At 70.5% G+C, this 57,671-nt stretch carries 40 protein-coding genes, 1 pseudogene and 1 riboswitch (2 of these 42 running past the window's edge); of the genes and pseudogenes, 22 read left to right on the top strand and 19 right to left on the bottom strand.

All coding sequences use genetic code 11. The features are described from left to right. The 4 genes and pseudogenes from D451_RS0109780 to D451_RS0109765 all read left to right on the top strand — a co-directional run. Positions 1-606, top strand: the 3' portion of a protein-coding gene (locus tag D451_RS0109780; protein WP_017534254.1) for a TrmH family RNA methyltransferase. It extends 237 nt beyond the left edge of the window; 606 of the gene's 843 nt are visible here — the last part of the coding sequence; its start codon lies off the left edge, out of view; the stop codon is at positions 604-606. A gap of 93 nt (positions 607-699) precedes the next feature. Further along, positions 700-1,617, top strand: a complete 918-nt coding sequence (locus tag D451_RS0109775) for a 2-hydroxyacid dehydrogenase (protein WP_017534253.1) — start codon at positions 700-702, stop codon at positions 1,615-1,617. A gap of 128 nt (positions 1,618-1,745) precedes the next feature. Beyond that, positions 1,746-3,430: pseudogene (locus D451_RS26365) on the top strand (bifunctional 3'-5' exonuclease/DNA polymerase). Between the two features lie 193 nt (positions 3,431-3,623). After that, entirely contained in the window at positions 3,624-4,802 is a 1,179-nt protein-coding gene (locus D451_RS0109765; protein ID WP_017534252.1) for a C40 family peptidase, read from the top strand. Positions 4,803-5,195: 393 nt separating this feature from the next. Here the strand turns inward: D451_RS0109765 and D451_RS0109760 are convergent, their stop codons facing one another. Then, a complete protein-coding gene (locus D451_RS0109760; protein WP_017534251.1) occupies positions 5,196-6,998 on the bottom strand; it encodes a gamma-glutamyltransferase family protein in 1,803 nt (600 codons plus the stop codon). Between the two features lie 216 nt (positions 6,999-7,214). After that, on the bottom strand, positions 7,215-8,690 hold the full coding sequence (locus D451_RS0109755) for a hypothetical protein (RefSeq protein WP_017534250.1): 1,476 nt from the start codon (positions 8,688-8,690) through the stop codon (positions 7,215-7,217). A 244-nt stretch (positions 8,691-8,934) separates the two neighbouring features. Between D451_RS0109755 and D451_RS0109750 the strand changes: the two genes are divergently transcribed. Then, a complete protein-coding gene (locus D451_RS0109750; RefSeq protein ID WP_017534249.1) occupies positions 8,935-9,975 on the top strand; it encodes a glycerophosphodiester phosphodiesterase in 1,041 nt (346 codons plus the stop codon). Between the two features lie 169 nt (positions 9,976-10,144). Next, positions 10,145-11,398: a type III PLP-dependent enzyme domain-containing protein gene (locus D451_RS0109740; RefSeq protein WP_026124955.1), complete on the top strand. Its 1,254-nt coding sequence runs from the start codon at positions 10,145-10,147 to the stop codon at positions 11,396-11,398. Positions 11,399-11,451: 53 nt separating this feature from the next. Here the strand turns inward: D451_RS0109740 and D451_RS0109735 are convergent, their stop codons facing one another. After that, positions 11,452-13,092, bottom strand: a complete 1,641-nt coding sequence (locus tag D451_RS0109735) for a beta-N-acetylhexosaminidase (RefSeq protein WP_014913580.1) — start codon at positions 13,090-13,092, stop codon at positions 11,452-11,454. A 436-nt stretch (positions 13,093-13,528) separates the two neighbouring features. Here D451_RS0109735 and D451_RS0109730 point away from each other — a divergent pair, with 436 nt between their 5' ends. From D451_RS0109730 to D451_RS0109720, 3 genes are all read left to right on the top strand, one after another. Continuing rightward, positions 13,529-14,422: a DMT family transporter gene (locus tag D451_RS0109730; RefSeq protein ID WP_187294467.1), complete on the top strand. Its 894-nt coding sequence runs from the start codon at positions 13,529-13,531 to the stop codon at positions 14,420-14,422. A gap of 46 nt (positions 14,423-14,468) precedes the next feature. Further along, positions 14,469-15,692, top strand: a complete 1,224-nt coding sequence (locus D451_RS0109725; RefSeq protein WP_014910333.1) for a glycosyltransferase — start codon at positions 14,469-14,471, stop codon at positions 15,690-15,692. Between the two features lie 105 nt (positions 15,693-15,797). Next, positions 15,798-16,127, top strand: a complete 330-nt coding sequence (locus D451_RS0109720) for a hypothetical protein (RefSeq protein ID WP_014910970.1) — start codon at positions 15,798-15,800, stop codon at positions 16,125-16,127. A gap of 93 nt (positions 16,128-16,220) precedes the next feature. Here D451_RS0109720 and D451_RS0109715 read toward each other — a convergent pair whose 3' ends face one another. Continuing rightward, a complete protein-coding gene (locus tag D451_RS0109715) occupies positions 16,221-17,171 on the bottom strand; it encodes a LysR family transcriptional regulator (RefSeq protein WP_014908420.1) in 951 nt (316 codons plus the stop codon). Between the two features lie 149 nt (positions 17,172-17,320). On the opposite strand from D451_RS0109715, the gene D451_RS0109710 reads away from it, so the two are divergent. Then, positions 17,321-18,649 carry a pyridoxal phosphate-dependent aminotransferase gene (locus D451_RS0109710; protein ID WP_014911662.1) on the top strand — a complete coding sequence of 443 codons (1,329 nt, stop codon included), beginning with the start codon at positions 17,321-17,323 and terminating at the stop codon, positions 18,647-18,649. A gap of 130 nt (positions 18,650-18,779) precedes the next feature. On the opposite strand, the gene D451_RS0109705 is transcribed toward D451_RS0109710, so the two are convergent. Next, the gene (locus D451_RS0109705; RefSeq protein ID WP_017534247.1) at positions 18,780-19,979 is read right to left on the bottom strand and encodes a glycosyltransferase family 4 protein; all 1,200 of its coding nucleotides are present in this window, start codon (positions 19,977-19,979) and stop codon (positions 18,780-18,782) included. 216 nt (positions 19,980-20,195) lie between these two features. On the opposite strand from D451_RS0109705, the gene D451_RS0109700 reads away from it, so the two are divergent. Together D451_RS0109700 and D451_RS0109695 are read left to right on the top strand one after the other, a co-directional pair. Then, positions 20,196-20,447 carry a DUF6457 domain-containing protein gene (locus D451_RS0109700; RefSeq protein WP_017534246.1) on the top strand — a complete coding sequence of 84 codons (252 nt, stop codon included), beginning with the start codon at positions 20,196-20,198 and terminating at the stop codon, positions 20,445-20,447. A 203-nt stretch (positions 20,448-20,650) separates the two neighbouring features. Further along, positions 20,651-22,069, top strand: a complete 1,419-nt coding sequence (locus tag D451_RS0109695) for an alanine/glycine:cation symporter family protein (protein WP_017534245.1) — start codon at positions 20,651-20,653, stop codon at positions 22,067-22,069. An 82-nt stretch (positions 22,070-22,151) separates the two neighbouring features. Here D451_RS0109695 and thiD read toward each other — a convergent pair whose 3' ends face one another. From thiD to D451_RS0109680, 3 genes are all read right to left on the bottom strand, one after another. Then, complete coding sequence (gene thiD, locus D451_RS0109690; protein WP_017534244.1) at positions 22,152-22,955, bottom strand: bifunctional hydroxymethylpyrimidine kinase/phosphomethylpyrimidine kinase; 804 nt, start codon at positions 22,953-22,955, stop codon at positions 22,152-22,154. Further along, positions 22,944-23,044, bottom strand: a riboswitch (TPP riboswitch). It overlaps the preceding gene by 12 nt. Before the next feature lie 64 nt (positions 23,045-23,108). Beyond that, positions 23,109-24,038: a DUF368 domain-containing protein gene (locus tag D451_RS0109685; RefSeq protein WP_193789603.1), complete on the bottom strand. Its 930-nt coding sequence runs from the start codon at positions 24,036-24,038 to the stop codon at positions 23,109-23,111. A 393-nt stretch (positions 24,039-24,431) separates the two neighbouring features. Continuing rightward, a complete protein-coding gene (locus tag D451_RS0109680; protein ID WP_017534242.1) occupies positions 24,432-26,117 on the bottom strand; it encodes an acyl-CoA synthetase in 1,686 nt (561 codons plus the stop codon). Between the two features lie 370 nt (positions 26,118-26,487). Here D451_RS0109680 and rocD point away from each other — a divergent pair, with 370 nt between their 5' ends. Next, entirely contained in the window at positions 26,488-27,762 is a 1,275-nt protein-coding gene (rocD, locus tag D451_RS0109675; protein WP_017534241.1) for an ornithine--oxo-acid transaminase, read from the top strand. A gap of 72 nt (positions 27,763-27,834) precedes the next feature. Here the strand turns inward: rocD and D451_RS0109670 are convergent, their stop codons facing one another. Next, on the bottom strand, positions 27,835-29,172 hold the full coding sequence (locus D451_RS0109670) for an SGNH/GDSL hydrolase family protein (RefSeq protein ID WP_017534240.1): 1,338 nt from the start codon (positions 29,170-29,172) through the stop codon (positions 27,835-27,837). A 436-nt stretch (positions 29,173-29,608) separates the two neighbouring features. Between D451_RS0109670 and fabI the strand changes: the two genes are divergently transcribed. After that, positions 29,609-30,397: an enoyl-ACP reductase FabI gene (gene fabI / locus D451_RS0109665; protein ID WP_017534239.1), complete on the top strand. Its 789-nt coding sequence runs from the start codon at positions 29,609-29,611 to the stop codon at positions 30,395-30,397. Positions 30,398-30,512: 115 nt separating this feature from the next. On the opposite strand, the gene D451_RS0109660 is transcribed toward fabI, so the two are convergent. Then, on the bottom strand, positions 30,513-31,127 hold the full coding sequence (locus D451_RS0109660; RefSeq protein ID WP_014910931.1) for a superoxide dismutase: 615 nt from the start codon (positions 31,125-31,127) through the stop codon (positions 30,513-30,515). 455 nt (positions 31,128-31,582) lie between these two features. On the opposite strand from D451_RS0109660, the gene D451_RS0109655 reads away from it, so the two are divergent. From D451_RS0109655 to D451_RS0109630, 6 genes are all read left to right on the top strand, one after another. Further along, complete coding sequence (locus D451_RS0109655) at positions 31,583-33,658, top strand: acyltransferase family protein (protein WP_017534238.1); 2,076 nt, start codon at positions 31,583-31,585, stop codon at positions 33,656-33,658. Positions 33,659-33,921: 263 nt separating this feature from the next. Further along, positions 33,922-34,944 carry a class I SAM-dependent methyltransferase gene (locus D451_RS0109650; RefSeq protein ID WP_017534237.1) on the top strand — a complete coding sequence of 341 codons (1,023 nt, stop codon included), beginning with the start codon at positions 33,922-33,924 and terminating at the stop codon, positions 34,942-34,944. A gap of 46 nt (positions 34,945-34,990) precedes the next feature. Beyond that, the gene (locus D451_RS0109645) at positions 34,991-37,045 is read left to right on the top strand and encodes a glycosyltransferase (protein WP_036567893.1); all 2,055 of its coding nucleotides are present in this window, start codon (positions 34,991-34,993) and stop codon (positions 37,043-37,045) included. Continuing rightward, positions 37,042-38,703, top strand: a complete 1,662-nt coding sequence (locus tag D451_RS0109640) for a glycosyltransferase (protein WP_017534236.1) — start codon at positions 37,042-37,044, stop codon at positions 38,701-38,703. The genes D451_RS0109645 and D451_RS0109640 overlap by 4 nt, the downstream gene beginning before the upstream one ends. 169 nt (positions 38,704-38,872) lie before the next feature. Beyond that, positions 38,873-40,930, top strand: coding sequence for a glycosyltransferase (locus D451_RS26360; protein ID WP_081616064.1), 2,058 nt, complete (start codon positions 38,873-38,875; stop codon positions 40,928-40,930). Beyond that, entirely contained in the window at positions 40,927-42,618 is a 1,692-nt protein-coding gene (locus tag D451_RS0109630) for a glycosyltransferase (RefSeq protein WP_017534235.1), read from the top strand. Before D451_RS26360 ends, D451_RS0109630 begins: the two co-directional genes overlap by 4 nt. Positions 42,619-42,675: 57 nt before the next feature. On the opposite strand, the gene D451_RS0109625 is transcribed toward D451_RS0109630, so the two are convergent. From D451_RS0109625 to D451_RS0109610, 4 genes are all read right to left on the bottom strand, one after another. Beyond that, positions 42,676-43,164 (bottom strand): MaoC family dehydratase, encoded by a 489-nt coding sequence (locus D451_RS0109625; protein WP_017534234.1) that lies wholly within the window; start codon positions 43,162-43,164, stop codon positions 42,676-42,678. Positions 43,165-43,264: 100 nt separating this feature from the next. After that, positions 43,265-44,398, bottom strand: coding sequence for an enolase C-terminal domain-like protein (locus D451_RS0109620; protein WP_017534233.1), 1,134 nt, complete (start codon positions 44,396-44,398; stop codon positions 43,265-43,267). 220 nt (positions 44,399-44,618) lie between these two features. Beyond that, positions 44,619-45,737 carry an alanine dehydrogenase gene (gene ald, locus D451_RS0109615; RefSeq protein WP_017534232.1) on the bottom strand — a complete coding sequence of 373 codons (1,119 nt, stop codon included), beginning with the start codon at positions 45,735-45,737 and terminating at the stop codon, positions 44,619-44,621. A 137-nt stretch (positions 45,738-45,874) separates the two neighbouring features. Continuing rightward, positions 45,875-47,113, bottom strand: coding sequence for an amidohydrolase family protein (locus D451_RS0109610; protein ID WP_014912777.1), 1,239 nt, complete (start codon positions 47,111-47,113; stop codon positions 45,875-45,877). 299 nt (positions 47,114-47,412) lie between these two features. Here D451_RS0109610 and D451_RS0109605 point away from each other — a divergent pair, with 299 nt between their 5' ends. Then, the gene (locus tag D451_RS0109605; protein WP_017534231.1) at positions 47,413-49,497 is read left to right on the top strand and encodes a cytochrome c oxidase assembly protein; all 2,085 of its coding nucleotides are present in this window, start codon (positions 47,413-47,415) and stop codon (positions 49,495-49,497) included. 118 nt (positions 49,498-49,615) lie between these two features. On the opposite strand, the gene D451_RS0109600 is transcribed toward D451_RS0109605, so the two are convergent. The 5 genes from D451_RS0109600 to D451_RS0109580 all read right to left on the bottom strand — a co-directional run bounded on the left by D451_RS0109600 (position 49,616) and on the right by D451_RS0109580 (position 55,715). Beyond that, a complete protein-coding gene (locus D451_RS0109600; protein ID WP_026124953.1) occupies positions 49,616-50,044 on the bottom strand; it encodes a membrane protein in 429 nt (142 codons plus the stop codon). A 34-nt stretch (positions 50,045-50,078) separates the two neighbouring features. Then, positions 50,079-53,060, bottom strand: coding sequence for an AAA family ATPase (locus D451_RS0109595; protein ID WP_017534230.1), 2,982 nt, complete (start codon positions 53,058-53,060; stop codon positions 50,079-50,081). Then, positions 53,060-54,217, bottom strand: coding sequence for an exonuclease SbcCD subunit D (locus tag D451_RS0109590; protein ID WP_017534229.1), 1,158 nt, complete (start codon positions 54,215-54,217; stop codon positions 53,060-53,062). Before D451_RS0109590 ends, D451_RS0109595 begins: the two co-directional genes overlap by 1 nt. Before the next feature lie 57 nt (positions 54,218-54,274). Then, entirely contained in the window at positions 54,275-54,934 is a 660-nt protein-coding gene (locus D451_RS0109585; RefSeq protein ID WP_014913600.1) for an O-methyltransferase, read from the bottom strand. Positions 54,935-55,001: 67 nt separating this feature from the next. Next, positions 55,002-55,715 carry a metal-dependent hydrolase gene (locus D451_RS0109580; protein WP_017534228.1) on the bottom strand — a complete coding sequence of 238 codons (714 nt, stop codon included), beginning with the start codon at positions 55,713-55,715 and terminating at the stop codon, positions 55,002-55,004. Between the two features lie 236 nt (positions 55,716-55,951). Between D451_RS0109580 and D451_RS0109575 the strand changes: the two genes are divergently transcribed. Then, a protein-coding gene (locus D451_RS0109575) for an ABC transporter substrate-binding protein (protein WP_017534227.1) crosses the window boundary here: on the top strand, positions 55,952-57,671 show its 5' portion. 116 nt of this gene lie beyond the right edge of the window; 1,720 of the gene's 1,836 nt are visible here — the first part of the coding sequence; the start codon lies at positions 55,952-55,954; the stop codon falls past the right edge of the window.

The following is a 57,671-nucleotide window of genomic DNA, read 5'->3' as shown; positions in this document are numbered from 1 at the left end:
GTGGTCTCCGAGGAGACCGCCGAACGCCTGGTCGGCTTCGACCTGCACCGCGGTGCCCTGGCCGCCTACCACCGCAAGCCCCTGCCCTCTCTCGACGAGGTGTTGGAAGGGGCGCGCGCGATCGTGGTGCTGGAGGACCTGGTCGATCACACCAACGTGGGCGCGATCTTCCGCAGCGCCGCCGGGCTGGGCGTGGACGCGGTGATCCTGGCCCCGCGCTGCGCCGATCCGCTCTACCGGCGCTCGGTGAAGGTCTCCATGGGGTCGGTCTTCACCCTCCCCTACACCCGGCTCGGCGACTGGTACGGCGGACTGGACACCCTGAGCGAGGCCGGTTTCGACCTGATGGCCCTCACACCGGGCGAGGGCTCCCTGCCCCTGGCGGAGGCGATGGGGCGACTGGCCCCCGACGCCAAGGTGGGCCTGCTGCTGGGAACCGAGGGCGACGGTCTGTCCGCGCGCTGGCTGGAGCGGGCGACCTCACGTGTGCACATCCCGATGGCCGACCGCGACGTGGACTCCCTCAACGTGACGGCCGCCGCGGCCGTCGCCTGTTACGAACTGGCCCGGTTCGGAGCGGTCTCCGGCCGGGTCCACGGGGTCTGACCGGCCTCGGAACCCTCCCGGTCGAGGTCGGCGCCGAGGTGAGCGTCTAGGGTGTCGCGTGACACGGACCAATACCGAGGGAGGACGCACGTCATGGGCGGCCGAGCACTGGTGCAGTGGGAACAGAACAGGGACAACGCTCCCGACTCGCTCCACGTCGACCTGTACGCCGGAGGGCCGGCTCCGGCCGAACTGGAGGACGTCACCTTCTACCAGGTACCCTACGTCCCCTCCACCCAGGGAGTGGACGAACGGCTGGACATCATCGGCCGAATGCCGGAACTGCGCGTCCTCCAGTTGGTCTCGGCCGGGTACGAGCAGGTGCTCGACCTGGTGCCCGACCACGTCACCCTGTGCAACGGGCGGGGGCTGCACGACGCCAGTACCGCCGAGCACACGCTCGCTCTCATCCTCGCCGCGCAGCGTGAACTGCCGCGGTGGGCGATCGACCAGCGCGAACGTCGGTGGACCCCGAGCCCGCAGCGTTCCCTGGCCGACTCCCGGGTGATGATCGTCGGATACGGCAGCATCGGCCGGGCGATCGAACGGCGCCTGCTGCCGTTCGAGACCGAGGTGGTCCGGGTCGCCGGGCGGGCACGGCCGGACGAGGACGTGCACGGCGTGGACGAATTGCACGCGCTGTTGCCGGAGGTCGACGTGGTCGTCCTGGTCACCCCGCTCACCGAGGCCACCCGCGGCCTGTTCGGTCGGCGCGAGTTCTCCCTGTTGCGCGACGACGCCCTGGTCGTCAACGTCGGGCGCGGCCCCGTTCTGGACACCGAGGCCCTGATCGCCGAGAACGGGCGGATCCGCGCGGCGCTGGACGTCACCGATCCCGAACCGCTGCCGGTCGAACACCCGCTCTGGGAGGCCCCCGGCGTGTACTTCACCCCGCACGTGGCGGGCGGTTCGGCGGCCTTCTACCCGCGGGCCCGCGCCTTCATGGACGAGCAGCTGGCCCGGTGGGCGAAGGGCGAGGCGCTCTCCAACGTCGTGCGCCCCGGACGCTGATCGACCGCCGCCCCGCCCGGAGAGAGCCCTCCGGGTGGGACGGTCGCCTCGCGTGGCCGCGTGACCAGGGGGCGATGTTCGTCGCGGGTCTCCTCCCGTTCGTCGTACCCGAGGAGGAGACTGGCGGTATGCGTATCGCGGTGGTCCCCGACGGGGAGGGTGGAGGCCGGCTGAGGGAGCTCGACGGCGGTGCGCCGGTCGGCCCGGCCCGTCACGTGGACGACCTGGCGGCCGAGGTCGGCCGGATCGAGGGAGAGGCGGGGGAACCGCCGCGCTGGATCTGGGCGGCCACCGAGGACGTCTACCCGGAGCTGGTCCGGGCCGGGGTACGGGTGCGCCGTTGCCACGACGTCGAGCTCACCGAGGCCCTCCTGCTCGGGCACGCGGCCCGGCACGGCGAACCGCGCTCGCTGGGCGCGGCCTGGGCCCGGGCCCAGGCCGCGCCGTCCCCGACGATCCCGTGCGACGGTCGGGAGAGGGGACGACGGCCCAGCCGACCCTGTTCGAGGCCGACCGTTCCACCCTGCCGCCCGGCACGGACCGGCTCGACGCGCTCATCGAGGTCCATCGTGGGCAACGCGAGCGTGTGGCGGAATCTCCCGCCCCCGCTCGGTTCTCGCTCCTCGTCGCGGTCGAGTCGGCCGGGGCGCTGGCGGCGGTGGAGATGAGTCACGACGGCCTTCCCTGGCGGCCCGACGTCCACGACCGGATCCTCACCGAGATCCTCGGCCCCCGGCCTCCCGCCGGGCAGCGTCCCCGTGTCCTGGCCGAACTGGCCGCTCGGATCGGCGAGGTGGTGGGGCACGAGGTGAACCCCGACTCGCCGGCCCAGGTGCTGAGGGCCATGGCCTGGGTGGGGCACCCGGTCGAGTCCACCCGATCCTGGGTGCTGGAGCGGATCGATCACCCCGTCGTCCCACTCCTGCTGAGGTACAAGGAACTCGCCCGACTCCATTCGGCCAACGGGTGGAGCTGGCTGGAGACCTGGGTCGAGGAGAGGCGCGACCCCGAACACCCCGACGGGCCGAGAACGGGCCGGTTCCGTCCCGACTACGTCGTGGGCGGTGTCGTCTCGGGACGTTGGGCCACCCGGGGCGGCGGCGCCCTACAGATCCCCAAAGCGGTTCGGGGCGCGGTCCGGGCGGACCCGGGGCGGCTCCTGATCCGCGCCGACGCCGGGCAGCTCGAACCGAGGGTCCTCGCGGCCGTCTCGGGGGACCGCGCCCTGGCGGAGGCCGCGGCGGAGGAGGACCTGTACGCCCGCCTGGCCGCGCACGTGGGGGACGACCGAGAACGCGCGAAGATCGGGATGCTCTCCGCCATGTACGGACAGACCTCGGGCGACGCCGCGCCGTTGCTGGCCACGATGCGGCGTCTGTACCCGAGGGCCCTGGGCTACGTGGACGCCGCGGCCCGGACCGGAGAGGGCGGCGGCATCGTTCGTTCCTGGCTCGGACGGACCTCCCCCGCGCCGAGCGATTGGACGGCCACGATCGCGCGCGCGGACGGAGAGCGGCGACGTCGCGCCCACGGCCGCTTCACCCGGAACTTCGTCGTCCAGGCCACCGCGGCGGAGTGGGCCCTGGTGCTGCTGGCCTCACTACGTCAGGAGTCGCCATCGATGCCCGAGGGCTGCGGGATCGTCTTCTTCGTTCACGACGAGGTCGTCCTCCACGTTCCCGAGGAACTGGCGGAGGAGACGGTCCGGGCGATCCATCGGGCCGAGGCCCTCACCCGTACGACCCTCTTCGGTGACACCCCGGTGCGCTTCCCCCTCGACATCTCGGTCACCGACTGTTACGCGAAGACCTGATCGGAGGCGAGAGCCCGATGCGTTCTCCCATCCGTCACCTGGACGAAAGGTAGACGTCCGATATCGGACGGCGTGGGATTCTTGAAAACGGGGCCGGGTGCGCTCATTCTGGGACGCGAACACTTCAACCGAGGGCCGTGTGCCGCAGCGCTTCCCCCGCGCGCCGCGGTCGCAGAAAGGGTGATCGACCCCCGTGCGGAACCGTCTCAGAACGTGTGCGGGCACCACGGCCGCCTTGGCGGTCGCCTTCACGGCCTTCGGGGCATCCCCGGCCCTGGCCGAACCCGTGATCGACGACAGGCCCCCACCGTCCCACCAGACCTCTCTCGACGATGGCGTGCCGAGTGGCTCCCAGCCCCGGATCGCCGCCGAGGCGAGTGAGTCGCCGGACGTCGCCGACGTCGACGAACTTCGCGGCGACACCTACGTGGCCCCCTATAAGGAGGCCCGTTCCGTCGAGTACTTCGCGGTCTCCGACGCACCCCTGCCCCGTGAGGCGGTCGACGAGGTCCGTCGGGTCTCCGGGGTGGAGAACGTCCTGACCGTCGACGCGGCCCGCGTCGCCCTCGACGGGGAGACCACCTCCGTGCTGGGGGTGAACCCCTCCACCTTCCGCAACCACGCACCTCGTCCCTCGGCCGAGTCCGACGAGGTCTGGCAGGGCGTCGCCGAAGGCCACATCGCCCTGTCCAAGGACGCGGGCACCGAGCGCGAGCTCGAGGTCGGCGGGGACGTCACCCTCGCAGGGGCCCACGGTCGGGTGCCCATGGAGGTGTGGACCCACGCCACCTCGGGTATCGCCGGGATCGACGCGCTGGTCTCCCGCGAGCGCGCACGCGAGCTCGGTATGCCCGAGGGCAACGCCCTGATCATCTCGGCGCCCGACGCCGACCTGTGGGAACTGCACGAGGCCTTGGGCGAGGCCCTCGGCGAGGACACCCAGCTCCAGCTCGTGGCGGACGCCCCCGAGCCGCTGGAGGACGGCGACGTCGTACCGCCCAGCGTGATCGAGCAGGTCATCGCCAAGGCGGAGAGCCAGCTGGGCGTGCCCTACGTGTGGGGCGGCACCACCCCGAACGTGGGCTTCGACTGCTCGGGGCTGCTCCAGTGGGCCTTCGCCGAGGCGGGCGTGAGCATTCCGCGGGTCACCCACGACCAGTGGAACGCGGGCCCCCGGGTGGAGTGGGACGACCTTCGGCGGGGAGACCTCATCTTCTGGCGCTCGGACCCGACGGCGCCCGACTACATCTCGCACGTGGCCATCTACCTCGGCGACGGCCAGATGCTGGAGGCCCCGAGGACCGGCCTGGACGTCCGGGTCACCCCGGTCCGGACCGAGAACTACGCGGGCGCGGTGCGCGTCCAGACCTGACCGGGTGGAACGGAGACGGGCCGCGGTGTCACCTTCCGGTGGCACCGCGGCCCGTCTTCTCCTTGTCCGAACAACCGCCGGGAGGGGAAGGCAGGCCTCGGTCAGGAGGGGAGACAGGGTCACCGCTGAGGGAGGGGGAGACAGCGGTCGTCAACCCTGTGTTGGTGGTATGGAGTTGTGAGGGCGCACCATGATCGGCGATCGCCGAGGGCGCCTTGGCACAGGGTCTAGGTAAGCAGTGACCGGACGATTTGGCAAGAGGTCCGACCAAGGCGCGCACGGCGCCTCAAGTCACCCCAAAGCACCGTTCCTCCCGGGCACGACCGACGTGGAACGCGGTCCTCGGCGAGACGCCGGGAGAGGCCCGGCGGGGGAGCACCGGGCCTCATGGCCTCACCGGCCGGCGGCGTACCCCTGCATCACGCGCGCGTCGGCGGCGGCGCGCAGTTCACCGGTCTCGGGGTCGCGGGCCACGGCGGCCAGACGACCCAGGGACCAGGGGGCGGCGACCTGGACGCGGTGGCCGCGTCGACGGAGCTCCTCGATGTTCTCCTCGCCGATGCCGGGCTCGACGGTCAGGTCCCCGGGGATCGTCTCGCGCGGGTGGAAGGAGCTGGCGAAGGCGTTGGTGTGGAACATCGGGGTGTCCAGGACCTCCTGGAGGTCGTCCACCCCGTTGAGCACGCGCAACAGCGCGGTGGTCGTCCACTGGTCCTGCTGGTCGCCGCCGGGGGTGCCGATGGCCAGGACCGCCTGACCGTCCTCGCGCGTGACCAGGGTGGGCGACAGGGTGGTCCGAGGTCGCTTCCTCGGGGCGAGGGAGTTGGGCGAGGCCGGGTCCAGCCAGAACATCTGGGCGCGGGTACCGAGCGGGAAGCCGAGCTCGGGGATGACGGGGGAGCTGCTGAGCCAGCCGCCGCTCGGGGTCGCCGACACCATGTTGCCGTCGGCGTCCACGACGTCCACGTGGCAGGTATCGCCGCGGTGGTCGGTGGGCGAGCCGATGGCCGCGTTGCGCACGGTGGGCTCACCGGTGGTGCGGTCCCCGGGGGTCTCGTCGGCCAGGTACAGCGGCGCGTCGAAGGGCGGACGGCCGTCGGGGGAGCCCGCACGCGGGTCGAGAAGGCTGCGTTCCCGGTCGACCAGACGGGCGCGCTCCTCGGCGTACCCGGAGCTCAACAGCCCGTCGATCGGGACGTCGACGAAGTCGGGGTCGCCGTACCAGCCCTCACGGTCGGCGAAGGCGAGCTTGGCGACCTCGGTGACCCCGTGCACGAAGTCGACACCGACCCCCTCGCGTACGTCGGATCCGAGGCCGAGGACCTCGGCCATGCGGAGCTGCTGGAGCATCGTGGGGCCCTGACCCCAAGGGCCGGTCTTGTGCACGGTGTGGTGACCATAGGTCACGGAGGCCGGGTCCTCGTAGGACGCGCTCCAGTCGGCCATGTCCGCCGCGGTCAGCAGGGCCCGTTCGGGTTCTCCGCGGCCGTTGACGACGGGCTTGGCGAGGAAGGCGCCGACGGCTTCGGCCACGAACCCCTGGGACCAGGCGCGGCGGGCCGCGTCGATCTGTGCCTCGCGGTCGCCGCCGGCGGCCTCGGCCTCGGCGACGATCCGCCGGTAGGTGGCGGCGAGCAGGGGGTTGTTCAGGCGGGATCCGGCGGTGGGGAGGACGCCGTGCGGCAGGTAGACGGAGGCGGATCCGGCCCAGTGTTCGGAGAAGACCGGACGGAGGTTCTCGATCGCCGCGGCGATCCGGGGGAGGACGGGGTAGCCGCGCTCGGCCAGGCCGATGGCGTGGTCGAGGACCTGGCGGACGCTCATGGTGCCGTGGTCGCGGAGCAGGAGCATCCAGGCGTCGAAGGAGCCGGGGACGGTGGCGGCCAGAACACCGCTGCCGGGGATGCGGTCCCGGCCGGCGAAGGCCTCGATGGTCGCGGCGGCGGGGGAGACGCCCTGGCCGCAGAGCACGCGGGGGGCACGGCCGGCCGCCTGGAAGATGATCGGGACCTCACCGCCCGGGCCGTTCAGGTGGGGTTCGACGATCTGGAGGGTGAAGCCCGCGGCGACGGCCGCGTCGAAGGCGTTGCCGCCGCGTTCGAGGACGGACATGCCGGTGGCGCTGGCCAGCCAGTGGGTGGAGGCGATCATGCCGAAGTCGCCGCGGAGTTGGGGTCGTGTGGTGAAACCGGACATGGACTCGTCCTCCTGTGGGATGGGGGATGGCCGGACCATCGGGGCGGGGCGTGCCGATCGGACGAGGGTGACGGTACAGCATGAGTTCTGGTGAATTGAGGGCGAATGGGAGGTTCTGGGGGGAGAGGGGTGGGGAGTGGACGAAGAGAACCCGGGGCCGGCGGGTACGCGCCGACCCCGGGCCGATCGATCGGACGGGAGATCGCTCCCTTCGTCCTAGCGGGTCGTACCCGGAAGGCTCCAGGGCAGTGAGTCCAGGAGTTCGTTCCACTCGGCCGCGCCGATCGGGTCGATGACGAGCTCGGGGCTCTCCTGCTCCGCGCTCTCCCGGGTCGTGGTCTCGGTGCCCTCGGCGGTGTCCGTCGCTTCGGGGGCGACCTCCTCGACGGGCGCCTCGGCCGGGGCCTCCTCGGTGGTCTCCTCCGAACCGAAGGCCACCTCCTCCGCGTCGCGGACCATCCCGGCGATCAGGTCGGAGACCTGGCCGAGCACGCCCTCGACCTCCTCGTCCCGAAGCGAGAAGCGCTGGGCGCAATCGTCGGTCGCCGCGACCTTGTCGCCCTCGTCGCCGTAGTACCAGACGGTGGCGAGCAGACGGTCGCGGCCGGTGTCGTCCAAGGGCTTCGCGGCCAACGCCTCGTCGAGGTACCGCTCGGCGGTGGGGGTCATCCGAGACCGGTCGAGTCGGCTCTCCCCGGTGTCGAGGTCGACGAAGCGTTCGATCAGACAGGTCTTCACCTCACGCGAGGTGACGCCTTCGGGGAGCCCGACGCCCTCGGATTCGCTCTCCTCGGCCGGGGCCTCGGGGGCCGTCACCTCGGTGGCCCCCTCCTGGGCGGGCGCCTCTTCGGCGACCTCCTCGGTGGGTGCCTCGGCCTGGCCCTCCTCGACAGCGGTCTCCTCGACGGCGGTCTCCTCGACGGCGGTCTCCTCGGCGGGGGCCTGCTCGGCGGGGGTCTCGACCTCCCCCTGACCGGAGGCGGGCCCGGCCTGAGCGGCGGCCTCCTCGGCGGGGGTCTCCTCCACCGACACCTCCTCGGACACGGCCTCCGCGGCGGCCTCCTCGGTCACGGGTTCCACGGCGACGGTCTCGGCCGCGGGTTCCTCGGTCGTCGCAGGCACGTTCTCGATCGCGGCGCGGTCGTCCAACGGGGCGACCGCCTCGGCCATCCGCAGCAGTTCGGCCCGATCCCACAGTTCGGGGCGCAGATGCGTGGTGACGGCGATGCCCGGCTCCTCGACCCAGAAGAGGTCGCCGGTCTCCTCGGACAGATAGGCCCCGCTCGGGAACGTCTCGCTCTCGGGGAGCGCCTCCAACGAGTCCTTGGACAGGTGGCTGTAGCGGCTCTCCCGGAGGTCCTCCAGGTCCTGGACGCGTTCGGAGCGCAGGATCCCGACCCGGGCGTAGAGCTGGTCGGGGCCTCGGACCCACGAGACACGTGATTCCCGGTCCCCGTGACGGTCCGTCGTGGACGTGGCGTTGATGCCGTAGTCGCCCAGTTCCGGGGGAAGGTAGCCGATCTCGTACCCGTCGATGCTGTACGAGGACGTCCCCTGTTCGATCATCGGCCAGGCGAACGCCTGGGCGTCCCTGTCGTCCGCCGCCGCCGTTCCGGCGAGGCCGACCAGACCCGAGGTCGAGATCGCGGCGGCGCCGAGGAGCGCGACCCACCTCTTGTGGTGCTTGCGCATGCGTGTTCCTTCCCATCGACTACTGCTAGTGATTTTTTCAAGACCCTCCGTGTTTATCGAAGGGCTTGTAGTCAAAAATCGGACATGAAGTAGCCAAAGGCATACATAGGGTGAGATTCGTCGGTCATGGTGGTTTCGGCCACCAGAAGATGGGCGGCGGATCACCGACTGCTCCGCGCACGGTCACCGACAGGTCACCGGGCGCGCTCACCCTGAAGGGTGCAGTCGGCCAGTCCACGCGAATATGGGAGGCCCGGTGCACCAGCGCATCGGTTTCATCGTCGGAGTCACAACACTCTCGTTGTCCGTTCTCGCGAGCCCCGCTCTCGCGACCACGTCCGCTCTCGCTCCGCAGGAACGTGAGACGACCACACCGACCACCACCGGTTCGGCCGGCCCCGGGGCGCAGCGCGTCGGACTCGACTCCGAGACCTCGTCCCGCCCGATCATCGCCGTCGCCCATCGAGGGGCCTCGGGCACCGCGCCCGAGAACACCCTCGCGGCCATCGACGAGGCCGACCGACTCGGCGCGGAGACCGTCGAGGTCGACGTCCAGCTCACCGCGGACGACGAGCTCGTCATCATGCACGACACCACGCTCGAACGCACCACCGACGTCGCCGAGGTCTTCCCCGGCCGGGCGCCCTACGACGTCGGCGACTTCACGATGGAGGAGATCCGCCGCCTCGACGCCGGAAGTTCCTTCGGGCCCGAGTACACGGGCGAACCGGTCCCCGACCTGCGCGAGGTCCTGGACCGCCTCCAGGAACACGAGATGAACCTGCTCCTGGAGATCAAGGCCCCCGAGCTCTACCCCGGGATCGAGAAGCGGATCGCGGACGAACTGGCGCGGAGCCCCTACTGGCTGATGCCCGACTCGCCCGACGAGCCGCACCGCCTCGTGGTGCAGAGCTTCGACTGGGAGTCCACCGAGCTGTCCCAGGAGCTGCTGCCCTCCGTTCCGCACGGTCTGCTCGGCCTGGTCCCCGTGGACCGGATCGAGGAGTACTCCTGGGCCCGCATGATCAACCCCTCCTACAAGGACGTCGACGCCGACTACGTGTCCGCCGTCCACGAGGCGGGCCTGGAGATCATGCCGTACACGATCAACGACCCCGAGCAGATGCGCCGGACCCTGGAGACCGGGGTCGACGGGTTCATCACCGACGTCCCCGCCGTGGGCCGGGACGTCATCGACGAGTTCCTCGCCGAGCGTGAGCGGTCGACGGAGGACGACCAGGGGCAGGACGAGAACGACGACGATCAGGGGCAGGACGAGGACTAGCCGCTCCTTCCGCCCCGGTCGTGGGGCGAGGATCGATCCGGCGGCCCCGGTCTCCGACGGCTCTCGACGTCGGTGCGATGATCGGTGCCGGAACGAACCTCAGCACCCGGTTCCGGAGGAGCCCGAACGGCACCTTCCGGAACCGGGCCGGCCAGGAAGCGGAGACCACGTGAGCGACCGGCTGTCCGTCCCCGAGGAGTACATCGACCGGCACACCAAGGGCCTGTGGTGGCCGAGGGATCCCATCACCCTCGACGAGTTCGCCTCTCGTCGGGATCATCTGTTCACCGGGCCGTTCACCTGGCCGCTCATGGTGTTGCGCGCCTCGGACCTGGACCGCAACCTCTCCGCGCTCTCCGACTTCTCCCGGGAGCGCGGTCTGCTGTTCGCCCCGCACGGCAAGACCGCGATGTCTCCGGTCATCACCCGGCGTCAGATCGAGGCGGGGGCCTGGGGGATCACCGCGGCCACCGCGGGCCAGGCACTGGCCTTCCGCGGCTTCGGGGTGAGTCGGATCCTGGTCGCCAACGAGCTGCTCGACCCCAAGGCCTTGAGCTGGGCGGTCGCCGAGCTCGACGCCGATCCCGACTTCGAGTTCCTCTTCTACGTCGACTCCTCGGAGGGCGTCGCGATCGCCTCGGAGGCCTCGGCGCCCGGCGGAGTCACGCGCGAGAACGGCCGCCCGCTCCGGGTGCTGGTCGAACGGGGGACCCCCGGCGGCCGTACGGGGCGACGGACACGCGAGGGCGTACTGTCGATCGCCCGCGAGGTCGTGAACGCGCCGGGACTGGAGCTCGCCGGGGTCGCGGGCTACGAGGGACAGCTCGGCGACGCCGAGGGTGTGCGGGGATTCCTGGACGATCTCCTCGAAGACGCGTCGGCCCTGGTCGGGGAGCACGGTCTGGAACGGCCGGTGCTCTCCGTCGGCGGCAGCGCCTGGTTCGACCTGGTCGCCGACGCCCTGGGCGGCCGCGAGGACGTGGTCCCGATCCTGCGCAGTGGCGCCTACGTCGCCCACGACGACGGGCTCTACCGGCGCACGACCCCCTACAACCGTCTTCCCGAGGGTCCGGAGGCCCTCGCCGGCGCCCTCGAACTGTGGGCGCAGATCACCTCGGTCCCGGAGGAGGGCCTGGCGATCGCCGGGATGGGCCGCCGCGAGGCCAACCACGACCAGGGGTATCCGATCCCCCGGGTGGTACGCCGCGTGGACGGGGAGACCGTGCCGGCGGAGGGGATCGAGGTGGTCGGGCTCAACGACCACCACGCCTACCTCGAGGTGTCCTCCGGTACCACCCTGCGCCCGGGGGATCTGGTCTCCTTCGGGATCTCCCACCCGTGCACGGCCTTCGACCGTTGGCGGATCATCCCGGTCGTCGATGACGAGGACCGGGTGGTCGACGTCATCGCCACCTACTTCTGAGCCTCCCGCGGTCGAACGCGGGGGCGGTGCGCTCGCACCGCCCCCGCGCGGGCTCAGGCCCGGTCGTGGCCCTGCTCGGGCGCCTCACCGTCGGGGGAGTAGCCCCAGCCGTACACACCGGGACGGGTGTGCCAGGGACGAGGACCGTCCAGGGGGCGGTACTCCACCCCCGCCGCGTCCAGGCGGCGCAGGTGTTCCCGAAGGCGCGGTTCGAAGGCGGCGTAGTCGCGTTCGTGGGAGGACCACACCTTCTCCGAGAAGGCGGTCAGCCGCGGGAAGACCATGTAGTCGAGCCGGCGCGCGTTGTCGACGTGCTCGCTCCACAGGTTCATCTGGGCGCCCAGCACGTGCTCGGTCTCCTCCTCGGTGAGACCGGACGGGACGATCCCGGAGTCGTACACGTCCTCCACCCGAAGGAGGGTGCCCACGGGGACGGGCTCGTCGGGGCTCTCGGACTGCTTGTAGTCCAGGTAGGACGTGGCGGTGGGGGCCATGATCACGTCGTGGCCGGCGCGCGCGGCGTCGATCCCGCCCTCCTCGCCCCGCCAGGACATCACCGTGGCGCCCGGGGCCAGACCGCCCTCGAGGATCTCGTCCCAGCCGAGCAGACGCCGGCCCCGGGCGGTCAGGTGGTCGTCCAACTGTCGGATGAACCAGCTCTGGAGCTCGTCCTCGTCGGCGAGGCCCTCCTCCCGGATCCTCTTCTGCGCCGACTCGCTGTTCTTCCACTGGGTCTTGGGGCACTCGTCCCCGCCCACGTGCACGTAGGTGCTGGGGAACAGCTCGATGAGCTCGTCGAAGACGTTCTTGTAGAACTCCAGCACGTTGTCGGTGACCGCCAGCACCTCCTCGAAGATGCCCCACTGCGTGCCGACCGGGATCTCTCCGACCTCGCCCAGTTCGGGGTAGGCGTGGATGGCGGCCTGGGAGTGCCCGGGCACGTCGATCTCCGGGACGACCGTGACGTGGCGGGCGTCGGCGTAGGCCACGATCTCGCGGATGTCGTCCTGGGTGAGGAAACCGCCGTGCGGTCGACCGTCGAACACGGGGGGCTTGGAGGTGCCGACCTGGCTCTCGGTCCGCCAGGAGCCCACCTCGGTCAGGCGGGGGTAGCGACGGATCTCGATCCGCCATCCCTGGTCGTCGGTCAGGTGCAGGTGCAGCACGTTGAGCTTGTGCAGGGCCAGCAGGTCGATGAAGCGCAGGATCTCGCGCTTGGGCTGGAAGTGCCGGGCGATGTCCAGCATGGCCCCGCGCCATCGGAATCGGGGGGCGTCGGTGATGTGCACCGCGGGGAGTCGCCAGACGGTCTCCTCGCCCAAGGGCGCGTCACGGTAGGCGTCGACGGGGAGGAGCTGGCGCAGGGTCTGGGCTCCGTAGAAGACACCGGCGGGGTCGTTGCCGACGATGATGGCGCCCTCCCCGTCGACGATCAGACGGTAGCCCTCACGGCCGAGGCCCGCGGTCGGATCGACGCTCAACCGGATCCGGGCGTCCTCCTCCTCGCCGACGTTCAGGGGCAGACCGGTCGCGGCGCCGAGCTCGCGCCGGAGCCAGGAGAGGGTGCCCTTGGCCTCGTTGTCGGCCGAGAGACGGGTGGTGGCGGTGAGCACCAGCCCCTCCTCTCCTTCCGTCCTGATCTCGCGGGGGAGAGGGACCAGGGACATGGGTGAGGTGCGGGGGTTGTCAGACATGGAGTACTGCTCCTATCCGGTCTAGACCAATACCGGACATAGTGTCACGCTCGCCGAACGAGGCACAGCCCCACCGTCTAACGGTCGTGAGGGTCCCTTTTTTAGGGCTACCCAATACCTACTTTTGACCCCGAAAGGCTCTTAACGCACCGGCTTTTGCGGGAGACGTAGGGACAGAGGACCGATGTCGGCGTCGCCGAAACGCGATCGCGCGCCGAACGCCCTCGCCCGGTGGTCGGGTCTACCCCTCTCTCCGAGGTGGGGGTGACACGACCGAGGAGACGGGGGCTGACGTTATCGCCTGCTCACGGCCCCGACCGTACTGTTCTGGCCATACCCGTTCTCCTGTCGGACACGGGCGCGACCGAGTGGTGGGGGTACCGGGGATGCGGGGAACGCGGGAGACCGTTCCGAGCGGGGCGGGACGGTGGCGCTGATGGTGTGGTCCGTGCTCATCGCCATGGTGGGCGCCTTCAGTCTGGCGTTGGGTTCGGCCCTCCAGGAACGCGACGCCGTCCGGGCTCCGGGGGAACAGGTGGCCCGCGCGGGTTTCCTCCTCCACCTGTTGCGCCAACCGCGCTGGCTCGCGGGGACCGGGGCCGCCGCGCTGGGCGCCTCTCTGCACCTGGTGGCGCTCAGCGGAGCCCCGCTCACCATCATCCAGCCCATCGGGGTCACCGGCCTGCTGTTCGCCATCGTGCTGTCGGCGTTCTTCAACCGTCAGCGTGTCCGCGTCTCGCAGATCGTCGCGGGCGTGGCGGTGATGGTCGGCCTGGCCGGTGTGCTGTCGCTGTTCCCGCACAGCTCCCGGCCCCCCGTCATGTCGACGGGGACCGGTCTGGCGCTGGCCGGCACCATCATCGCCTTCGGGGCGATCGTCTACCTCACCGCCCGTTGGATGCCCAGCGGGGCCCGGGCGCTCGCCCTGGCCCTGGCGGGTGGCGCCGCGCTCGGAACGACCTCGGGCCTGGCCCGGGTGATCACCGCCGGGGCCGTGACCGATCCGCTGCGGCTGTTCGACTGGCTCACCCTGATGGCCGTGGTGACCGCGGTCTTCGGCGCCCTGCTCCTACAGAACGCCTACCGGACCGGCCACTTCGCCGCCGCCTACGCGACCCTGCTCATCGCCGACCCGGTGGTCGGGGTGGGGATCGGGGCCCTCCTGCTCGGAGAAGGGGTGCCCGGAACGCTCGCCGCCCAGGTCGGAGCCGGGATCTTCGCGCTCACGGCGATCCTGGGGACGGTGAGCCTGGCCCGTTCCCGACATCGCAACCCGGAGGCACCGGGGCGCGCGACCACCACCGTCACCAGGCGGCACCGACCGCGGTGACCCCCGACCGAACGTCAGGACCACGTCGTACGAAGGAGTGCCCGTCATGGCCCAGTCCGCCCGTCCTCTGAACGTGCTCATCGCCTCGGACACCTACCCGCCCGACGTCAACGGCGCCGGATACTTCACCCACCGTCTCGCCGAGGGTCTGGCCGAGCGAGGGCACCACGTCCACGTACTCTGCCCCTCGGACGAGGGGGACCCCTACGTGACGGTGAACGGGGCGGTCACCGAGCACCGGCTGCGTTCGGCCCCGATCCCCTTCCAACAGCACATGAGAGCGGCCCTGCCGTTGGGCATGGGCGGTCACATCACCCGTCTCCTCGGTCGGCTGGACCCCGACGTCGTCCACACCCAGAGCCATTTCACGCTCAGCCGTTCGGCGCTGCGTCGGGCCCGCGCGGTGGGGATCCCGGTCCTGCTGACCAACCACTTCATGCCGGACAACCTGTACGCGCACGCCCGGGTGCCGCGGCCGATGCAGCGGGTCGCGGGCGCGGCGGCCTGGCGGGACATGGTCCGGGTGGCGGCCGAGGCCGACCACGTGACCACGCCGACCCCGCGCGCCGCCGAGCTTCTGAGGGAGAAGGGGTACGCGCGGGAGGTCGAGGCGATCTCGTGCGGGATCGACCTGGAACGTTTCCATCCCCGACCCCGCGATCGTGCTCGCGCGCGGCTCCGTTTCGGTCTTCCCGACCGTGACACGGTGGTCTTCGTCGGTCGTCTGGACGAGGAGAAGCGGATCGGCGACACCGTTCGCGCGTTGGCGAGGATCGTTCCGGAGCGCGACGCGCAGTTGGTCCTGGCCGGGACGGGACAGTGCGAGGAGGAGTTGCGCGCGCTCGCGGCCGGTCTCGGCGTGGGGGACAGGGTGTTCTTCCTGGGCTTCGTGCCCGACGAGGATCTGCCGTTGGTGTACGCGGCGGCGGACGCGTTCGCGATCGCGGGCGTGGCCGAACTACAGAGCATCGCCACGTTGGAGGCGATGTCGACGGGGCTGCCGGTGGTGGCCGCCGACGCGATGGCGTTGCCGCATCTGGTGGAGGAGGGGCGCAATGGCTTCCTTTTCCCGCCGGGCGACGACGCGCTGTTGGCGGAACGGCTGGTCACGGTGCTCGGTCCGGAGCGATCGAGGTTCGGGGCGGCCAGTCGGGAGATGGCCCTGGGCCACGATCACCGGCGTTCTCTCGAACGCTTCGAGCGGGTCTACGAGAGCCTGAGGGGGCGGGGGACGCTCCGGGCGTCCTCACACCGTTCTCTGGTCGCTTGAAAGCGGTGGATTCCTAAGAAAGTGGACAAAAGCGCCTTAGGCCACTTTCCGTATTCTTTGCGTAGCCATCGGTGATCTTGGGGCACATCGGGAAACACACAGGTTGTGTGGTTCGAAGGCATCAGTGGACAGGTAGGCCTCGGCCGGAGCGCCGCGGGCGTGAACGCGACCGAGGGTCTCGACGAGCGGCTGCACAGCGCCGAACGCGAGGCGGGCTCCCACGAGCGTGACATGTCGTCGTTCGAGCGCGAACGCATCGACCTGGAGCATCGGGTGAGCCGGATGGAGGCCGAACTGGAGTCCCTGCGCAAACGAAGACTGGAAGTCTACGCGCGTTGGTGGAACGCCCGTGACGATCGCGATCGGGCCCGCCACGTCTGTCGTCGACTCCGCAAGAAGATCGACAAGGCGCGCAAACGGGGAGGCGAGGGGTGAGGGTGCCGCGCTCGGCGCCCGTCCTCGAACCCGATCGTCGAACGTGACACGTCCGCCGAGACGCGTCGCGTTCGATGTCGTGCGCCCTCGTCCTCAGTAGGGGAGCTCCTCCCCGGAGGGTAGAGGGTCGATCTCCCCCTCCACATCGCGCGCCGCCTGCCTGAGCGCCTCCAGGGTCACCCGTACCGAGGGGCGACGCAGGGAGGCCGGCCGCAGCACCGCGTACAGGTGCCGGACCGGGGGCGAGGGCAGCCGACGGTAGACCAGCCCCGCCGGCGCGCCCACCATCGCCAACGCCGGGACCGCTGCGATCCCGATCCCGTTCGAGACCAGACTCAGGATCGTGCCCAGTCCCTCGAACTCCCATGTGGCCGCGGGCAACCCGCCGACCTCGGAGAACAGGGAGTCCGTGCCGTACCGGGAGCGCTCTCCCGCCGGGGCCACGATCCACGATTCCCCCAACAGCCGGTCCAGCACCAAGGGCACGTCCGGGTCGGCCAGCCTGTGGTCCTCCGGGACCGCCAGCACCATCGGGTCCCGCAACAGGTGGACGTGGCGCAGCCCGCTGTCGGGCCCCCGTCCCGGGTCCTGTCCGGTCCAATCGTCGATGATCGCGATGTCGACCTCGCGTGAACGCACCTTCTGGGTGCCGGTGGCCAGAAGGGTCTGACGCAGGATGAGCTGCATGCCCTCGTGTCGGCGAAGCGGGGGAGCCAACCGGGGGGCGAAGGCCACCGCGGCGGTCGGGAAGGCGGTGACGGTCACCACGCCCAGAGCGATGTCCGCCTGTTCGGCGAGGACGGATTCGGTCGCCTCCACCAAGGCCAGGATCTCCTCCGCCTGGGTGACCAGCAACCGCCCGGCGTCGGTCAGTTCGGCCCCTCTCGGGGAGCGGTCCAAGAGCGCGACCCCCGTCTCCCGTTCGAGTGTGGCCAACTGCTGGGAGACGGCCGAAGGCGTGTATCCGAGGGCGTTCGCGGTCGCGACGATGGTGCCTCGAACGCTGAACTCACGGAGCAATTGGAGGCGACGGAGATCGAGCATAAGGACATCTTATGCTCAGCATCGAAAAGACTCGCTTGTACTGATGGCGATTCCGGGGGAGGGTGAGGGTCAAAGGTCGTCCGCCCAGCGGATCACCGGTTCGAACAGGGGCTCAGCGCCTTAATCGATCAGTCGGAGATGAGTCGTCCATGACCGTCACTGTGTCCGCCACCCTCGCCGTCAACGAAGCTCTCAACGACAAGCGCCGCCAGGGGGTGCGTGTTCTGCCGCTCGGCTTCGGGGAGGCCGGGTTGCCGGTGCACCCGGTCATGCGGGACCGCCTCTCCGCCGGAAACGGGGCCAACGCCTACGGTCCCGTCGCCGGATCGGCCGCCCTGCGCGAGGCCGCCGCCGGTTACTGGGAACGTCGGGGACTGCCGACCGACCCCGGCATGGTCATCGCCGGTCCCGGAAGCAAGCCCCTGCTCTACAGCCTCCTGCTGGAGATCGGTGGGGACACCGCCATCGCCGCGCCCAGTTGGGTCAGCTACGCCGCGCAGAGCCGCCTGGTGGGACAGCGCCCCATCATGGTCCCGACCGCCACCGGCCAGGGCGGCGTACCCCAGCCCGACCTCCTGCACGCCGCCGTCACCGACGCCCGTGAGCAGGGACGTACGGTCAACGCCGTCGTCGTCACCGTCCCGGACAACCCGACCGGCACCGTCGCCTCGGCCGAGACCGTCCGCCGCCTCGCCGAGGTCGCCCGCGAACTCGATCTCGTCATCATCTCCGACGAGATCTACCGCGACCTGGTCCACCTCGGCCCCGAGGGCGAGGACCGCGTCGTCGTGCACAGCCCCGCGGAGTACGCGCCCGAGCGCACCGTCATCTCCAGCGGCCTGAGCAAGAACCTGGCCCTGGGCGGCTGGCGGATCGGCGTCCTGCGCCTGCCGGACTCCGAGATCGGCCACCGTCTGCGCGGGGGCCTGCTCGGGGTGGCCAGCGAGATCTGGTCGAGCCCCGCGGCCCCCGTCCAGGAGGCCGCGTCGTACGCCTTCACCGAGCCGGACGAACTCGTCGACCACATCGACCGCAGCCGCCGCCTGCACGGCATCGTGGCCCGCGCCGTCACCGACGTCTTCACCCGGGCCGGTGCCACGGTCGCCGCGCCGACCGCCGCCTTCTACCTCTACCCGGACTTCGAGCCTCTCCGCGAGCGTCTCGCGGAGCTGCACGGCGTGACCACCGGCCCCGGGCTCACAGGCCTGCTGCTGGAGCGGTACGGCATGGGCGTCCTGCCCGCGGTCGAGTTCGGAGAGAGCACCGACGCCCTGCGCATGCGGGTCGCCACCAGCCTTCTCTACGGCGAGTCCGAGGAGCGTCGTTACGCGGCCCTGTCCGCGCGTGACCCGCTGGCCCTGCCGTGGGTCCGCGCCCACCTGACCCGCCTGTCCGAGGTGCTCGACTCGGTGCTCTCCGAGAGCCCGAAGCACGCCTCCACCGTCATCCCGGTCCGCCGCGAGGTGGCCCGGGCCTGAAGCGATCCGGTCGGTCTCCGACCGGTTCGTGGATGTGCCGCCGCGTTTTAAGGGGGCGCGGCGGCAACCCCGAACGGGTCCCTCCCCATATCTCTCCCGGGGAGGGGCCCGTTTCGTCGTTCTCGAGCGGTCAGGGCTCCCTGTGCGAGGGGAGCGGCTCTCCGGCCAGTTCACGGCTGGGGGCGATCACCGACCTGTAGTGCTCGATCAGCTCCTCGTTGATCGTCTCCCATGTCCGGTGGGCGACCGAGGGACGTGCCGCGGCGGCCATGGACGCCCGCACCGTCCGGTTGTGCGCCAGTCGGCCCACCGCCACCCTCAACTCCCGTACCGAGTCGGGCGTGTACAACAGCCCGTTGAGCCCGTCGGTCACCAGATCCAGCGGCCCGCCGGTGGCGGGGGCGACCACGGGCACCCCTGAGGCCAGGGCCTCCTGGACCGTCTGGCAGAACGTCTCGTCGGCCCCGGTGTGCACGAACACGTCCAGGGCCGCGTACAGACGCGAGAGGTCGTCTCCGGTGCGTCGTCCGGTGAACACCGCGTCCGGCAGGAGACGGCGCAGCCGGGGGAGGTCGGGGCCCTCCCCGACCACGACCAGGCGGATACCGCGCAGTCGGGCGACGTGGGCGAGCAGCTCCACCCGTTTGTCCTTGGACAGACGACCGACGTATCCCACGAGCGTCCGTCCGTCCGGGGAGAGCCTGCGGCGCAATTCCTCGGAACGGTGACCGGGGGAGAAGCGCACGGTGTCCACCCCGCGTCGCCACAGTGCCAGCCGGGGGAAGGAACGCGCGGAGAGGGCCTCCATCGTGGCGGAGGAGGGGACCAGGGTGCGGTCCACCGCAGAGTGGGTCCTGTGCAACAACGACCAGAGGCCGCCGGTCCAGGGCAGCCCGTAGCGGCCGGCGAAACCGGCCAGGTCGGTCTGGAAGACGCCGACGGTCGGCAGCGCCCAGCGGCGGGCCACCTCCACGGCGGTGGCGCCGAAGACGGTGGGGGAGGCCAGGTGCACCACGTCGGGGCCGAAGGAGCGCAGGGCCGCGGTCATCGTGCGGAGGAAGGGCAGCCCGACCGCGAAGTCGCGGTAGACGGGCAGGGGGACGGCGGGCATACGCACGACGGGGAGACCCGCGTACGAGGACGGTCCGCGGCCGGGCGCCAGGATGACGGCCCGGTGGCCTCGGGCGGACAGATGCTCGGCCACACGGCACACGGAGTTGGTGACCCCGTTGACCTGGGGGAGGAAGGATTCGGTCACGATGGCCACCCTCAGGGGACGGCCGTGATCGGTGGTCGGGGGGAGGACGGTGAGCGGGGTGGTGGGGGACATGCGAACGGGCTCCCAACGCCGGGTTCTCGCTGTCCACGACGCTAGGCTCGGCGGGTGAACCGGGGACGCTTCCCGGACGAACCCGGTCCGAAGGCGGGGCGTGGGTTCGACGAGCAGGGGGTGACGTGGCCGGTACGGGCGGTCGTCCTCCGTATGACCCCGCACATCGCTATCATCACTTTATGTAGTCAAAAGAACGCTCTAGGGAGTTGATCGGTGACCCTCCAGGAATGGACGGAACTGGTACGCGAGGAACTCGGCGCGGCCGGAGGCGAGCCGCTCCACAAGGCCGACGTCGACCGTGTCCTCGACCTCGCGCGGGACGCGGCGCACTCCGTGGCACGCCCGGCCGCGCCGCTCACGACCTACCTGCTCGGTGTGGCCGTAGGTCGAGGTGTCGACCCCGAGGTCGCCGCGGACGCGCTCACACGTCTGGCGTTGGAGCAGGTCGAGGGCGGAAAGGACTGAACGGGACAAGATGGCGGGAGCCGGGATCGACGCGACGAAACGTTCATGTGGAACACATGTGACGTGTTCGTTACGCGTCGGTGCCATTCTGTGCCGATATCGCGCAGCGCTCGCCAGTGCCGACGTGACCACGAGAGCGTCGGTTCCCCCGCTTCGTCGCCGGTCCTCTCGACCCCGCACACTCACCGAAAGGGAGCTCCCCTGTGGACCAACTCCTTGAGATGGCCGATCTCGTCAGCGGCATCATCTGGGGACCCTTCGTCCTCATCCCGCTGCTGCTGGGGGTCGGTGTCTTCCTCACCGTCCGGCTGGGACTCATCCAGCTCATCCGCCTCCCGCACGCGATGTGGTTGGCCTTCGTCCGCCGCAAGGAGGACGCGTCCGTCGAGGGCGACATCTCGCACTACCAGGCCCTGAGCACCGCCCTGGCCGCCACCGTCGGCGTCGGCAACATCGCGGGCGCGGCGTTGGCCATCGGTATCGGCGGCCCGGGGTCCCTGTTCTGGATGTGGGTCATCGGCATCTTCGGGATGGCGACCAAGTACAGCGAGGCCCTCCTGGGGGTGAAGTACCGTCGCGCCGACGCCAAGGGCGAACAGAGCGGCGGTCCGATGTACTACCTCAAGTACGGCATCAAGGGCGGCCTCGGCACCACCCTCGGGGTGGCGTTCGCGGTCTTCGGCGCCATCGCCGCCTTCGGCATCGGCAACGGTACCCAGGCCAACACCCTGACCCAGCAGGTCACCAGCGTGACCCCGCTGCCGGCCTGGCTCGTCGGTCTGCTCCTCATGATCATCGCCGGTTCCGTCATCCTCGGCGGGATCAAGAGCATCGGTCGGGTCGCCTCCGCGCTCGTGCCGATCATGATCATCGGCTACGTGGGCATCTGCCTGATCGTGCTCGCGGTGAACTGGGCCGCCCTGCTGCCCGCGCTCCAGCTGGTCTTCTCCGACGCCTTCACCGGGACCGCCGCCACCGGCGGCTTCGCGGGCGCCGGCATCATGCTCGCCATCCAGATGGGCTTCGCCCGCGGCATCTTCTCCAACGAGTCCGGGCTGGGCACCGGCGGTATCGCCGCGGCCGCGGCCAAGACCACCCAGCCGGTCCGTCAGGCCATGGTCTCCATGACCCAGACCTTCATCGACACCATCATCGTGGTGAGCATGACCTGCATGGTCATCATCGTCACCGGTGTGTGGCAGACGGACAACGCGGGTGACGGCTCGCTGCTCACCTCTCGGGCCATGTCCGAGGGCCTGAGCGTCATCGACCCCGCCCTCGGCGCGGCCGGTACCTACATCGTCGCGATCTCCGTCGGCGTGTTCGCCTTCAGCACCCTGCTGGGCTGGGCCTACTACGGTGAGCGCTGCGTGGAGTTCCTCGGCGGCCGTAAGTTCGTGCTGCCCTACCGGCTCGTGTTCATCGCCATCATCTACGTCGGTTCCGTCGCCAGTCTCGACGCCGTCTGGCTGTTCAGCGACATCGCCAACGGTCTGATGGCGTTGCCGAACCTCGTGGGTCTGCTCCTGCTCTCCCCGGTCATCGTCGCCGAGACCAAGAAGTTCTTCGGTCACCCGAACTGGCGGGACCCCGACGCGGTCATGGAGGACGTCCGAAGCTAGGACGCCTCCCGACACGATGAGAGGACGCGGAGGGGGCCGGCTCCATGTGGAGCCGGCCCCCTCCGCCGTCATCGGCGGTCGTCTACCACCAGGCGTGGAAGTGGTGCACGGGCCCCTGCCCGCCGCCCGCGTCGATCTCCTCCGCGTGGAGCAGGGCCCGGGTGAGCCAGGTCTTGGCGTCGGTGACCGCGGCGGCCATGTCCGGCCTCTGGGGCAGCAGCGCGGCGATCGACGAGGAGAGGGTGCAGCCGGTGCCGTGGGTGTTCCGGGTCGGGACCCGGTCGGCCCGCAGCTCCAGGGGGTCGGAGACGCCGTCCACCAACAGGTCCACGCACTCCTCGCCGGGAAGGTGTCCGCCCTTGAGCAGGATCCGGCGCGGGCCCAGCTTCAGCAGCCGCTCCGCCTGGGAGTACATCGTCGCCAGATCGGTGGCCTCGTCCTCGCCGAGGAGGTCGGCGGCCTCGGGCAGGTTCGGGGTGATCAGGTCCGCGCGGGGGAGCAGCTCCCGGCGGAGCGCCTCCATCGCGGAGCTCTCCAGTAGACGGTCGCCGCTCTTGGCCACCATCACCGGATCCACCACCACGTTCGGCAACCGGTAGCGGTCGATCGCGGCCGCGACGGCCTCGGTGACCTCGGCGGTGGACAGCATGCCCACCTTGACCGCGTGCACGGTCGCGTCCTGGAACAGCGTGTCCATCTGGTCGGTGACGAACGAGGCCGGCACCCCGTGGACCCCGGTGACCCCGCGCGTGGACTGGGCGGTCAGCGCGGTCACCACGCTCATCCCGAAGACCCCGTGGGCGGAGAACGACTTCAGGTCCGCCTGGATACCGGCGCCCCCGCTGGGGTCGCTACCGGCGATGGACACGACGTTGTACGCACTCATGGGCGTTCCTTCGCTAGTACGAACTAGGGCAGGTTCGACGGGTGTGCTCTCAGCCGGTGGAGGAGATTCCGGCACCCCGCGCCTCGCGGGGCCGGACCCCGTGAAGGTGTCCGGCCCCGCCCCGATATGTGTTTTGTGGGCTTGTGTCCGACTCTAGTGGACGGGCATGTCCTCGTACCGTCGGGGGTTCTCGGCCTGGGCCTTCTTACGCTGCTCCCAGACGATCGAGGCCGTGACCACGAGGAAGCCGACCACCATGAAGGTCACCGTGATGGGGATGTCCGTCATCGGCAGGATCTCGCGGTCCTCGCTCTGCCAAGGCCACAGGGCGCGCAGAGAACCGGCCATGAGCCCGGTCAGCACCACCAGGGTGATGTGGTGGTGGTTCTCCAGCAGGAACTGGAGGACCTTCACGAACAACGCCAGGCCGGTGATCATGCCGAGCACGAAGACGCTGATGTAGGGCAGGTCCGCGGCGCGCAGGGCGGCCATGGTGGGCTCGTACAGACCGAGGGCCAGCAGGATGAACGAGCCGGACATGCCGGGCAGGACCAGGGCGCAGATGGCCACCGCGGCGGCGAAGAAGACCACGACCGGGTGCGTGGGCAGGTTGGCGCCCGGCAGGCCCATGATGAGGAACGAGAGGATCGCGCAGACCAGCGCGAGCAGGTAGTGCCAGGCCTTCCAGGTCTTGCCCGCCCCGGTGTAGGGGATCCACAGGCAGGCCAGGACCAGGCCGAAGAAGAGGGCGTAGGCGTACTGGGTGTGGCTCTCGACCAGCGGGGCGATGAGCACCGCGGCCAGGATCAGCGCGACCGCCATACCGATGAGGGCGGGGATCAGCACGGCCCAGTCGACCAGTCGGAACTGCTCCATGGCCCGGTCCTTGCCGCGGCCGCGGGGCACGTCGGTGACGTAACGCTTGATCCCGCTGACCACGTGGCCCGCGCCGCCGATCAGCTTGTCGTAGAGACCGACGATCAGGGCGACGGTGCCGCCGCTGATGCCGGGCAGAGCCTCGGAGGTGCCCACGGCTCCGCCGCGCACCGCGTTGAAGATGTAGGAGCCTACTGAGTTGGCCATGTTGTCGGGCGCTTGCCCCGGGACGACCGGGAAGGGGGCGCCGTCCTCCGTCCTGGTGGTGCCGCCGGTCCCGTGTCCACGGTAGGCCGGCGGAGCAAAAGGGGTACTGGTGGCGCGGCCCACGAGGGAGACCGGGAGGGTCCGATCCCTGGATCCGCGCCGAGGTTCATCGCCCCGGCCGCACGAGGGGAAGGGCGCTGGGGCCCCGGGGCCGGGCGTCGTCATTCTAGCGTCGCCCGAAGGGGACAGAAGCGTCTCGGCCGTCCGGATTCCCGGTTCCGGCTGATGAAATAACTCTGAGATCGACAGCCGAAACCGATGCGGATGGGAAGAGAGTGAACTCGGGTCCTCCCGAGAAGCTTCCCGGCCAGGAGCCGGGAAGGATCCCGAGGATCAGAGTCCGGAGGGCCCGGTCAGGGTTCGGACGGCGGAGGAGGGAGAGCGGTCGACCACGGAGGCCGCCCACCGGTAGTCCTGTTTGCCGACCGCGGTACGCCGCACCCGGTCCACGAAGTGCACGGTCCGGGGCACCTTGAACCCCGCCAGACGACCACGGCAGTAGGCGCGCAGCGCCCTCTCGTCCAGAGCGCTCTCGGCGGTGGAGGAGACCAGGGCCGTCACCCGCTGGCCCAACGTCTCGTCCGGCGCGGGCACCACGATCACGTCGTCCACGAAGGGGTGCGACTTGATCACCGCCTCCACCTCCTCGGGGTAGACCTTCTCCCCGGCGGTGTTGATGACCACGCTTCCCCGGCCCAGGAGGACGATCGATCCATCGGAGGCCCGGGTCCCGTAGTCGCCGGACAGCGCCCAGCGTCGGCCCGCGGAGTCGGTGGGGAAGGTGCGGGCGGTGGCGATGGGGTCGTTGTAGTAGCCCATCGGGATCCGACCGGTCCGCGCGATCCTGCCGACCTCGGGAGAGCCCGGCGGCAGTGGTCGCAGAGCGTCGTCGAGCACCTCGATGCTGCCGCCCATGGTGAAGCTGCGCCGGTCGGTGGCGTCGGCGACCGTGGCCGCGGTGTCGGGGGCGGTCGCCGAGCCGCACACACCGGTCTCCGAACCGCCGTAGGAGTCGGCCAGCACCACGTCCTCCCGCCAGGCCCGCCACAAGGCCTGCACGGAGGGGGTGAGCGGGGTGCCGCCGGAACGCACCGAGGTCAGATCCGGACACAGGCCGGGCTCGGTGAGCAGGTGCCGGGCCAGCGGGCGGGCCATCGCGTCGCCCACGAGCTGAACGGTGTGCACACCCTCGCGGTGCGCCAACTCCAGGATCCGGTCGGGTCGGAAGCTGCGGTCGGTGGAGAGCACCACGCGCTTGCCGCACAACAGCATGCTCAGGGCGTTCCACTGGCCGGCGGCGTGCATGAGCGGGCCCAGCACCAGCATCCGCTGCGGGAAACAGCGTACGGCTCGGGCGGCCACGTCCTCGGGGGTGCGGGACCGGGGGGAACCCGGGGCGCGACGTTCCACGGCGGCGCGGAAGATGTCCGCCTGGCGCCACAGCACCCCCTTGGGATAGCCGGTGGTGCCTCCGGTGTAGAGCAGGTAGTGGTCTTCACCGCTGGTCACGGGGAGCTCGGGCGTCGGAGAACCCTCGGCGCCCTGGGCGGCCAACGCCTCCTCGTAGTCCACACCGTTCAGCGCGGCGTCGCGTTCCGTGCCGTCCTCCAACAGGAGGACGTGCCCGAGCCGAGGGAGGTCGGGGAGGACCGAGGTGACCGTCGTGGCCAGGGAGTCCTCGGCGATCAGGGCCACCGCGTGGGAGTCGGCGAGCACGTGTCGGAGTTCGCCCGCCACGTACCGGTAGTTCACGTTGACCGGGACCGCGCCCGCGCGCAGGATCCCCAGGAAGGACTCGACCCATTCGGCCCGGTTGAAGGCCAGGATCGCCACGTTCTCACCAGGGCGTACACCGGCCGACACCAGGTGGCGGGCCAGGCGGGTGGAGCGATCGTGCAGGGCGCGGTAGGTGAGCCGCCGGGGACCCGCGATGATCGCGATCCGCTCCGGCACGGCCCGACTCACCTCCGCCATCAGACCGGCGAGGGAGAAGGGTGTGTCCGGGGACGCGTGTGGCACGGCTGATCCTCCCTGACGTCGTGTGACGGCCGTCCCCGGCGAAGGCGCTCGCGGCGGCTGTGACTGTACGGCGACCGTACCCCTCGCGGACCGACCTGATCGTGGAAAGCCGTGTGGACCGCGTCACCTGCGTAACCGTGCTCCGTCACCCTTTCGTGGCCGAGCCCGGAAGAGTCCCGCTCAGAGGGCGTACCGGTGACGACGACCCCCGGGTTTCGGGCCCTTCCCGCGGTCGGTGATGTCGGCCACCTCTTGTGTGCTCACCGGATCATCTGCTCAACTCTTGGAGATCCCGCCGGCGGGGCGCTACCGGGCCTCACGGTGGGTATCTACTGTCTGACATCGGTCAATGGTGATCGGAGCGGCTTAGATGACCTCCCACAATCCGGGACAGCAGGACTCCGCCGGAAACCCCGTCGGAGAGGGACTCTCCAGCGCTGACCACATCGAACTCGCCCAGGCGAGGTCGGCGCACAACTACGCACCCCTGCCCGTCGTGATCGCCGAAGGCCGTGGTGCCTGGGTGACCGACGTGGAGGGAAAGAGGTACCTCGACTGTCTGGCCGGCTACTCGGCCATGAACTTCGGTCACCACAACCCCGAACTGATGGCGGCGGCGCACGCCCAGCTCGATCGGGTGACGTTGACCAGCCGGGCCTTCTACAACGACCGTTTCGGTCCGTGGGTGAGCTCTCTGGCCGACATGGTCGGCAAGGAGAAGGTCCTGCCGATGAACACCGGCGCCGAGGCGGTGGAGACCGGGATCAAGGTGGCCCGTAAGTGGGGCTACGAGGTCAAGGGCGTCCCCGAGAATCAGGCGACCATCGTCGTGGCCGGCGCCAACTTCCACGGCCGCACCACCACGATCATCTCCTTCTCCTCCGACCCCGAGGCCAAGACGGGCTTCGGCCCCTACACGCCGGGGTTCCGCTCCGTGCCCTACGGGGACGCGGCGGCGATCGAGGAGGCCATCGACGACACCACCGTCGCGGTGCTGATCGAGCCGGTGCAGGGCGAGGCGGGCGTGATCGTGCCGCCGAACGACTATCTGCCCAGGGTCCGCGAGATCTGTGACGACAACCGCGTGCTCTTCATCGCCGACGAGGTCCAGGCGGGGCTGGGTCGCACCGGCACCATCCGGGCCTGTGAGCACACCGGAGTGGTCCCCGACGCCTATCTGTTCGGCAAGGCACTGGGCGGCGGCATCCTCCCGGTGTCGGCGATGGTGGCCGACGAGGACGTGCTCGGGGTCATCCAGCCGGGCCAGCACGGCAGCACCTTCGGCGGCAACCCGCTGGCGGGCGCGGTGGGTTCCACGGTCGTCCGGATGCTGACCGAGGGCCCCTACGTGGAGAACGCCCGCCGACTGGGCGATGTTCTCAATCGACGACTCAAGGAGTTCGTCGGCGACGGTGTGGTCTCGGCCCGCAGCATCGGCCTGTGGGCCGGCGTGGACGTCGACCCGGCCTTGGCCTCCGGCAAGGAGCTGTGCAAGCGGCTCGCCGAGCACGGGGTCCTGGTCAAGGACACCCACGGCTCCACCGTGCGCATGTCGCCGCCCCTGGTGATCGAGGAGGAGGACCTCCACTGGGGCCTGGACCGCTTCGCCGAGGTCATCCGGGAGCTCAAGGCCGAGAAGGCCTAGACCCCTCGCGCGAACACCGGCGCCCCGGTCCGTTCTCCGGACCGGGGTGCCGTCGTGTGCGAAGGAGGGGTCTCAGGAATCCGCCGCCGGTTCCCGAGAGGCCTCGTCGGCGACCTCGTCGCCGTCCCCCTCCTCCCCGTCCTCGGGATGGACCGGGTCCAAGGGGCCGCCGAGCTCCCTGGTGAGCACGTCCGGGTCGACCTTCTCCAACCGCTCCTTGGACTGGTACAGGACCCGTTCCGGCCCCTCCGCGATCTGGAGGCGGACCCGTTCGGCGATCGACCGCTGCCCCTGCGCGGTGGGGTGGAAGCTCGCCCGGTCCACCTTCAACCCCTCGCCGATCTGTCCCAGGACGATGCCGTTCAACCAGGCGTCGTCCTCGCTGACCTCGTGGCCGCTCAACGAGCTGAAGACGTTCACGAACTCGACGCTGCCGACCTGACGGGCCCCGTACACCTCGCCGTCGGCCCGGTAGACGGTGTCCCGGATCCGGTCGTTGAACCGTTCGGCGAGCCCGTTCAGCCACAGTTGGTCGTTGGCGGAGAGGGTGTAGTACATGCCGGGAGGATCCTCGGGGAACAGCCTCGGGTAGCCCAGGACCAGCACACGCGCGTCCGGAGCACGGTCACGGATCTCTCCGAGGACCTCGGTGAGGGTCTTCTCGAAGCGGTCCATGCGCTCGTCGACCTCCGACTCCTGGTCGGTGCAGGCCGTCCGCTCCAGGAGCGGCATACGCATGATGCAGGTACGCAGGACCGGGATGAACCCCAGGTCGTTCCCACCGATGCCGAGGGTCACCAACGAGGTGTGCTCGGTGACGCGTTCGAGTTGCGACTCGGGAGTGCCGAGCTGCTCGAGCATCTGCGAGCCCCGGTGGCTGCTGCACGCGTAGAAGGCCAGCGAGCCCTCGAAGGGGAACTCCTCCTCGATCAGCCTGGGGTAGGCGTTCTCCGAACGCCAGCACTCACCGGGCTCGGCGGTGAGGGGATCGTAGTCGCCCGCGCCGTCCCCGGAGGAGTAGGAGTCGCCCAGGGCGACGTAGTTGCCCCACAGGGCGGCCTCCTCCGGTTCCACCCGCACCCGCCAGTCGACCTCCTCGTCCTCGGTGATCGGAGGAAGGGGTTCGCCGGGGCAGACCCCGCCGGTGACGTCGCACCACAGGTCGAGCAGACCGTTACGGGTGGTGGGCACGGCCACCACCGCGACCATGATCAGGGCGAGGGCGGCGGCAACGACCACGGCGATCCGGGCCCGCCGGCGTCGGGGCCGCGCGACATCCCCTTCGCCTTCGGCACCCTCGGGCGCGGTCTCCTCGTCGGTCGACCCGGCGGTACCGGGGTCCTCGGTGGGAGCGTCGTCGGATCGGGGGGTCTCTTCGGGCACGTCGGGTTCACCGTCGCGTGCTGACACGGCCGTTACCGCCTCCCGCGTACTCGGGCGTCTGGTCCAGCAGTCAGGTTACCCGGGGTGGATTCGCGGAGTTGACGCCCGATTCCACCCCTACCGGGGAGGACACGAGGTCGGGGGAGAAGAGGGTGTGGAGGGGGCGACCCAGCGGCGGCCAAGCCCGCTGGGTCGCCCCGGCCCTCATGTGCCAGGGAGGCATGTCCATGACTCTGCCGCCTCGAGCCCGCGCAGTCACCAGTGGAAGACCACAAAGAATCGGTGCCGATCCCTGGCTCGGTTGTACGGAGTGTCACCATGGCCGGGGTCCCGGGGCCGGCGGGACGTGCGAGGACGCGCCAAAGCCCAGGCGCGAATCTTTGTCGGCTTCCACGGCTGACGATCGGTCGTCGCGCCGATACGTTTCCAGCAGCAGCGACCGAACCGCCACCCAGGGGACCCCTTGAACCTGCTCATCACCGGCATCACGACCCAGTCCTCCATCGCCTACGCGATCGCCGAGGAGGCCATGCGTCAGGGACACGACGTCATCCTGACCAACCCTCCGGGCCGCGCCTTCTCCATCTGCGAACGTATCGCCAAGCGACTGCCGAAGGAACCGGTGGCCGTCCTGCCGATGGACGTCACCGACCCCGAGCAGATCGACGCCACGGTCGAGGCGGTCCGTGAGCACTGGGACCACGTGGACGGACTGCTGCACGCCATCGCCTACGCCCCCGAGTCGGCTCTGGGCGGCAACTTCCTCAACACGGGCTGGGAGGACGTGGCCAAGGCGATCCACGTCTCCGGCTACTCGCTGGCCGCCCTCACCGTCGGTATGCGCGACCTGCTGGCCAAGGCGCCCGAGGGCGCCGGCGTCGTCTCGCTGACCTTCGACGCCAGCGTCGCCTGGCCGGTCTACGACTGGATGGGATCGGCCAAGGCCGTCCTGGAGAACTCCGCCCGCTACCTGGCGCGCGACCTGGGACCGGAGGGGATCCGGGTCAACACGATCTCCGCCGGTCCGATCAAGTCCCTGGCGGGCGGTTCCATCCCGGGCTTCTCCCAGATCGCCGACTCCTGGGGCGACAACTCCCCGCTGGGCTGGGACACCAAGGACGCCTCCGTGGTCGCGGGCCCGGCCCTGTTCCTGATGTCTCCGGCCGCCCGGGCCGTCACCGGTACGGTCATGCACGTGGACGGCGGCTACCACGCGATGGGCGCGCCCATGGCCCCCGACGTCCAGGGCTGAGCGCACCCGGCCCCGAGGGGACGGAACACGCGAGGGCGGCACCCACCGGGTGCCGCCCTCGAACGTTCTCCGGGAGACCCCCGACCCGGCTCAAGGTCGACGGCCCCGATGGAACCTAGCCCAGCTTGGTCTTGCGGGCCTCGGCGAAGCGCTCCTGGACGTCGGCCCAGTTGACGACGTTCCAGAACGCCTTCACGTACTCGCCCTTGACGTTCTTGTACTGGAGGTAGAAGGCGTGCTCCCACATGTCCAGCATGAGCAGCGGCTGCGTGCCGATGGCGATGTTGGCCTGCTGGTCGTAGAGCTGCTCGATGATCAGGCGCTGACCGAGGGCGTCCCAGGCCAGGATGGCCCAACCGGAACCCTGGATGCCGGTGGCCGCGGCGTTGAAGTGCGCGCGGAAGGCGTCGAAGGAGCCGAACTGGTCGTCGATGGCGGCGCCCAGTTCGCCCTCGGGCTTGTCGCCACCCTCCGGGGACAGGTTCTTCCAGAACACGGAGTGGTTGACGTGGCCGCCCAGGTGGAACGCGAGGTTCTTCTGGAGCTGGTTCACGGTGCCGAAGTCACCGGCTTCGCGGGCCTCCGCCATCTGCTCCAGGGTGCTGTTGGCACCGGCGACGTAGGTGGCGTGGTGCTTGTCGTGGTGCAGCTCCATGATCTGACCGGAGATCCACGGCTCCAGGGCCGCGTAGTCGTAGGGCAGTTCGGGAAGCGAGTACGGCGCAGACATCTCTGACGCACCTTTCCAAAGACGCGATTCGTCGGGCTTACCAGCGATGTGATCGCTACTCAGCAAGCTATCAGCCGAGGCGCCGCACCCCCGATGTCAGGCTGTCGACACCAGTGGACGGGAATAAAATCCGGCGGCGACACCCGATCCGGGGCCCTCCGCCCAGGCCCTCGCCCACGCCCGCCGGCCCGGGGACCCACCGCCCCCGGGGTCCGTTTTCTCCGCGAACCTCCTCGGGGTTCCTTTGCGGAAAGGCGCCGGACCCCCATGGTTACCCTGGCCGACACATCCCCCGTGCTCCGAAGGGGCGAGGGGGAGAGTTGTCCGCGCGTTCCATCGTCATTCACCGCGGTGGCATCGGGAACGGGGAGAATGCAGCGCCGAATTCGAATGGCGGGACCCGCACGCCCGTTCGGTGAATCATCCTTCCCCAGCTCCCGAGGCCGCCTCCGAACATGAGTGACACCACCACCGGGGTCCCCGTCCCCTCGTCCCCGCGCAGTGCCCCCTCCGACGCACGAGCCGTGTCTTCGACCGTGAGCGGAGGCGGCCATCGACCCGAGATCGAGGGTCTGCGCGCCCTGGCGGTACTTCTGGTCGCCGCCTATCACATCTGGTTCGGTCGGGTCTCCGGCGGCGTGGACGTGTTCCTGCTGCTCACCGGTTTCCTCATCACCGGTTCCCTGGTGCGCGCGGTCGAACGCGACGGACGGATCCGCTTCGGCGCCTTCTGGGCCCGGCTGATCGGTCGTCTGGCCCCGCCGGCCGCCGTGGTCCTGCTCGCCACCATGGGCGCCATGTACCTGTGGCTGCCCCGTTCCCGATGGGCGGACGTGCTCGCCGAGGTACGCGCCTCGGCCCTCTACCACGAGAACTGGGCCCTGGCCCGGGACGCGGTCGACTACCTGGCCCGCGAGGCCGCGGTCAGCCCCCTCCAGCACTTCTGGTCGCTGTCCATCCAGGGGCAGTTCTACCTGATCTGGCCGGTGCTGATCACCCTGGCGGCGATCCTGGCCTCCCGCTCGCGGCTGCCGCTGCGTCCCACGATCCTGGCCCTGATCGTCGCGGTGTTCGCGGTCTCCCTGACCTACTCGGTGTACATCACCGGCCGTGACCAGGCCTGGGCCTACTTCGACACCGGAGCACGACTGTGGGAGTTGGCGTTGGGCGGGATCCTCGCCCTGGCCATCACCCGGGTACGGATGCCCGCCCGGGTCCGTGTGGTCCTGGGCTGGGTCGGTCTGGTCGCCCTGGTCTCCTGCGGCATGCTCGTCCAGGTCTCCACGCTATTCCCCGGGTACATCGCCCTGTGGCCGACCCTCGCCGCGCTGCTCATCGTCCTGGCCGGGACGACCGGGAGCCCTCGAGGGGTCGACCGGCTGCTGACCTGGCCGCCCCTGATGGCGCTGGGCCGGCTCTCCTACACGATCTACCTGTGGCACTGGCCGCTCCTCGTCTGTTATCTGGAGGTCACCGGGCGCCGGCTCGCCACCCCCTGGGGCGGCGCCGCGATCCTGGGCGCGTCGATCCTGCTGGCCTGGATGACGCATCGCCTGGTCGAGCGCGGCCTCGAGCCGTTCACGAGGTCGGCCGACCGTCGGAGCCCGGTGCGCCCGACCGTGGTCGCCGCCCTCTTCCTCGTCCCGGTCCTGGTGCTCTCGCTGGTGTGGACGGAGCGTCTGGAACAGGAACGGGAGCGCAGGGCTCACGAGATCGCCTCCCCCGAGAGTTACCCGGGTGCCGCCGTGGTCGCGGATCCGTCTCTGCTCGACTCGCTCCCGGACGTCCCGGTGCGTCCGGACCCCGAGGACTCCAAGATGGACCTGTCCTCCCACCATCAGGAGGGCTGCCACGTGAACCTGGCCTCGGAGGAGCTGGTCGTGTGCGACCGCGGTCCCGCCGACGCCGAACACACGCTCGCCCTGGTGGGCGCCTCGCGCACCGCCCACTGGTACCCGGCGGTGGAGGCGGTCGCCGAGAAGTACGGCTGGCGTCTGGTGTCCTTCACCAAGAGCGGTTGTCCATTCGGCCTGGCGCCCTCGACCAGGGACGGGGCCCTGTTCGAGGAGTGCGAGGTCTGGAAGGAGAAGGCGCTGGCCGAGTTGGAGGAGCTGAACCCCGACGCGGTGCTGCTCTCCTCCACCCGGGCCTTCGTCGACGGCGAGGCGGTGGAGGACGGCTACACCGACCTGTGGTGGCACCTGAACGACCTGGGGATCGACGTGGTCGGCCTGCGGGATCTGCCCCGACTGCCCTATAGGGGAGGGGAGTGCGTGGAGGCCGGAGACCCGGCCGAGTGCACCAGCCCGGCCTCGCGCAGCCTCGCGGCCGTGGACCCGGCCACCCTCGAGGAGCTGCCGCCCAACGTCGAACCGATGGACCTGACCGAGTACGTGTGCCCGGGCGGTTCCTGCGACGCCGTGGTCGGCAACGTGTTGGTGTACTGGGACCACTCGCACATCACCGCCACCTACGCCCGGACGCTCACCCCCATGGTGGAGAAGGCCCTGTTGGAGGCCACGGGTTGGTGACCCGGGCCGTACGCCCCGGGCCCCCGGAAAGGGGGTCCGGAGACGTTTCGGCCACTCTGCCGTGAGCCCCGGATGAGGGGGTGGTGAACGCTGGGGGAATTGTCGCTCACGTGGGTTTCGAAACGGCACATGTCGCCCCCGGTCACCTTTTCGAGAGGTTAATGTCGAAAGCGCACGGTGGCTTTCTCGGTGGCGTTTTTCTCGAAAAGGGCACGAGATCGCCGTGCGCAGGTCGCCGCTCCCCTTCCGCGGAGGTAACCCCCATGAATTCCCTCAGGCGCAGGATCCGCCGCCTTCTGCCCCTGGTCGCTCTGGCCGGCCTGGCCGTGTTCGCGACCCCCATCGTTCTCGGCGGATTCGGTCTGATCACGTGGGGCGAGGTGGTCGTCGGTACCGCCGTCCTGCTCCTGGGAGCCCTGGTGTGCGCGCTCGGCGCGGCCCTGTGGCTGACACGCCGTTCGGTGCGGGAACTGTCCACCTCCGTACGGACCCAGACCCGCACGGTCACCGAGCTCCTGGGCCGGGACCGACTGGAGCTGGCCCGCGCCCTCGACGAGGTCCGAGGCGAGGTGGCCGACCTGCGAGGCAACGCCCTGCCCAAGGCGGTCCAGACCGTCGTCCGCGCCGGAACCCGCCAGGGCCGCGACGACTACGAACAGCAGGTCGCCTGGTCCGAACTGCGCGGTCACCTGGACGTGGCCCCCTTCATGCCGCCGCTGCGCGGCTGGGCCGCGTCCCCGGACGTCCTGCGACTCCTGGTCCGGATCATCGAACGGGACCGCCCCGCGCTGGTGGTGGAGTGCGGAAGCGGGGCCTCCAGCGTGTGGATCGGCTACGCCCTGCGCAAGGCGGGGACCGGCAGGCTCGTCGCCATCGAGCACGACGCCCGCTACGCGGAGCTGAGCCGCGACCTCGTCGCCGCCCACTCCCTGGAGGACGTGGTCGAGATCCGGCACGCCCCCCTCGCCCCGGTGCCCGCCGAATACGCGGACGGGGTCTCCGCCGATGTGCCCTGGTACGACACCGAGGCGCTGGTCGACCTCAAGGGCATCGGTCTGGTCTTCGTGGACGGTCCGCCGCAGGCCACCGGGGTCGAGGCCCGTCACCCGGCGGTCCCCGTCCTGCTGCCCGCCTGCGAGGATCACGCCGTCTTCGTCCTCGACGACGCCGCCCGCCCCGACGAGCGCTCTCTCGGTGAGCGCTGGCTCGCGGCCCACCCCGATCTGGTCAGGACCGAGGAGCCCACCGAGAAGGGCGCGCACGTCTTCACCCGAAACGTCCGCTGACCGAACCGACCGAGGCGTCCCCCAGCCGAACCGAGAGGGCCACTCGATGATCACCACCGTCCTCCGGCACGCCCTGCGTGCCCGTGGAGACGAACCGGCCGTGCTCTGCCACAGCGGAGCCGGCACCCTTCGGGAACTGTCCGGCCTCCCCCGGAACGCCGGGGACCGGACCGTGGACCTGGGAGCCCACCCCCTGGGCGAGCCGATCCCTATCGGAGTGGAGGGGGCGACGGACGATGAACGGGAGCCCGTCGCCGGCCTGGTGGCACTGGTCGCCGCCACCCCCACCGACCTCCACCGCGCCCTGACCGCCGCCGTCCACCTGCCCAAGGCCGTCCAGGTCGTCGTCGCCCTCCTGGACACCCCCGGGCACCAGGACCCGCCGGTCCCGGCGGGGCCGGGCATGGGCCAGTGGCGCGACCTCCAGGAGCTGCGGGTACGCCGGGTGGGCCGGCGCGGCTGGGTCTGCGAGTTCTTCTTCCCCAACCCCGTCGAGTCGGCCCCGGTCCTGGACGCGGTCCTGCACGGCACCCGTGGCCGCCGTCGAGGCCCCTCCGTGGCCCCCTTGGCCGCGCTCAACGGGGCCGAGGCCTCGCTCTGGCGCCCCGGGGACACCGGCGCCCACGGGGTCGAGCAGGGCGGACCGGTCCCGCTGCGTCGGGTCACCCCCGTCGCCGACCTGGCGCTGCGGGTGGGCGATGGAGCCGCGGCCGTGGACTGGGCCGATGAGAAGGTCCCGGTCCTGGACCGGGTCACCACCGGGACCGACTCCTGGGAGGGGCTGGCCGGAGAACACGGGCGAGAGCGAGCCGCGGGGCTCACCGTCTCGGCCGTCGCCGACCCCGTATCCCTGATCGCCCCCATCGATGAGACCACGGTCAATCCCACCGGGTTCGGCAAGGCGGAGAAGGGCCCCTTGGGCCACCTCACCCTGAACGGCGACCGGGCGGTCGTCCGCGACGGGAAGAAGGACCTGATCGAGGTGGCCGCCGACGGCACCGTCACCGACGTGGACCTCGCCGGCATCCGCCACCTGCGCGGGGTCCGGATCGACTGGACCGGTCACACCGGCCCGACCGCGGCTGTGCGCGCCGTGGCCTCCCTGGCGGCCGGAGGGGTTCCGCTGGTGGCCGAACCGGTCCCCGGCTGGGCCGCCGGGTTGGGGACGACGCTGATCGACGCCATCGAGGGCGCGACCGAGGCCGACCTCACCGACCGATTGGCCCGAGAGGAGCACAGCGTCCGTCTGCGTCGCGCGGCCCTGCGCACGCACGGCCTGCGTTCGCGTTGGCGGGGTCTGGCCGCGGAGACCGGGATCCCGCTCCCGCCCGAGCCCCGGGTGTCGGTCATCCTGTGCACCAGGCGGCCCGACATGGTCGGTTTCGCGCTGGCCCAGATCGCCCGCCAGCGCGGGGTCGCGTTGGAGACCGTCCTCACCTTGCACGGCTTCCCGGCGGATCTGCCCGAGGTGGCGTCCGCGATCGACGCCTACCGGGAGACCGGCCTGCCGATCGTCGTCCACGAGGCCTCCGCGGAGCGGATCTTCGGTTCGGTGCTCAACGATTCCGTCGCCCGCGCCTCCGGCGACCTCATCGCCAAATGGGACGACGACGACTGGTACGGCCCCGAGCACCTGGCCGACCTGGTGCTGGCCCGGACCTACTCGGGGGCCGAGCTGGTCGGCACCGGTCAGGACTTCGTCTACCTCCAAGAGGTGGATCTGATGGTCTGGCGCAGCCGCGAGTCCGAGACCGCCACCCGCTTCATCGCCGGGGGCACGATCCTCACCGACCGCGTGGTGCTGGAGGAGACCGGAGGTTTCCGTCCGCTGCCGCGCGCCATCGACACCCAACTGCTCATCGCCGTGTCCCGGGGCGGGGGGCGCGTCCACCGCACCCACGGGCTGGGGTACGTGTTGCGTCGCACGGGCGGCGGACACACCTGGTCCGAGGACATGGCCTACTTCCTGCACAACTACGCACGACAGTGGTCCGGCTGGCGACCCAGCTCCCTCCTGGAGGGCGAACCCGTCCCGTTGGGGCGCCCCGTCGACGGTGGAGAGCCGGTCGTGACCGCGACGTACCCGGGGGGATCAGCATGACCAGTACCGAAGAGCACACCGCCCCCGCCGTGGCCGGGACGACCTCACCGGGGTCGCCCCTGCCCCGGGGCGCGGTGGACATGAGCGCGCAGCCGAGGGTGCGCCGCAACGACCACGCGGTGCTCTCTCCGCCCCCGTTGGGTGGGTGGGAGCCGTCGTTGTCGGTGAGTGTGGTGGTTCCGGCTCATGGTGGTTCGGAGAAGTTGGCGTTGGTGTTGGCTTCGTTGGCGGCTCAGAGTTATCCGGCTCATCTCATGGAGGTGGTCGTGGTGGACGATGGGAGTCCTGAGCCGTTGGTGTTGCCTCGTGTGCGGCCGGAGAATACGCGGTTGGTGGTGTCGGCCGAGGGTGGTTGGGGTTCGGCTCATGCGGTGAATACGGGTGTGGGGGTGTCGTCGGGTCAGGTGGTGTTGCGTTTGGACGCCGACATGTTGGTGTATCGGGAGCATGTGGAGTCCCAGATGCGCTGGCATCACCTCATCGACTATGGAGTGGCCCTCGGGCACAAGCTGTTCGTCGACTTCGATCCCGCGGCGATGACCCCCGAGTACGTGCGCGACGAGGTCGCGGCGGGGCGGGCGGATCGTCTCTTCGACCGTGATTCTGCCGACCCGCACTGGGTGGAACGTCTGATCGGTCAGCACGATCGGCTGAGGACCGCCGGTCGACTCTCCTACAAGGTGTTCATCGGCGCGACCGGTTCGTTGCACCGTTCGCTGTTCGACGCGGCCGGGGGCATGGCTCCCGAGCTGGTGCTGGGCGGCGACACCGAGTTCGCCTACCGTGTGGCGCAGCAGGGCGCGGTGTTCGTCCCGGACCTGGACACGAGCAGTTGGCACCTGGGCCGCTCACAGATGCAGACCCGACGCGACGCCGGCACCCGCTACCGGAGCCCCTATGTCTCCAACCGGGTGCCCGATTTCCACCTGCGCCGCAAGCGCCCCGACCGCCAGTGGGAGGTCCCGCTGGTCGACGTCGTCGTCGACACCGCGGAACGGACCCTCGAGGAGGTCGACACCACGGTCTCCGCACTGCTGGACGGTTCCACCCCGGACCTGCGCCTGTGGCTCCTGGGTCCCTGGTCACGGCTGAACGACGAGCGCCGCAGGCCCTTGGACGACGAGCTCCTCGACCCCCGACTGATCCACGAGACCTTCCGGGGCGACCCGAGGGTCCGGTTCGTCGAGGAGCCCCCGGAGACCGACCCGCGCGTGCCCTTCCGTCTGTTCCTCGGGGGCGGGCCCGCTCTCGGATCCACGGCCGTGGCCGACCTGGTCAAGGAGATCGACAAGGAGGGGGCGGGCCTCCTGTGCGCCCCGCTGCCCGGCGCCACCCGTGCGGGGGACGGGCTGTTGCGTCTGGAGCGCGGCTCCGCCTACGCCCGAGCCCGTCACCTGGAGCCCGAGGCCGAGGGTGCCGACCTGGACCGGGTCGTGGAGGAGACGCACGGCACCCACTGGATCCCGGGGGAGCGCTTCCTGGCGGTCGACGAGGGTGAGGAGACCCCGACGGCGCGGCCCGAGGTACTCCAGCAGAGGCTGGACAAGGCCCTGGTCGAGGCCGACCGTATGCGTGCCCGTGCCCAGAGGGCCGAACGCAAGCTCCGTTGGTTCACCCCGGGCCTGGGGCGCAGGGTCCTGCGCCGGATCGCCCGCTGAACGACGGGGTGACGGGCCGTGGGGCGACCGCTCCGCGGCCCGTCCTCGTGAAAGGGCGAGGACGACACACCCCTTCGTAAAAGTCACCAACCGTGATCATTGTGGCACTCTGTGTTTGGCCCGTCTCGACGGGTGACCACAGTCTCGCCTACACGCCCGAGGTTGCCCGATGATCACCTCCGTCGTCCGTCAGGCCCTACGTACACGCGGTGCCGAACCCGCGGTCCTGTGTCATACCGGGGACCCGACGACGGCCAGGCGTGAACTCGCTTCGCTCCGGTTGCGCTCCGGCGACCTGCTCGTCGACCTGGACGCCCACCGCCCGGGCGACCCGATCGAGATACCCGGGGTGGGCGGCGAGGGGGAGCCCGAGGCCGTGGGCCTGGTCGCGGTCGTGGCCGCCAGCCTCACCGACCTGGGCCGTGTCCTGACGGTCGCCACCGCACTCCCTCCCACCGTGCACCTGCTCGCGGCGGTGGCCGACACCCCGGGCCACCAAGGGCCCCTTCTGCCGACCCCGCCCGGCATCGACGAGTGGAACGACCTCCTCGAAGCGCGGGTACGTCGACTCGGCCGCAGAGGCTGGGTCTGCGAACTCTTCTTCCCCAACTCCGTCGAGACCGCCCTGGCCCTCGACTGCGTCGTCCACGGCACCAGGGGAGGACGTCGCGGCCGTCGTGTCCTCCCTCTCGCCGCCGTCCACGGGCGGGAGGGGTGCCTGTGGCGTCCCGGCGACATCGCCTCCACCGGGGTGACCGCCACCGGCCCCGTCCCGTTGCGTCGGGTCTCGCCCGTGGCCGATGTGGTCCTGCGCACCGACGAGGGGGCCCTGCCGGTCTGGGAGGACCCGGTCGTCCCCCATCTGGACGTCCCCACCACCTCGCGGCCCCGGATCACGATCACGGAGGCGGGCGAGGATCCGCACCGGACGGGTTCCTTCGACACGCACACGATCCCGCCCATCGACGAACGCTTCGTCAACCCCATCGGCTTCACCAAGAAGGCCGGTGGTCCCATGGGCGACCTCGGAGACCACGGGGATCGTACGGCCCTGTCCGAGGGACGCAAGGTCCTGTTCACCGTCCCCGAACACGGCACCGTGACCGATCTGGACGTCGGCCGGGTCCGCTACCTGCGCGGCGTCCGCGTGAACTGGTCCGGGCAGGTGGGACCGGTCTCCATGGTGCGGGCCGTGGCCTCGTTGGCGGCCGCGGGCGTGCCGTTGGTCTCCGGCCCCGTCCCGCCCTGGGCGTCATCGCTGGGGCGCCCCCTGATCGATCTGCTCACCTCGGTCGAGGAGCGGGGCCTCGCCGACCCTCTCACCCGGGAGGAGCACAGCGTTCGACTGCGTCGTGCCGCCCTGGGGACCCACGGGCGCGCCGCCCGCTGGTCCGCCCTGGCCGCCGGCGCGGGCGTTCCGACGCCTCCCGAGCCCCTGGTCACGGTCATGCTGTGCACCCGCCGGCCGGAACTCGTCGGCTTCGCCCTCGCCCAGGTGGTCCGCCAACGCGATGTCCGCTTCGAACTGGTGCTGGCCCTGCACGGCTTCTCGGCCGACCTGCCCGAAGTGCGGTCGGCGGTACGGGAGTTCTCCGCGTCGGGGATCCCGATCACCGTGCACGAGGCCCCCGGGGACCAGGTGTTCGGCGCCGTCCTCAACGACGCGGCCGACCGCGCGAGCGGGACCGTCATCGCCAAGTGGGACGACGACGACTGGTACGGCCCCGACCACCTGGCCGACATGCTCATGGCGCGGACCTACTCCGGGGCCGACGTCGTCGGGATCACCCAGGACCTGGTCTACCTCCAGGAACTGGACCTGACGGTGTGGCGCAGCTACCAGACGGAGAAGCCGTCACCGGACGTGGTGGGCAGCACGATCGTCATCGATCGATCGGTGCTCATCGACGTCGGAGGGTTCCGCCCGCTGCCCCGGGCGATCGACAGCCAACTGCTCTTGGCCGTCCGCCGTCACGGAGGGCGGATCTACCGCACCCACGGCCTGGGATACCTGCTGCGCCGGGCGGGGGAGGGGCACACCTGGGGGGCCGACATGGGGTACTTCCTGCGACGTAACAGCAGGCAGTGGTCCGGTTGGCGTCCCAGCGCCCTGTTGGAGGGCGAACCCCGCCCGCTGGGCTCGGAGACCGTGCCCGAGACGACGCTCTCCGTGCCGTCCGCCCGTGAGGGCAGGCCGTCGACGACCACCACGGGAGGACACCGTTGACCACCGCCGACAACACCTCCACCCGCAAGGGCGCGGAGAACACAGTGCAGACCGCATCGATCCCGGAACAGTCCGGCCCGCTTCGCCGACCGATCGTCCATCGCAACGACTACACCGCGCTGCCCGTACCCCCGTTGGGTGGGTGGGAGCCGTCGTTGTCGGTGAGTGTGGTGGTTCCGGCTCATGGTGGTTCGGAGAAGTTGGCGTTGGTGTTGGCTTCGTTGGCGGCTCAGAGTTATCCGGCTCATCTCATGGAGGTGGTCGTGGTGGACGATGGGAGTCCTGAGCCGTTGGTGTTGCCTCGTGTGCGGCCGGAGAATACGCGGTTGGTGGTGTCGGCCGAGGGTGGTTGGGGTTCGGCTCATGCGGTGAATACGGGTGTGGGGGTGTCGTCGGGTCAGGTGGTGTTGCGTTTGGACGCCGACATGTTGGTGTATCGGGAGCATGTGGAGTCCCAGATGCGCTGGCACCATCAGGCCGATTACACCGTCGTCATGGGGCACAAGCTGTTCGTCGACTTCGACCCGTCCGCCCTCGTACCGGAATACGTGTACGAGGAGGTCGCGGCGGGGCGGGCGGATCGTCTCTTCGACCGCGACTCCGCCGACCCGCACTGGGTCGAGAGGTTCATCGCCCGTACCGACCGGCTGCGCTCTGCCGGCCACGAGGGGTTCAAGGTCTACGTCGGCGCGACCGGTTCGTTGCACCGTTCGCTGTTCGACGCGGCCGGGGGCATGGCTCCCGAGCTGGTGCTGGGCGGCGACAGCGAGTTCGGTCACCGTCTCGCCCAACGGGGCGCGGTGTTCGTCCCGGACGAGGACACGAGCAGTTGGCACCTGGGCCGCTCACAGATGCAGGAACAGAGGAACGCGGGCACCCGCTACCGGAGCCCCTATGTCTCCAACCGGGTGCCCGACTTCCACCTGCGCCGTAAACGCCCCGATCGCCAGTGGGAGGTCCCGCTGGTCGACGTCGTGCTGGACGTGGCCGAGCGGACCCTGGAGGAGGTCGACACCACGGCCTCGGCCCTGCTCGGCGGTTCCACCCCGGACCTGCGCCTGTGGATGGTCGGGTCGTGGTCGCGACTGCACGACGGACGGCGCTCTCCTCTTCAGGAGGAGTCCCTGGACCTGAGGCTGATCCACGAGACCTTCCGGGGCGACCCGAGGGTCCGGTTCGTCGAGGAGCCCCCGGAGACCGACCCGCGCGTGCCCTTCCGTCTGTACATGGAGGCGGGACCGCCCACCTCGTCCGATGCCCTGGCCGAGCTGATCCGGGCGTGCGACTCCTCCGGGGCGGGCCTCCTGTGCGCTCCGCTGCCCGGCGCGCTCAGGGCGAAGGAGGGCGTGCTGCGTCTCGAACGTGTGGCGGCCTTCGAAAGGGCGCGTCACCTGGCCCCGGAGGCCGAGGGCGAGAAGCTGGACCGGCTGGTGGAGGAGGTGTACGGGATCCACTGGACCCCCGCCACCGACATCGTCGTCGCCTCGGGCCCGGAAGAGGCCGAGTTGGAGGGTGTCAAGGGCTCCTCGGAGGAACCGGAGGAGTCGGTGGAACGGCTGCGGGCCCGGCTGGAACAGGCCACGGTGCGGGGCGACCGGATGCGCCGTCGGGCCGAACGCGCCGAACGCAAGCTCCGTTGGTTCACGCCCGGGCTCACCCGTCGGATCCTGCGCCGCATCGCCCGCTGAACCACGAGGTCCACGGTCCCCGGGTCGGAGTCCCCTCCGACCCGGGGACCGATGCGTTCAGGAGGAAGAGCCCTCACGCTCCGCGGAGGACCTTCGGACCCAGAGCGCCAGACTCTCCGCGACCAGCGCGGGACGGTCGGAGCCCTCGATCTCCACGGTGTGCCCGGTGGTGACCAGATATCCCTTGTCGGTCCGGGTCACCTCCCTCAGGTCCACGGAGTCGCGTACACGCGAGCCCACGGTCACGGGACGAAGGAAACGCACCCGGTTCAGCCCGTAGTTGATGGACATGGCCGGCTTCTCGACGAGCGTGAACAGGTTCCGGGCGAAGTACGGCAGCAGCGACAGCGACAGGAATCCGTGCGCGATGGTGGCGCCGAAGGGGCCCTCGGCCGCGCGTTCGGCGTCGAGGTGGATCCACTGGTGGTCCTCCGTCGCGTCGGCGAATCGGTCGATACGCGTCTGGTCGATGGTGAGCCAGTCGGTACGGCCGAGATGTTCGCCCTGGGCGGCGACGACCTCGTCGATGTCGGCGAACACGCGCATCGCGCCTCCACGCTCCACTCGGGGGCGGGCCCGGTCGCGGGGCCCTGTGGTGCGCGCCACCCTATCCGACGGGGTCCGGGCCGTGAAGGCGCGGGATCCCTCAGCCGCCGCGGGTGGGCCGGTCGGAGGCGTCGGTGCCACGAGAACCCAGGATCACGGATCGCGCCGTCCATCCGGGCAGCAGACCCGGGTCGGGGGCGTGCCCGGACCCGCTCTCGGTCAACGGCACCGGAACCACGCCGTCGTGCGCCCGCACGGGCGGGAGCACCAGGTCGCGCCCCCGGAGGCCGGCACGGGGCATCTCCACGGGCAGGCTCACACCGGTCAGCGAGGCCAGGGCCACCGTCGCGGCGCGGCCCACACCGGTACGGGCCGAGGACCCGCACCAGACCTTCCGGCCCGCGTCCACCGCCAGGTCCACCGCGCGTCGGGCGGCCGTCAACCCGCCCAAGCGGGACGGGTCGACGTGGACCACGTCACCGGCCTCGGCCCGGATCGCCTCGACCAGGTCTCCCAACGAGGAGAGCGGGCGGTACAGGGCCACCGACGTACGCGCCTCGGCCGCGAACCGCCCGTAGGCGGCCAGATCCTCGGGGTCGAAGGGGTCCTCGATGGCCAACAATCCCAGGGAATCGAGGGACCGGAGCGCGTCCATGTCGGACTCGGAATCGGAATATCGTCCGCCCGCGTCCACCTGGAGCACCAAGAAGGGGAAAGTGGCCTGGACCGCGCGGACCACCTCGACGTCCCACCCCGGCTCGATCTCCAGCCTGATCCGGCGGAAACCGGCGCCGACCTGGCGGTTCACCTCGGTGACGGCCGACTCCAGGGAGACCTGGCGCGGCAGGGTGACCCCGGCGGTCAGGGCCGTGCGCGACCCGCCCAGGGCGTGGGCCAGGGGAGTGGAGCGCTGACGACTCCACAGATCCCAGCAGGCGGTGTCCAACGCCCCCACCAGGGCGGGATCCCAGGGCAGATCGGCGAAGGCCTCGGCCGCCTCGGTCGGCCGCCGCCATGGATGATCCACCAACGCGGGTCCGAAGTCGCGGGTGAGCGCCTCCCACTGTCCGGGTGTGGCCCCGGGGACCTCGCCCCAGCCGTCGAAGACGCCGTCGGACACCCTGACCAGGACCGGGACCGAACCGTCCGCGCCTCGCCCCACCGGTGACGGCCGCAGTCGTACCAGTTCGAGTTCGACGATCCGGGTCACGGTCACCGCTCCGGCGTGTGTCACTACGGTCCCCACCTCTGTTCGGCCACGAGCACGGGTCCGACGTGGAGTGGGACCCGCTTTCGACGGTACCCCCGCCCGACCTGCCCGACCACCCCGTGGGCGATACCCGATGCTGCCGGGTGCCCAGGTGGGGCGGGCCGAGGAACAGGACGAAGGGTCCGCCCGCCGGCGGCGGACGGACCCTCGGAGACGGAGGACGGGCGGATCGGGCCCGGAGAGGTCAGAGGGCCAGGGCCTCGGACGGCTCCCGGTACTTGAGGTCGTGGGCGTCGGCGACCGGGGCATAGACCACGTCGCCCGCGTAGGTGTTCAGACCGCCGGCGAGGGCGTCGTCCTCGCGCAGGGCCCGACGCCACCCCTTGTCGGCCAGGGCCACCGCGTAGCGCAGTGTGTCCTTGGTCAGGGCGTGCGTGGAGGTGTTGGGCACCGCCCCGGGCATGTTGGCGACGCAGTAGAACACCGTGTCGTGCACCGAGAAGGTGGGGTCGTCGTGCGTGGTGGGGCGCGAGTCCTCGAAACAACCGCCCTGGTCGATCGCGATGTCCACCAGCACGGCCCCCGGGCGCATTCGGGAGACCAGCTCGTTGGAGATCAACGTGGGGGCCTTGGCCCCGGGCACGAGCACGGCGCCGATCACCATGTCCGAATCCAGGACGGAGCTCTCCAGCTCGAAGGCGTTGGACACCACGGTCTTGACCCGGCCCCGGTACAGGTTGTCCACGTGACGGAGCTTGTCGACGTTCAGGTCCAGCACCGTGACGTCGGCGCCCAGCCCCACGGCGATCCGGGTGGCGCTCAACCCGGAGACCCCGGCGCCGACCACCGTGACGTTCGCCGGGCGCACCCCGGGGACCCCGCCCATCAGGACCCCGCGTCCACCGTTGGGGCGCTGGAGCGTGGCCGCGCCGACCTGGGGCGCCAGCCGTCCGGCCACCTCGGACATGGGGGCGAGCAGGGGGAGGGAGCCGTCGGGGAGCTGGACGGTCTCGTAGGCGATACCGGTGACCTTGCGGTCCAGCAGGGCCTCGGTGCACTCCAACGAAGCGGCCAGGTGCAGGTAGGTGAAGAGGGTCTGGCCCTCGCGCATCCGGTGGTACTCGGAGGGGATGGGCTCCTTGACCTTGAGGATCAGGTCTCCGGCGGCCCACACGTCGTCGGCCTCGTCCAGGACGGTGGCGCCCGCGCCCCGGTACTCCTCGTCGGTGATGGAGGACCCCAGGCCCGCGTTGCGTTCGACGAAGACCTCGTGCCCTCGGCGGGTCAGCTCGTGGACACCCGCCGGGGTGATGGCCACTCGGTACTCGTGGTTCTTGATCTCACGGGGCACGCCGATGCGCACGGTTCCTCCCACTGGTATCGCCATCGATACCTCCCACTGTGACCTGCGTGGGTGCCCGAACACCACCATCAATGTGCATAGGTCTGAGCCTGCATATTGACAGTGTGTAAGCCGAGTGTGTGGGGTGTGACACGGGGCTACGTCTGAGCGCTCCGACCGCCGACCCACACGCGCTCGACACGGCCCACCAGATCCATCCCCGCGTAGGGGCCGGGATCGGTCGAGGGGACCGGTGTCACGGCTCCGTCGTCGAAGGCGACCAGATCGGCCTCGAAACCGGGCGCGATCCTCCCCCGGTTCAGCCGCAGGAGATCGGCGGGACCCCGCGCCGTCCATCGTGCCAGGTCATCCAGGGACAGCCCGCGCCTGCGCGCGGCCGTCCACAGGGCCGAGAGGCTCCACTCCAGGGTACGCAGACCGATCGCGGGCAGGTGACCCGACCCGACCGTACGGATCGACGACCCCTCCTCCAGGAGGGCGCTCCACAGTGCCTTGCGGTTGGCGTCCGAACGCAGCGGCGGTCGGCAGGCGTGGACCGGGGACCCGGGTCCGGGCAGATCCTCCGGCAGACACAGGTAGTGCGGACAGGTGTGCGCGCCCAATTCCACCCCGGCGGCCCCGGCCGCCGACAACAGGGCCGCGCACTCGGCCGCGGTGAACGGACCGACATGGGTCCGGGTCCCCACCACCCGGGCGGCGGCGATCACCCGTTCCAGCCCCCGACGTTCGGCCCGGGGCGGACGTCGACCGGCCGAGACCGCGGGGGTGCCGAGCTCGGACGCGTCCTCGGCGTGCACCATCAGCAGGGAGTCCAGAGTGGTGATCTCGGCCATGGCCTTGCGCAGTCGGGCGTCGCCCAACGCCGCCATGTCCGGCGCGCCACCGTCGGAGAGCGAGGCCTGGAAGGCGACCGCCCCACCGGCCTGGAGGTCGGCCAGGTCCAGCGGGCTCGTACCCGGCGTCACCCCGCCGAGGAAGGCCACGTGCACAGGCACGCCCGCCGCCGCGCTCTGGTGTACCTGGAGAGAGTCCGCGCAGGTGATGGCCGGTCGAGCCGGGGCGGGCGAGACCACCAGGCAGGTGACACCGCCGCGCAGGGCCTCGGCCGCGGCGCTCCGGTAGCACTCGCCCAGGTCGCGCCCCGGAACGTGCACCCCGGTCCCGAGGTCGACGGCACCGGGCAACAGGGCGCGATCGACGAGGTCGACGACCGGAGGCGGAGGGCCGCCGTCCGTGGCGGGGGCGCCCTCGTCGGACCGGGAGCGGTACGGGAGCACCGCCTCGATCCGGCCCTCGCGGACCACGACGTCGGCCGCTCTGATCCCTTCGGGGACCACCACGCGCGTCGAACGGATGACGGTGTCGAATTCGGGCATCGCTCCCCCTTCACGTGCGCCTGTCCGCGTTCGTACTGATGAGGGGACGCGCAGAGGGACGAGCGTATCGCGTGGAGCACTTCCGGAGGGGCGGAACGACGGGGACGGCGGCGGTTTTCGCGTACGGGGGGATGGTCGGGAGGGACCAAGTCCGACACTGTGTAGTAAACGGTCTAACCTTGGTCGAGGTGTTCCTCCGTGCACGGCCCCTGCCGGATTCCCGTTGAAAGAAGTGCGGTGGCCATCACGGCCAAGGGCGCTGACCTACCAGTTGACCGCACTCGACGACGGAGTGGCACGTGGCTCCTCCCGCACAGAACGACACATCCCCTCTCAAGGAACCTCGAACCGACTCGGACCCGGCCCCGGGCACCGGCATCGTCCCGCTCTTCGCCATGATCGCCGCGTTGGTGTGCGCCCTCGCCCTGGGCGCCACCCTCGTTCTGGGCGGCTCGGTCTTCGCCCAGGTCATCCCAGGACTTCCCGACGCCGGTGAGGCCGTGCGCTGGGGCATGCCCATCGCCAAGACCATCATGGACGTCTCGGCCGTACTGACCATCGGCCTCCTCCTCATGGCGATCCTGCTCCTCCCCTCCTTCAAGGGGAGGCTGTCGGACCAGGCCATCGGATACGTCCGCGCCGCCACCTGGGCCGCCCTGGCCTGGGCCCTGGCGACGGTCGCCACCCTGTACTTCCAGGCCTCGGAGTTCCTGGCCGCGCCGATGGGGACCGTGACCGTCGACGAGGTCACCTCCTACGCGGGCTCGGTCTCCGGCGGCATCGCGCTGATGTTCGTCATCCTCCTCACGACGGGGATCGCCCTGTTCGGCCGCACGACCACCGGCGCCACCGGTGGCATGTGGCTGCTCATCGCCGCCCTGGTCGCGATCACCCCGCCCGCGCTGACCGGTCACTCGGCCTCCTCCGGAGCGCACGAGCTGGCCGTCACCGGCCTCGCCCTCCACGTGATCTCGATCAGCGTGTGGGTGGGCGGCCTGGCCGCGGTCACCTACCACGCCCTGCGCCCCGAGGGAGAGGCCCCCGGGGCCGCGGCGCACCGCTTCAGTCGTATGGCGCTGTGGGCCTACGTCGGCGTCGCGATCAGCGGCGTCGCCAGCGCCCTGGCCCGCCTCTACTCCCTCGACGACCTGTTCGGCACCGAGTACGGGCGCATCATCATCGTCAAGGTCGTCCTCTTCGCGGTCCTCGGTGCCTTCGGCTACGCCCACCGCAAGGCCACGGTGGTCCGCATCGAGCAGGCTCCCGTGGGGAAGGCCGGCCACGCCTTCCGCCGCTGGAACTTCCTGCGTCTGGCCGGGGCCGAGATCCTCGTCATGGCGGCGGTGATGGGCGTCTCCGCGGGCCTGGCCCGCACCGCGCCGCCTCCGCCGCTGGAGAGCACCGTCGACCCGGCGGCGGCCATCCTCGGCTTCCCGATCCCGCCCGAGATGACCTTCCAGAACCTGCTCACCCTCTGGCGCCCTGACCTGTTCTTCATCATGTTCGTGGTCATCGCCGGAGGCCTGTACCTGGGCGGGGTCGCGCGTCTGGTCAAGCGGGGCGACAGCTGGCCGGTCGGCCGCACCGTCGCCTTCCTGCTCGGTCTGCTGTGCGTCGTCGCGGTCCAGCTCAGCGGGTTCGCGACCTACGCGATGATCATGTTCTCGATGCACATGATCCAGCACATGGTGCTGGCCATGGTCATCCCGATCCTGCTGGTCCTGGGCGCCCCGGCCACCCTGGCCCTGCGCGCGCTGCGCCCGGCCGAACGCCGCGGCGACCGGGGACCGAGGGAGTGGCTCAACGCCTTCCTCAACAGCCGCTACTCGAAGGTCGTCACCCACCCCGCGGTGGCCGCGCCGATCTTCGTGCTCAGCCCCTACGCCCTCTACTTCACACCGTTGTTCCCCACCCTGATGAACGACCACCTCGGTCACCTGTTCATGGGGGTGCACTTCCTGCTCTCGGGCTTCCTCTTCTACTGGGTGATCGTCGGCATCGACCCGTCGCCGAGGAAGATCCCGTTCCTGCTGCGCATCCTGCTGCTGCTGGTCGCCATGGGCTTCCACGCCTTCTTCGGCATCGCGATCATGGAACAGTCCGCGCCGATGGCGATGGAGTTCTACGGCCAGTTCACGATCCCGTGGATGGCCGACCAGGGCGCGGACCAGTACGCGGGCGGCGGTGTGGCCTGGGCCCTGGGCGAGATCCCCACGGTCATGGTGCTGTTGGCGCTGGTCTGGCAGTGGTCCCGTGACGACGAACGTCAGGAACGCCGACGGGAACGGCACAGCCGTCGCGGCGGCTCCGACGACGCCGACATGGACGCCTACAACGACTACCTGGCCGAACTGGACCGCCGCTCCCGAGAGGGACAGGCCTGACCCGATCGGATCCGCGCATCCGTGACGACGATGCCGGGGCCCCTCACGGAGGGACCCCGGCATCGTCACGTGGAGAGGCGCCGCTCCACGAACGAACGTGGTCGGCGTCGAAGACGGCTCAGGTGAGGAAGGCCATGACCCCGGTCACCAGGAGCGACATGGCCAGGCAGACGAACAGGCCGCCCGACAGCACCGACGGGGTGGGCTTGATCCCGGCGAGCGAGGAACGCCCGCTCACCAGCGCCTGACGACGGGCCACCATCGGCAGCATCGCGGCGTTCACCGCGTACATCACCATGGCCACGACGCTCGCGGTGCCGAAACCCACCCAGAAGCCGAACCCGGCGGACATCGCGTTCAGCGCGGCCAACGCCGGGAGCACCACCCAGAGCACGATCGACACGACCCCGAAGCCGGTGAGGACCCGGGGTGGCAGCCCCCGGGAACTCCCGGAGAGCACGAGGAGCAGACCGATCAGGGCCGCCACCAGGACGGCGCCCCCGATTCCGAACACGGCGATGTTGACCAGCGAATTCACGCTGGTCATTGTCCCACCGCCGCGCGGGTGCCCCGACCCGGGGTCAGCCGTGGTGCTCGACCCGGGAGCCGGAGGAGCTCTTGCGCACGGTCAACCGGGTGGTCACCCGCTGACGCAGATCCGCGACGTGACTCACCACACCCACGGCGCGGCCGCCATCGCGCAACCGGTCCAGCACGTCCAGGACCTCCTCCAGGGTGTCCTCGTCCAGGGTCCCGAACCCCTCGTCCACGAAGAGGGTGTCGATCTCCGTCCCACCGGCCTCGGCGGTGGCCACGTCCCCGAGCCCCAGGGCCAGGGCCAGAGAACTGAAGAAGGTCTCACCGCCCGAGAGGGTCGCCGGATCGCGTTCGGCCCCGGTCCAGGAGTCGACCACCCGCATACCGAGCCCGCCCGCCGAACGGGCGCGCCCGTCTCCGGCGGCCTTGTCCACCGTGTATCTCAGTTCGTAACGGCCGTCCGACATCGTCGCCAGACGATCGTTGGCGGCCGCCACCACCTGTTCCAGGCGCGCCGCGAGCACGTAGGCGGACAGACGCACGCTGTCGGTGTTGTCCGGGGAGGTCCCGGCGGCCAGAGTGCTCAGACCCTGGGCCACCGCGTAGCGGCGCAGGACGGGTTCGGAACCGGACAACCGGTCGGCCAGGGCGATTCTCAGCTCCGCCGCCCTGCGGGCCCGGTCGACGAGACCACCCCGCCAGGCCACCGTGCGGTCGGCGGCCCGTTCGGCCGCGACCGCCGCGGTCTCCAGGTAGACCAGGTCCGGCGCCTCCTCCGCCTCGGCTGCCATCAATTCGGGGTCCGACAGGCGGGCCCGGGCCGCCGCCCACTGGTCGTCGAAGTCACGGACCCGGGCCCGCAGCCCTCGCCGCTCGGACTCCTCCAACACGGCCGAGCGCACCTCGGTCTCATCGGCGAACGAGGCCTCCGCCATCGCCTCGGTCACCTCGACCTCGGCGGAACGCAGTTCCTCGGCGGCCCGAGCCCGTCGGTCCACCGCCTCGGCCGCCTCGCGCAGCAGCTCCGCCTCACCGGTGACCCTGGCGACCCGTTCGTCCAGCCCCGCGTCCCGACCTCGGGCCCGGTCCAGCAGGGCGGTCAACCGTTCGTGTTCGGCGGTGGCGCTCTCCCGGCGGGCGAGCAGTTCGCTCTCCCGCCGGTCCAGTTCGCCCTCGCGTGAGCGGACCCGCTCCAGCTCGGTCCGGGCCTGCGACAGCTCCTCCTCGTGCCGCCGCACCTCGGCGACCGCCTCGCGGGCGTCGACGAGGGCGCGTCCGGCGGTGTCCACCTCCTCGGCGGCCGCGGCGGCGTCGCGCCCCTCCGTCCGTTCGAGGGCCGCCGAGCGCCGCTCGCGCAACGACACCAGGTCGTTCTCGGCCTCGGCGCGTCGGGTCGCGGCGGACTCGGCGCCGGCCTGGGCCCGCCGTTCCTCCTCGGCCGAGACCAGCCCCTCCTCGCTGGGGAGGGCGGGGGAAGGGTGCGCGGTCGCACCGCACACCGCGCAGGGCGAGCCTTCGGTCAACCCGGACGCGAGCTCCGCCGCCATGTGCCCGATCCGGCGTTCGCGCAGGTCCTGGGCCCGGTCCCGGGCCTCCTGCGCCGCGTCGACCGCGACCCTGCGGCGTTCCTCGGCCCGCGCCACCTCGTCGTCGAGCCGTTCGACCTCCACGACGGCGTTCCCGCGGCGTTCGGCGGCCTCCAGGGCGAGCCGTGCCGAGTCCAGCAGCACGGCCCGCTCCCGGGCGCGCTCCAGCTCGCCGGTGATCGTCTCCACCCGGGCGGGCAGGGTCAGGCCCCGTTCACGGGTCCGGGCCGCCTCGGCGCGCAGCGTGGTCAGTTCACGATCCAGCCCGGTGAGTTCGCGGTGCAGGGAGCGACGACGCTCGGCGTCCTCGCGCAGGAGGTCCAGCCGGGCCAGCTCGTCGTGTCGGATCCGTTCGGCGGCGCGCAGGGGTTCGGCGTCGACCATCCCGGTCGTGTCGACACCGGACCATCCGCCGACCAGGGACAGCCGGTCGACGGCGGTCATCTCCGCCTTCTCCAGTTCGGTGCGCCGCTGGTTCCGGGCGCGCAGGAACGGCGTGACCGCGTCGGTGCGTTCGGCCGAGATCAACCGTTCCTCGGCCTCGGCCCGCCAGGGTCGGTGCTCCTCCAGCAGGGCGACCCGCTCGCGGGCCGCGGCCAGGCGGTCGCGACGATCCCGCAGGGTCCGACCGGCGGACAACGCCTCCCGCGCCCGTCCTCGCTCCAGAGCGGCCGCCTCCGTGATCGCCTCGGCGTCGCGCGCGGTCGCGGCGGTCACCACCGCCAGCTCGGCGGCCCAGGCGGTGAGCTCCTCGGGGTCGTTCGGCGCGGTGGAGCCGCACACCTCGGCGATGCGCCCGGCGACCTCGCGCACCCGTTCCTCGGCGGAACGCACCTCGCGTTCGAGCTTTCGGGTGTGGCCGCCCAACCACTCCTCCACGTCCCGGAAGACCCTCGTGTTGAAGATCCGTTCCAGGGACTTGCGGCGGTCGTCGGAGCGGGCCCGCAGGAACTGGGCGAAGTCCCCCTGGGGCAGCATGACGATCTGGCAGAACTGGGTGAGGGTGAGCCCCAGCAGGTCTCCGACGAACTGTCCGGCCTCGTCCGGCCGGGTGGTGACCCCCTGCCAGGCCCCCTCCACCAGCTCGGAGACGACGACCTTCTGATTCTGGGAGACGGTGCCCACGCCCCGCTTCTTGGGTCGCTCCCAACGGGGTTTGCGGATGATCCTGATCCGGCGTCCCCGGACGGTGAACTCCAGGGTCACCTCCGGTTCCAGATCGGGCGGGGAGTGGTCGCTCTTGGGGGAGCGGTCCTTGTTGCGGGCGCCGGGGACACCGCCGTACAGGGCGAAGCAGACCGCGTCCAGCACGGAGGTCTTGCCGGCGCCGGTGGGGCCGTGGATGAGGAAGAGCCCGCCCCGCCCCAGACGGTCGAAGTCGACCCTCTCGGTCCCGGCGAAGGGACCGAAGGCGGTCACGGTGAGGGTGTGCAGACGCATCAGCGGGTGCCTTCCTGGAGACGGACCTCCTCGACGGCCCGGTCGACGAGCGCGCGCTCCTCGGGGGTCGGCGGGGCGCCGCGGGCCCATTCGACGAAGTCGGCGACCACGTCGCGTTCGGGGCGTTCGGCGACGGCCGCGGTGACGGGACGGTACTCGGTGGGTCCGCCCTCGGGGGCGAACTCCAACAGCAGGGCGTACGGGAAGCGTTCGCGCAGCCGTTCCATGGGGCGGGCGGGGCGACGGTGGTCGGTGAGGGTGATCTGGAGCCAGTGGTCGACGTAACGCTCCCACTCCTCGCCGGAGAGCAGGTCCTCGATACGGCCGCGGATCCGGGCGAGGGGTCGCGGCACGGGCGCGTCGACGAACCCGGCCCCCGCGAAGCCGTCGGCGTCCAGGTCCACCAGCCAGCAGCCCTTGCGGTGGTGCTCCTCGGAGAAGGAGTAGGCCAGCGGGCTGCCCGGGTACCGGACCGTGGGGGTGATGGTCTGACGTCCGTGCAGGTGGCCCAGGGCCACGTAGTCCACACCGTCGTAGATCGAGGCCGGAACGTGCGAGGCACCGCCGACGGAGATGTCGCGTTCGCTGTCGGAGCCCTCTCCGCCGGTGACGAAGGCGTGCGAGAGCACCACGGAACGGACGCCCGGGCGTTCGGCGAGGTCGGCCCGGATCAGATCCATGGCGTGGCCGATGGCGGCCGGATGGCCGCGCTCGGTCAGGTTCCAGTGGTGACGGGCGATCTCCGGTTCCAGGTAGGGGATGCCGTAGAAGGCGACCGGGCCGTGCTCGTCCTCGATGAGGACGGGGGTCCCGACCCCGTCCAGGGAGCTGCGCAGGTGGACGCCGGAGGAGTCGATCAGGTCCGTGGCGAAGGCCATGCGCGTCATGGAGTCGTGGTTGCCGCTGATCAGCACCGCCCGGGCCCCGGTGTCGCGGATCCTGCCCAGGGCACGGTCGAACAGGCGCACGGCGTCCACCGGTGGCAGGGCCCGGTCGTAGAGGTCTCCGGAGACCACCACCACGTCGACGCGCTCTTCGTGGATGGTGTCGACGAGGTGGTCCAGGAAGGCGGCCTGGGCGTCGATGAGGTTCTCCCGGTGGAAGGAACGACCCAGATGCCAGTCCGATGAGTGCAGCAGGCGCATGGAACCGGACATTATCGGAGTCGGGGCCGTCCCCGCCGGGAGAACCGGCCTACCTGTGGACGACGGGGGTCAGCGTTTACGGGCCAGGGTCAGTCCGTCGCCGATCGGGAGCAGGACCTGTTCGACCCGGTCGTCGGAGACGAGCCGTTCGTTGAAGTCGCGGATGCCCTGGACGGCGGGGGAGGTCTCCTCGGGGTCGACCACACGCCCGTGGGAGAGGGTGTTGTCGGCCAGGATCAGGCCGCCCGGACGGATCCGGGGTACCAGTTCCTCCCAGTAGTCCACGTACCCGGTCTTGTCCGCGTCCACGAAGGCCAGGTCGAAGCGGGTGTCGTCGGGCAGAGCGCGGAGCGAGTCCAGGGCCGGACCGAGCCGCAGTTCGATCTTCCCGTCGACCCCGGCGCGCTCCCAGTAGCGGCGGGCCACCGAGGTCCACTCCTCGCTGACGTCCAGGGTCAGGAGTGTGCCGTCCTCGGGGAGCCCCCGGGCGAAGCAGATGGACGAGTATCCGGTGAAGGTCCCGATCTCCACCGCGTTCCGGGCTCCGGAGATCCGGGTGAGCAGAGTGCTGAAGACCCCTTGTTCGGGGCCGATCTGCATCCCCTTCCGATCCGGGAAGAGACGGGCGGTCTCCTCGGCCAGGTCGGCCAGGACGGGGTCCACCGGCTCGGTGTGGGCGACGATGTAGGCGTGCAGTTCCGGCGTGAGGGCTTCCGAGGTTCGAGTCACAGGCGACAGCCTAGGATCCGTTCCCCGTCGGAGGACGGAACCCCTGAGGGCTCGGCCCGGCGCCGGGTCAGTGGTCGGGGAGCAGGGTGGGCCAGTCGAAGAGGTAGATCGAGCCCACGATGACGCCGACGGTGAGCAGGGGGGTGACCACCTTCTGCTCCACGGGGCCGTTGGTGACGAAGCCCTGGTTCTGGCCGATGCGCTTCTTCCAGAAGGGCCAGAAGATCGGCACGCCCATCTTGGTGATCATGTCGCCGAAGAAGTGCAGGATCACGCCGAAGGCGACGGCCACGCCCAACCAGGTGTAGTTCAGGCCGGCGGCGTAGAGCCCGAGCGTGATCGCCGCCGTGCCCAGGGCGTTGATGACCCCCGAGGCGGCCCGGTTCTTGTCCAGGCCGAAACCCAGCCCTTGGAGGGCGATGCCGATGAGCAGGAAGACGAAGATCTGCACGGCGAGCTCCGACCACAGGGCCAGGAGCGTCACGATGGTCCCCATGAGAGCGGCGAAGAAGAACGAGTGCGTTCCCATGCGGTGCCCGCCGAAGGCCCAGTTCAGAATGCCACCGAGGGTCTCGGTGACCTTTCCGTAGGTCTTGGTGACCGTCGCGCTCTTGTGGTCCAGATCGGGGAGGAGGGCGGCACCCGCGCACACCAATGAGCCGGCGACGATCTCGCCGGGCCCGAGTTCGAAGCTGAGCCCGAGGAATTCGCTGCCTTGGACGAACGGTACGACCGCCATCCAACCGACCACGCCGCTGAGTGCGTGAGAGTGCCCCATCATGGCGGGAACCGTAGCGGAGTCGGTCGATCACCGCGAACCGGAGGGCGGTTTCGGTCAGATGAACATTCGACACTCAACCACCACAAAACGACCGTATTACCAGGTCCGGAGTCGAATGTGTTGCGATATCACGCCTCACCTCGAAGATCATTGACGCTCATCACACCCAGTTGGTAAACAACCAACAACCCCCAGGTGGCCAGGCCACCACCCCACGAATCCTGACAGGGGCCGTTATGAACCATCATGATCCTCCCACCGGCACCCTTCTCCGACGGACGGCGGCCTCCACCGCCGCGCTGGTTCTCATCGGCGGACTGTCCGCGGTCCCCGCCGCGGCCCAGGAGGGCGATGGCAGCAGGCTCACCGTCGCCATCGCGCAACAGGTCGACTCGTTCAACCCCTTCACCGCGCAGTTGGCGGTCACCACCAACATCCTCCGGCACGTCTACGACCGGCTCGTCACCATCGACCCGGAGACCAACGGGCCCGCGCCCTCCCTCGCCGAGGGCTGGGAGACCTCCGAAGACGGCCTGACCTGGACCTTCGACCTTCGGGACGACGTCTACTTCAGCGACGGCGAGCAGCTCACCGCCGACGACGTGGCGTGGACGTTCACCACCATCATGGAGAACGACGCCGCCGCCATCGCCTCCGGCAACTACGTCTCCGGGTTCGAGAAGGTCACCGCCGAGGACGACCGCACGGTCGTCATCGAACTGGACGAGCCCCAGGCCACGATGACCGCGCTCAACGTGCCGATCGTCCCCCGCCACGTCTGGGAACCGATCCTGGAGGAGGAGGGCGACGCCTTCTCCGAGTACACCGGCGACGACCTGCCCACGGTCGGCAGCGGCCCCTTCGTCCTCACCGAGCACTCGCGGGGCGAGCACATCATGCTGCGGGCCAACCCCGACCACTGGCGCGGCGCCCCGGGCTTCGACGAGCTGTACTTCCGCTACTACTCGGAGAAGGACGCCGCCGTGGAGGCGCTCCGAAGCGGCGAGGTCTCCTTCGTCTACGAGCTCACCGACGCCCAGATCACCTCCCTGGAATCGGTCGAGGACATCGCCGTCAACATCGCCGACGGCAAGCGCTTCCAGGCCTTCACCATCAACCCCGGGGCCGTCACCCAGGACGGCGAGGAGTTCGGCGACGGACATCCCGCGCTCGAGGACCTGACCCTGCGCCAGGCCATCGTCAAGGCCATCGACAACGAGGAGATCGTCCGCCAGGGCTCCAACGGCCAGGCCGTCGCGGCCGGCGGCTACATTCCGCCGCGCTACTCCGACTTCCACTGGTCCCCCGAAGGAGAGGAGGCGATCCTCGACTTCGACCCCGACGCCGCCAACGAGATGCTCGACGAGGCGGGCTACGAACGGGGCGACGACGGCGTACGCGTCTCGCCCGACGGCGACCGTCTCGAGCTGCGCATGTTCGTCCACTCCGACCGCCCGGACAACGTCCAGGCCGGGCTGGTCATCGCCGAACGGCTCGCCGACGTCGGCATCGAGATCGACAACAGGACCGTCGACCCGGGCATCCTCAGCGACGCCCTCTACGACGCCGAGTACGACCTCATCTTCACCGGGTGGACGGTCAACCCCGACCCCGACTACGTGCTCAGCATCCACACGTGCGGAGCGCTGCCCACCGAACCCGGCACCATGCAGGGCGACGCCTACTTCTGCGACGAGGAGTACGACGAGCTCTACGAGGCGCAGCTGGCCGAGTACGACCCCGAGAAGCGGGCCGAACTGATCCACCGGCTCCAGGAGGTCCTCTACCGGGAGGCCGTGGTCAACGTCCTGACCTACCCGAACATCCTGGAGGCCTACCGGACCGACCAGATCGAGGATCTCCAGCTCGAACCGGCCGAGGGCGGCAACATCTGGGGCCAGGACGGCTACTGGGCCTGGTGGTCGGCGCAGCCCGCCGAGACCTCCGGCTCCCCGA

It is taken from the genome of Nocardiopsis alba DSM 43377 (genome assembly GCF_000341225.1).
In the GTDB taxonomy this organism is placed as follows: Bacteria; Actinomycetota; Actinomycetes; order Streptosporangiales; family Streptosporangiaceae; genus Nocardiopsis; species Nocardiopsis alba.
Note: the sequence above shows the minus strand (reverse complement) of the source record. Positions and strands in the feature narration are given on the sequence as shown.

Coding starts and splice junctions, on each gene's coding strand:
- D451_RS0109775 (WP_017534253.1), top strand. CDS start 700: ATGGGCGGCCGAGCACTGGTGCAGTGGGAACAGAACAGGGACAACGCT.
- D451_RS0109760 (WP_017534251.1), bottom strand. CDS start 6,998: ATGTCCGGTTTCACCACACGACCCCAACTCCGCGGCGACTTCGGCATG.
- D451_RS0109755 (WP_017534250.1), bottom strand. CDS start 8,690: ATGCGCAAGCACCACAAGAGGTGGGTCGCGCTCCTCGGCGCCGCCGCG.
- D451_RS0109750 (WP_017534249.1), top strand. CDS start 8,935: ATGGGAGGCCCGGTGCACCAGCGCATCGGTTTCATCGTCGGAGTCACA.
- D451_RS0109735 (WP_014913580.1), bottom strand. CDS start 13,092: ATGTCTGACAACCCCCGCACCTCACCCATGTCCCTGGTCCCTCTCCCC.
- D451_RS0109730 (WP_187294467.1), top strand. CDS start 13,529: ATGGTGTGGTCCGTGCTCATCGCCATGGTGGGCGCCTTCAGTCTGGCG.
- D451_RS0109725 (WP_014910333.1), top strand. CDS start 14,469: ATGGCCCAGTCCGCCCGTCCTCTGAACGTGCTCATCGCCTCGGACACC.
- D451_RS0109715 (WP_014908420.1), bottom strand. CDS start 17,171: ATGCTCGATCTCCGTCGCCTCCAATTGCTCCGTGAGTTCAGCGTTCGA.
- D451_RS0109710 (WP_014911662.1), top strand. CDS start 17,321: ATGACCGTCACTGTGTCCGCCACCCTCGCCGTCAACGAAGCTCTCAAC.
- D451_RS0109705 (WP_017534247.1), bottom strand. CDS start 19,979: ATGTCCCCCACCACCCCGCTCACCGTCCTCCCCCCGACCACCGATCAC.
- thiD (WP_017534244.1), bottom strand. CDS start 22,955: ATGAGTGCGTACAACGTCGTGTCCATCGCCGGTAGCGACCCCAGCGGG.
- D451_RS0109685 (WP_193789603.1), bottom strand. CDS start 24,038: ATGGCCAACTCAGTAGGCTCCTACATCTTCAACGCGGTGCGCGGCGGA.
- rocD (WP_017534241.1), top strand. CDS start 26,488: ATGACCTCCCACAATCCGGGACAGCAGGACTCCGCCGGAAACCCCGTC.
- D451_RS0109660 (WP_014910931.1), bottom strand. CDS start 31,127: ATGTCTGCGCCGTACTCGCTTCCCGAACTGCCCTACGACTACGCGGCC.
- D451_RS0109655 (WP_017534238.1), top strand. CDS start 31,583: ATGAGTGACACCACCACCGGGGTCCCCGTCCCCTCGTCCCCGCGCAGT.
- D451_RS0109650 (WP_017534237.1), top strand. CDS start 33,922: ATGAATTCCCTCAGGCGCAGGATCCGCCGCCTTCTGCCCCTGGTCGCT.
- D451_RS0109645 (WP_036567893.1), top strand. CDS start 34,991: ATGATCACCACCGTCCTCCGGCACGCCCTGCGTGCCCGTGGAGACGAA.
- D451_RS0109640 (WP_017534236.1), top strand. CDS start 37,042: ATGACCAGTACCGAAGAGCACACCGCCCCCGCCGTGGCCGGGACGACC.
- D451_RS26360 (WP_081616064.1), top strand. CDS start 38,873: ATGATCACCTCCGTCGTCCGTCAGGCCCTACGTACACGCGGTGCCGAA.
- D451_RS0109625 (WP_017534234.1), bottom strand. CDS start 43,164: ATGCGCGTGTTCGCCGACATCGACGAGGTCGTCGCCGCCCAGGGCGAA.
- D451_RS0109610 (WP_014912777.1), bottom strand. CDS start 47,113: ATGCCCGAATTCGACACCGTCATCCGTTCGACGCGCGTGGTGGTCCCC.
- D451_RS0109600 (WP_026124953.1), bottom strand. CDS start 50,044: ATGACCAGCGTGAATTCGCTGGTCAACATCGCCGTGTTCGGAATCGGG.
- D451_RS0109595 (WP_017534230.1), bottom strand. CDS start 53,060: ATGCGTCTGCACACCCTCACCGTGACCGCCTTCGGTCCCTTCGCCGGG.
- D451_RS0109590 (WP_017534229.1), bottom strand. CDS start 54,217: ATGTCCGGTTCCATGCGCCTGCTGCACTCATCGGACTGGCATCTGGGT.
- D451_RS0109580 (WP_017534228.1), bottom strand. CDS start 55,715: ATGATGGGGCACTCTCACGCACTCAGCGGCGTGGTCGGTTGGATGGCG.